General features: G+C 64.4%; 51 protein-coding genes and 3 tRNA genes (2 of these 54 running past the window's edge). 33 read left to right on the forward strand and 21 right to left on the reverse strand.

Annotated features, from left to right (window positions below; genetic code table 11):
- Positions 1-248, forward strand: partial view of an alpha/beta fold hydrolase gene (locus MHM97_RS17875; RefSeq protein WP_239323973.1) — the final stretch only. 697 nt of this gene lie to the left of the window's left edge; 248 of the gene's 945 nt are visible here — the last part of the coding sequence; its start codon lies beyond the left edge, outside the window; its stop codon occupies positions 246-248.
- A 110-nt stretch (positions 249-358) separates the two neighbouring features.
- On the opposite strand, the gene MHM97_RS17880 is transcribed toward MHM97_RS17875, so the two are convergent.
- Both MHM97_RS17880 and hisF read right to left on the reverse strand, forming a co-directional pair.
- Positions 359-676: a phosphoribosyl-ATP diphosphatase gene (locus MHM97_RS17880; RefSeq protein ID WP_239323975.1), complete on the reverse strand. Its 318-nt coding sequence runs from the start codon at positions 674-676 to the stop codon at positions 359-361.
- A complete protein-coding gene (gene hisF / locus MHM97_RS17885; RefSeq protein WP_039982953.1) occupies positions 673-1434 on the reverse strand; it encodes an imidazole glycerol phosphate synthase subunit HisF in 762 nt (253 codons plus the stop codon). The genes MHM97_RS17880 and hisF overlap by 4 nt, the downstream gene beginning before the upstream one ends.
- A gap of 205 nt (positions 1435-1639) precedes the next feature.
- Between hisF and MHM97_RS17890 the strand changes: the two genes are divergently transcribed.
- Positions 1640-2083 (forward strand): DUF302 domain-containing protein, encoded by a 444-nt coding sequence (locus tag MHM97_RS17890; RefSeq protein ID WP_239323978.1) that lies wholly within the window; start codon positions 1640-1642, stop codon positions 2081-2083.
- 41 nt (positions 2084-2124) lie between these two features.
- Here the strand turns inward: MHM97_RS17890 and MHM97_RS17895 are convergent, their stop codons facing one another.
- Complete coding sequence (locus MHM97_RS17895) at positions 2125-2607, reverse strand: DUF2867 domain-containing protein (RefSeq protein ID WP_239323980.1); 483 nt, start codon at positions 2605-2607, stop codon at positions 2125-2127.
- Positions 2608-2886: 279 nt separating this feature from the next.
- Positions 2887-3609, reverse strand: a complete 723-nt coding sequence (gene hisA / locus MHM97_RS17900) for a 1-(5-phosphoribosyl)-5-[(5-phosphoribosylamino)methylideneamino]imidazole-4-carboxamide isomerase (protein ID WP_239324141.1) — start codon at positions 3607-3609, stop codon at positions 2887-2889.
- Positions 3610-3794: 185 nt separating this feature from the next.
- Between hisA and MHM97_RS17905 the strand changes: the two genes are divergently transcribed.
- Positions 3795-4184 carry a DUF2147 domain-containing protein gene (locus tag MHM97_RS17905; RefSeq protein ID WP_239324143.1) on the forward strand — a complete coding sequence of 130 codons (390 nt, stop codon included), beginning with the start codon at positions 3795-3797 and terminating at the stop codon, positions 4182-4184.
- 28 nt (positions 4185-4212) lie between these two features.
- Here the strand turns inward: MHM97_RS17905 and MHM97_RS17910 are convergent, their stop codons facing one another.
- Together MHM97_RS17910 and MHM97_RS17915 are read right to left on the reverse strand one after the other, a co-directional pair.
- Positions 4213-4464 (reverse strand): WGR domain-containing protein, encoded by a 252-nt coding sequence (locus MHM97_RS17910; protein ID WP_239323982.1) that lies wholly within the window; start codon positions 4462-4464, stop codon positions 4213-4215.
- A gap of 115 nt (positions 4465-4579) precedes the next feature.
- Positions 4580-5116 (reverse strand): peroxiredoxin-like family protein, encoded by a 537-nt coding sequence (locus tag MHM97_RS17915; protein WP_239323984.1) that lies wholly within the window; start codon positions 5114-5116, stop codon positions 4580-4582.
- A 141-nt stretch (positions 5117-5257) separates the two neighbouring features.
- On the opposite strand from MHM97_RS17915, the gene MHM97_RS17920 reads away from it, so the two are divergent.
- Positions 5258-5992, forward strand: a complete 735-nt coding sequence (locus MHM97_RS17920) for a helix-turn-helix transcriptional regulator (RefSeq protein WP_239323986.1) — start codon at positions 5258-5260, stop codon at positions 5990-5992.
- 209 nt (positions 5993-6201) lie between these two features.
- On the opposite strand, the gene hisH is transcribed toward MHM97_RS17920, so the two are convergent.
- Positions 6202-6840, reverse strand: a complete 639-nt coding sequence (gene hisH, locus MHM97_RS17925) for an imidazole glycerol phosphate synthase subunit HisH (RefSeq protein ID WP_239323989.1) — start codon at positions 6838-6840, stop codon at positions 6202-6204.
- 103 nt (positions 6841-6943) lie between these two features.
- On the reverse strand, positions 6944-7531 hold the full coding sequence (gene hisB, locus MHM97_RS17930) for an imidazoleglycerol-phosphate dehydratase HisB (RefSeq protein ID WP_239323991.1): 588 nt from the start codon (positions 7529-7531) through the stop codon (positions 6944-6946).
- Between the two features lie 191 nt (positions 7532-7722).
- On the opposite strand from hisB, the gene MHM97_RS17935 reads away from it, so the two are divergent.
- The gene (locus MHM97_RS17935; RefSeq protein WP_005652398.1) at positions 7723-7962 is read left to right on the forward strand and encodes an Lrp/AsnC family transcriptional regulator; all 240 of its coding nucleotides are present in this window, start codon (positions 7723-7725) and stop codon (positions 7960-7962) included.
- A 146-nt stretch (positions 7963-8108) separates the two neighbouring features.
- On the opposite strand, the gene MHM97_RS17940 is transcribed toward MHM97_RS17935, so the two are convergent.
- Both MHM97_RS17940 and MHM97_RS17945 read right to left on the reverse strand, forming a co-directional pair.
- Complete coding sequence (locus MHM97_RS17940; protein ID WP_239323993.1) at positions 8109-9461, reverse strand: aminotransferase; 1353 nt, start codon at positions 9459-9461, stop codon at positions 8109-8111.
- Between the two features lie 143 nt (positions 9462-9604).
- Positions 9605-9679: transfer RNA gene (locus MHM97_RS17945), tRNA-Gly, on the reverse strand.
- Positions 9680-10025: 346 nt separating this feature from the next.
- Between MHM97_RS17945 and MHM97_RS22835 the strand changes: the two genes are divergently transcribed.
- On the forward strand, positions 10026-11642 hold the full coding sequence (locus MHM97_RS22835; protein WP_370645758.1) for a calcium-binding protein: 1617 nt from the start codon (positions 10026-10028) through the stop codon (positions 11640-11642).
- A gap of 178 nt (positions 11643-11820) precedes the next feature.
- Here the strand turns inward: MHM97_RS22835 and MHM97_RS17965 are convergent.
- A tRNA-Gly gene (locus MHM97_RS17965) sits at positions 11821-11895 on the reverse strand.
- Between the two features lie 181 nt (positions 11896-12076).
- Positions 12077-12151: transfer RNA gene (locus MHM97_RS17970), tRNA-Gly, on the reverse strand.
- A gap of 166 nt (positions 12152-12317) precedes the next feature.
- Here MHM97_RS17970 and MHM97_RS17975 point away from each other — a divergent pair.
- Positions 12318-12533, forward strand: coding sequence for a hypothetical protein (locus MHM97_RS17975; protein WP_239323995.1), 216 nt, complete (start codon positions 12318-12320; stop codon positions 12531-12533).
- A 79-nt stretch (positions 12534-12612) separates the two neighbouring features.
- Here the strand turns inward: MHM97_RS17975 and MHM97_RS17980 are convergent, their stop codons facing one another.
- On the reverse strand, positions 12613-14187 hold the full coding sequence (locus MHM97_RS17980; protein WP_239323997.1) for a hypothetical protein: 1575 nt from the start codon (positions 14185-14187) through the stop codon (positions 12613-12615).
- A gap of 297 nt (positions 14188-14484) precedes the next feature.
- On the opposite strand from MHM97_RS17980, the gene MHM97_RS17985 reads away from it, so the two are divergent.
- Entirely contained in the window at positions 14485-14979 is a 495-nt protein-coding gene (locus tag MHM97_RS17985; RefSeq protein WP_239323999.1) for a GNAT family N-acetyltransferase, read from the forward strand.
- A gap of 133 nt (positions 14980-15112) precedes the next feature.
- Here the strand turns inward: MHM97_RS17985 and MHM97_RS17990 are convergent, their stop codons facing one another.
- Together MHM97_RS17990 and MHM97_RS17995 are read right to left on the reverse strand one after the other, a co-directional pair.
- A complete protein-coding gene (locus tag MHM97_RS17990; protein WP_239324010.1) occupies positions 15113-18553 on the reverse strand; it encodes a pyruvate carboxylase in 3441 nt (1146 codons plus the stop codon).
- A 93-nt stretch (positions 18554-18646) separates the two neighbouring features.
- Positions 18647-18958 carry a hypothetical protein gene (locus tag MHM97_RS17995; protein WP_239324012.1) on the reverse strand — a complete coding sequence of 104 codons (312 nt, stop codon included), beginning with the start codon at positions 18956-18958 and terminating at the stop codon, positions 18647-18649.
- Positions 18959-18978: 20 nt separating this feature from the next.
- Between MHM97_RS17995 and MHM97_RS18000 the strand changes: the two genes are divergently transcribed.
- Positions 18979-19413 (forward strand): BLUF domain-containing protein, encoded by a 435-nt coding sequence (locus MHM97_RS18000; RefSeq protein WP_239324015.1) that lies wholly within the window; start codon positions 18979-18981, stop codon positions 19411-19413.
- Positions 19414-19519: 106 nt separating this feature from the next.
- Here MHM97_RS18000 and MHM97_RS18005 read toward each other — a convergent pair whose 3' ends face one another.
- Positions 19520-20680 (reverse strand): alpha-hydroxy acid oxidase, encoded by a 1161-nt coding sequence (locus MHM97_RS18005; protein WP_239324017.1) that lies wholly within the window; start codon positions 20678-20680, stop codon positions 19520-19522.
- A 69-nt stretch (positions 20681-20749) separates the two neighbouring features.
- Positions 20750-21157 (reverse strand): BLUF domain-containing protein, encoded by a 408-nt coding sequence (locus tag MHM97_RS18010; protein ID WP_239324019.1) that lies wholly within the window; start codon positions 21155-21157, stop codon positions 20750-20752.
- Between the two features lie 252 nt (positions 21158-21409).
- Between MHM97_RS18010 and MHM97_RS18015 the strand changes: the two genes are divergently transcribed.
- Positions 21410-23869, forward strand: coding sequence for an ATP-dependent helicase (locus MHM97_RS18015; protein ID WP_239324021.1), 2460 nt, complete (start codon positions 21410-21412; stop codon positions 23867-23869).
- Between the two features lie 420 nt (positions 23870-24289).
- Here the strand turns inward: MHM97_RS18015 and MHM97_RS18020 are convergent, their stop codons facing one another.
- Entirely contained in the window at positions 24290-24508 is a 219-nt protein-coding gene (locus tag MHM97_RS18020; protein WP_239324023.1) for a DUF1127 domain-containing protein, read from the reverse strand.
- Positions 24509-24827: 319 nt separating this feature from the next.
- On the opposite strand from MHM97_RS18020, the gene MHM97_RS18025 reads away from it, so the two are divergent.
- Positions 24828-25898 (forward strand): Mrp/NBP35 family ATP-binding protein, encoded by a 1071-nt coding sequence (locus tag MHM97_RS18025; protein WP_239324025.1) that lies wholly within the window; start codon positions 24828-24830, stop codon positions 25896-25898.
- A 243-nt stretch (positions 25899-26141) separates the two neighbouring features.
- Here MHM97_RS18025 and MHM97_RS18030 read toward each other — a convergent pair whose 3' ends face one another.
- Positions 26142-27059 carry a PAS domain S-box protein gene (locus tag MHM97_RS18030; protein ID WP_239324027.1) on the reverse strand — a complete coding sequence of 306 codons (918 nt, stop codon included), beginning with the start codon at positions 27057-27059 and terminating at the stop codon, positions 26142-26144.
- Positions 27060-27949: 890 nt separating this feature from the next.
- Between MHM97_RS18030 and mraZ the strand changes: the two genes are divergently transcribed.
- The 8 genes from mraZ (at position 27950) to murD (ending at position 37752) form a co-directional block, all read left to right on the forward strand.
- Positions 27950-28453, forward strand: a complete 504-nt coding sequence (gene mraZ, locus MHM97_RS18035) for a division/cell wall cluster transcriptional repressor MraZ (protein ID WP_239324029.1) — start codon at positions 27950-27952, stop codon at positions 28451-28453.
- Between the two features lie 3 nt (positions 28454-28456).
- A complete protein-coding gene (gene rsmH, locus MHM97_RS18040; protein ID WP_239324041.1) occupies positions 28457-29446 on the forward strand; it encodes a 16S rRNA (cytosine(1402)-N(4))-methyltransferase RsmH in 990 nt (329 codons plus the stop codon).
- Positions 29446-29793: a cell division protein FtsL gene (gene ftsL / locus MHM97_RS18045; protein WP_239324043.1), complete on the forward strand. Its 348-nt coding sequence runs from the start codon at positions 29446-29448 to the stop codon at positions 29791-29793. The genes rsmH and ftsL overlap by 1 nt, the downstream gene beginning before the upstream one ends.
- Complete coding sequence (locus MHM97_RS18050; protein WP_239324045.1) at positions 29790-31574, forward strand: peptidoglycan D,D-transpeptidase FtsI family protein; 1785 nt, start codon at positions 29790-29792, stop codon at positions 31572-31574. Before ftsL ends, MHM97_RS18050 begins: the two co-directional genes overlap by 4 nt.
- Positions 31575-31589: 15 nt before the next feature.
- Positions 31590-33074: a UDP-N-acetylmuramoyl-L-alanyl-D-glutamate--2,6-diaminopimelate ligase gene (locus tag MHM97_RS18055; protein ID WP_239324047.1), complete on the forward strand. Its 1485-nt coding sequence runs from the start codon at positions 31590-31592 to the stop codon at positions 33072-33074.
- Positions 33071-34462 carry a UDP-N-acetylmuramoyl-tripeptide--D-alanyl-D-alanine ligase gene (locus tag MHM97_RS18060; protein WP_239324049.1) on the forward strand — a complete coding sequence of 464 codons (1392 nt, stop codon included), beginning with the start codon at positions 33071-33073 and terminating at the stop codon, positions 34460-34462. Before MHM97_RS18055 ends, MHM97_RS18060 begins: the two co-directional genes overlap by 4 nt.
- A gap of 40 nt (positions 34463-34502) precedes the next feature.
- Complete coding sequence (gene mraY / locus MHM97_RS18065) at positions 34503-35585, forward strand: phospho-N-acetylmuramoyl-pentapeptide-transferase (protein ID WP_239324051.1); 1083 nt, start codon at positions 34503-34505, stop codon at positions 35583-35585.
- 763 nt (positions 35586-36348) lie between these two features.
- Positions 36349-37752, forward strand: a complete 1404-nt coding sequence (murD, locus tag MHM97_RS18070; RefSeq protein WP_239324062.1) for a UDP-N-acetylmuramoyl-L-alanine--D-glutamate ligase — start codon at positions 36349-36351, stop codon at positions 37750-37752.
- Positions 37753-37789: 37 nt separating this feature from the next.
- Here the strand turns inward: murD and MHM97_RS18075 are convergent, their stop codons facing one another.
- Complete coding sequence (locus MHM97_RS18075) at positions 37790-37951, reverse strand: DUF1127 domain-containing protein (protein WP_239324066.1); 162 nt, start codon at positions 37949-37951, stop codon at positions 37790-37792.
- Positions 37952-38043: 92 nt separating this feature from the next.
- Between MHM97_RS18075 and MHM97_RS18080 the strand changes: the two genes are divergently transcribed.
- Positions 38044-38940: a LysR substrate-binding domain-containing protein gene (locus MHM97_RS18080; protein WP_239324069.1), complete on the forward strand. Its 897-nt coding sequence runs from the start codon at positions 38044-38046 to the stop codon at positions 38938-38940.
- A 37-nt stretch (positions 38941-38977) separates the two neighbouring features.
- Here MHM97_RS18080 and MHM97_RS18085 read toward each other — a convergent pair whose 3' ends face one another.
- Positions 38978-40159 (reverse strand): NAD(P)/FAD-dependent oxidoreductase, encoded by a 1182-nt coding sequence (locus MHM97_RS18085; RefSeq protein ID WP_239324081.1) that lies wholly within the window; start codon positions 40157-40159, stop codon positions 38978-38980.
- Positions 40160-40422: 263 nt separating this feature from the next.
- Between MHM97_RS18085 and ftsW the strand changes: the two genes are divergently transcribed.
- The 13 genes from ftsW to MHM97_RS18150 form a co-directional block, all read left to right on the forward strand.
- Positions 40423-41592, forward strand: coding sequence for a putative lipid II flippase FtsW (gene ftsW, locus MHM97_RS18090; RefSeq protein WP_239324083.1), 1170 nt, complete (start codon positions 40423-40425; stop codon positions 41590-41592).
- Between the two features lie 46 nt (positions 41593-41638).
- Positions 41639-42736 (forward strand): UDP-N-acetylglucosamine--N-acetylmuramyl-(pentapeptide) pyrophosphoryl-undecaprenol N-acetylglucosamine transferase, encoded by a 1098-nt coding sequence (locus MHM97_RS18095; protein WP_239324085.1) that lies wholly within the window; start codon positions 41639-41641, stop codon positions 42734-42736.
- Positions 42733-44142 (forward strand): UDP-N-acetylmuramate--L-alanine ligase, encoded by a 1410-nt coding sequence (gene murC, locus MHM97_RS18100; protein ID WP_239324087.1) that lies wholly within the window; start codon positions 42733-42735, stop codon positions 44140-44142. The genes MHM97_RS18095 and murC overlap by 4 nt, the downstream gene beginning before the upstream one ends.
- Before the next feature lie 154 nt (positions 44143-44296).
- Positions 44297-44545, forward strand: a complete 249-nt coding sequence (locus MHM97_RS18105; RefSeq protein WP_239324089.1) for a DUF2484 family protein — start codon at positions 44297-44299, stop codon at positions 44543-44545.
- 119 nt (positions 44546-44664) lie between these two features.
- Positions 44665-45591, forward strand: a complete 927-nt coding sequence (gene murB, locus MHM97_RS18110) for a UDP-N-acetylmuramate dehydrogenase (protein WP_239324091.1) — start codon at positions 44665-44667, stop codon at positions 45589-45591.
- A 345-nt stretch (positions 45592-45936) separates the two neighbouring features.
- The gene (locus MHM97_RS18115) at positions 45937-46821 is read left to right on the forward strand and encodes a D-alanine--D-alanine ligase (protein ID WP_239324145.1); all 885 of its coding nucleotides are present in this window, start codon (positions 45937-45939) and stop codon (positions 46819-46821) included.
- A complete protein-coding gene (locus MHM97_RS18120) occupies positions 46809-47708 on the forward strand; it encodes a cell division protein FtsQ/DivIB (protein ID WP_239324093.1) in 900 nt (299 codons plus the stop codon). The genes MHM97_RS18115 and MHM97_RS18120 overlap by 13 nt, the downstream gene beginning before the upstream one ends.
- A gap of 1 nt (position 47709) precedes the next feature.
- Positions 47710-49044: a cell division protein FtsA gene (gene ftsA, locus MHM97_RS18125; RefSeq protein WP_009179265.1), complete on the forward strand. Its 1335-nt coding sequence runs from the start codon at positions 47710-47712 to the stop codon at positions 49042-49044.
- Between the two features lie 420 nt (positions 49045-49464).
- A complete protein-coding gene (gene ftsZ / locus MHM97_RS18130; protein WP_239324095.1) occupies positions 49465-51231 on the forward strand; it encodes a cell division protein FtsZ in 1767 nt (588 codons plus the stop codon).
- 209 nt (positions 51232-51440) lie between these two features.
- Entirely contained in the window at positions 51441-52376 is a 936-nt protein-coding gene (gene lpxC, locus MHM97_RS18135; RefSeq protein ID WP_239324096.1) for a UDP-3-O-acyl-N-acetylglucosamine deacetylase, read from the forward strand.
- Positions 52377-52703: 327 nt separating this feature from the next.
- Complete coding sequence (locus MHM97_RS18140) at positions 52704-53555, forward strand: outer membrane protein assembly factor BamD (protein WP_239324097.1); 852 nt, start codon at positions 52704-52706, stop codon at positions 53553-53555.
- 76 nt (positions 53556-53631) lie between these two features.
- Positions 53632-55281, forward strand: a complete 1650-nt coding sequence (gene recN, locus MHM97_RS18145) for a DNA repair protein RecN (protein ID WP_239324098.1) — start codon at positions 53632-53634, stop codon at positions 55279-55281.
- A gap of 87 nt (positions 55282-55368) precedes the next feature.
- Positions 55369-56638, forward strand: the 5' portion of a protein-coding gene (locus tag MHM97_RS18150) for a chloride channel protein (RefSeq protein WP_239324099.1). It continues 425 nt past the right edge of the window; the window shows 1270 of its 1695 coding nt (coding positions 1-1270); the start codon lies at positions 55369-55371; the stop codon falls past the right edge of the window.

The following is a 56638-nucleotide window of genomic DNA, read 5'->3' on the forward strand; positions in this document are numbered from 1 at the left end:
GTATCAACTGGTATCGCAACCTCGACCGCAACTGGCATCTTCTGGCCGATGTCGCGCCCCGGATCGACCAGCGCGCCCTGATGATCTACGGCGCGCAGGACACGATCCCCCAATCCGATAGTCTGACAGCGTTCGTGCCCAACGTGGAGGTTGTCACGCTGGAGTGTGGCCACTGGATTCAGCAGGAACGCCCGCAGGAGACGACAGAGGCGATCCTGACCTGGTTGGCGCAGGCCCCCACTGCCTGATCAGACCGCCTGAACCGACCGCCTGATCCGGGCACCGATCAACGCGCGCTGCCCATCGATCTGATCGGTGGGCAGGCGTCCTGTACCGTGTCGCGCCGTGCCGACAGGTGTTATCCCTTGGGGCGGGCGGCTTTTTCGGCGATGCCGCTCAGGCCCTGACGCTCGGCCAGAACCTTGAGCACATCATCCAGCGCCACATCGCGCGCGGCCAGCATCACCAGGAAATGATAGAGCACATCCGCGCCCTCGGACGCGAGCCCTGCCTTGTCGTCTTTCACCGCCTCGATGATGGCCTCTATGGATTCTTCGCCGAATTTCTCCGCACATTTCTCCGGCCCCTTGGACAGGAGTTTCGCGGTCCAGCTGGTGTCTGGATCGGTGCCCTTGCGCGACAGAATGGTCTGTTCGAGGTCATGCAGCAGGGTCATTGGAGCCTCATCGGGATGCCATTGGCGATCATGTGTTCTTTGGCCTGTTGCACCGTGTATTCGCCAAAGTGGAAGATCGAGGCAGCCAGGACCGCGCTGGCGCCCCCTTTGGTCACACCGTCCACGAGGTGATCCAGAGTGCCGACACCGCCAGAGGCAATCACCGGCACATCCACCGCATCGGAAATCGCGCGGGTCATCTCGAGGTTGAAACCCGATTTGGTGCCGTCGCGATCCATCGAGGTCAGCAGGATCTCGCCCGCGCCTTTGGCGGTTACAAGACGGGCGAACTCCACCGCGTCGATGCCGGTCTCGCGGCGCCCGCCATGGGTGAAGATCTCCCATTTGCCGGGGGCGACGGATTTGGCGTCGATGGCGCAGACGATGCACTGGCTGCCGAACTGGTCGGCGGCCTCGCGGATCACATCCGGGTTGGCCACAGCGGCGGAATTGAACGAGACCTTGTCCGCCCCAGCAAGCAAAAGCGCGCGCACATCGTCCTTGGTGCGTACGCCGCCGCCCACGGTGAGCGGCACAAAGCATTGCTCGGCGGTGCGGCGCACCATGTCAAACATCGTGCCGCGATTTTCATGGGTCGCGTGGATGTCGAGGAAACAGATCTCATCGGCACCGGCGGCATCATAGGCGCGCGCGGCCTCCACCGGATCGCCTGCGTCACGCAGGCCGACAAAATTTACGCCCTTGACCACACGGCCATCGGCGACATCGAGACAGGGAATGAGACGGGTCTTAAGCATATGCGCCTTATGGACCGGAACCGGCGGCGGGAAAAGAGGGCATCGCGCGCGGGCTTGCGAATTGCACGAGGTGGGCACCGGGCAGGGGGGCAGAGGGTGGCCGGTCTTTGCCGATTTCAGCGCGTGTCGCCTTTGTGACTGGCGAAGCCCGGTGGCGCGCGCCAGATTTTGCGCCAAATCGTCCATTTGTGATTGAGGAGATCTTATGAAAACCTTTGTAACCGCTGCCGCGATTGCCCTGATGAGCACCGTGCCCGCCCTTGCGGATCTGGTCAAAGTCGAAAGCCGCCATTCCGTGCCCGCAACACTGGATGCGCTCGAAATGGCGCTGGACAAGGCAGGCGCGACCGTCTTTGCCCGCGTCGATCATGCCAAAGGGGCCGAAGGCATTGGCGAGGAGCTTGCCGCCTCGCAACTGCTGATCTTTGGCAACCCCAAGATCGGCACAGCGGCGATGCAGGCTGATGCGCGCGCGGGCCTGTTCTTGCCGCTCAAGGCGCTGGCCTATGAGGACAGCGAGGGTAAGGTCTGGCTCACCTATGAGGACCCGGTGATGATGTTCGAGGGCCTTGATATCAAAGCCAACGCTGAATTCATCGCAGGCATGACTGCGGCGCTGCAAAAACTCTCTGAGGCCGCAACGCAGTAGCAGGTTTGAGGAATACCCTGTCTCGGCGTGAGGGCTCTGCGTTAGTGCGGCGTTTGCGCTGAGGCGACAGGCGTGTCTGCGCGTGCGATCCGGCGCATGGAATCGCGCACGATCAGGATGTGAAACGGCATCACCACCATCAGGTAGATCCGCCCCAGCCAATTGTTGCGGTGCACCCAAGTCGCCATGTGAATGCGACCTGCCTCCTGACGCACGCAGATGCGGAAATTCAGGTGGGTGTCATCTGTTCCCAGGATCACCTCCTGCGCATCTTCATAGGTGACCGGAAAAATCGCGCCTTCACCGGTAGCGCTCACTTCGGTCTTGAGGCCCAAAGGGCGCACGATAAGGTTGCGCAACGCCAGCAGGGCGCTGGCCCATTTGGGCATGCTGAGGCCGATATCCGCCGCCTCCCGTGGGCCAAGGGGGCTCTCCACCGCATAGCCATCGATGAAGTCACCCGGTTGAACCATCCTCCACAGGGAAGAGGTTTTTTGCAGCGGGCTGGTCTCGATCTTTGGCATGGCGCGGCTCCTTACCGGGGAGCGTGACAGGCTCGGGCGTGTGATGCCACTGGGCAAGGTGCCGCAGACCGAGTGCTGCGTTCTCCAGCGAGGGGAAGGCTCCCGCCCCCGATGCAATCCCCGCCTTTGGCGAGGATCTTTCGGCGTTGGGCCGGGCGCGGAGGCGCGTGTCCGCAGGACACGCGCCTCCGCGGTCGCTTCGGGCAAAGCCCGAAGCGAAACACCTCGTCGATAGGTCGTTTAGACAGCCGCAGGCGCGGTCGTGTGCGGCGGGGGCGATCAGCCCTTGAGGACCGCCAGCGCCTCAGAGAGATCAATCGCGCCATCATAGAGCGCGCGGCCCGAAATTGCGCCATTGAGCGGCGCGCCGCAGGATTTCAGCGCGCGCAGATCGTCAAGCGAGGAGACGCCGCCAGAGGCGATCACCGGGATCGACACCGCATTGGCCAGCGCGGCGGTGGCGTCAATGTTTGGACCTTTCATCGCGCCGTCGCGCATGATGTCGGTGTAGATGATCGCAGCAACGCCCGCGTCCTCAAAGGACTTCGCCAGATCGGTGACGTCGACATCGGTTTCCTCGGCCCAGCCCTTGGTCGCAACCTTGCCACCACGCGCGTCGATCCCGACCGCGACCTTGCCCGGAAACGCCCGTGCCGCCTCGCGCACCAGATCGGGGTCCTCCACCGCCACGGTGCCAAGGATCACCCGCGCCAGCCCCTTGTCGAGCCAGCGCTCGATGGTGGCCATATCGCGGATGCCACCGCCAAGCTGCGCAGGCACCTGACACTGCTTCAGGATCTCCTCAACCGGCGCGGCGTTCACCGGCTCTCCCGCGAAGGCGCCGTTCAGATCCACCAGATGCAGCCACTCACAGCCCGCCGCCACGAACTCCAGCGCCTGCGCGGCCGGGTTGTCGTTGAACACGGTGGTCTTGTCCATGTCACCATGCAGAAGCCGCACGGCCTGGCCGTCCTTGAGGTCAATGGCAGGGTAGAGGATCATCGGCGGGGCCCTTCTGGTCATGGGGAGAGTGCTTTGGCTGCCCTTTTGCCCAAGGTGGCGGCGAATTGCAACGTGGGCGGCATCACCGCGCGTTGCAGGCGCAGGGGCAGGGCGACCCGAGGTCAATCTTGCCTGAATGCGCGCGCCTCGGTCAGACTTCCAACCCATAGGGAGGACGAATGACCATGAAACACCTGATTGCACCCCTTGCCGTGACGCTTGGACTGACGACCGCCGCCTTTGCCGCCGACCCGATCGAGGGCACGTGGAAGACCCAGCCAGATGATGGCTCTTATGCGCATGTGGCGATGGAACCCTGCGGCAGTGCCGTATGCGGCACCATTGCGCGCACCTTCAACGACAGCGGCGAGTATAAATCTCCGAACCTCGGAAAGACGCTGGTGATCGACATGGTCCCGCAGGGCGGCGGCGCCTATGAGGGCAAGGTCTGGCGGCCCTCCAACAACAAGATCTACATCGGCAAGATGGATCTGAGCGGCGACAGCCTGCGCCTGCGTGGTTGCGTGGCGGGCGGGCTGATCTGTTCGAAACAGACCTGGACGCGGGTGAAGTAACGCGCATCCAAACCTGAATGCGGTGGGGTCAGAACAGCCCCATCTGCACGGGGATCGGCACAAAGCCCCGTTTGACCTGCCGGTCCCGCGTGCTCTCGAACAGCGATTGCGCCTCATCAAGCGTGGGGCAGTAGTTGCGCCGCTCCTGCCCGCCGGGCTGGCCGATCGGGCCGGTGGATTGCACCACGCACCAGTCGCCGAACAGCGTCGGCGTCAGGCTCAGCACCAGATAGCGATGCTGCCCGTCCCGGTGGCTGAATTTTTCGAAACGCAAGTACAAGTGGAAGTGGGCCTGACCGTGAAAGTGGTCAGGCCCATATGCCTTGTTGCCAAGGCCATGTCCATTGCTCACATGGGTTTAGGGGACCGGTGATGCAGGACAAAAGCGGTTGGGCTCAGACGCTGCCGGTGTATTCGCCGCGCGCCGGGTAGCTGTTGGCGATGGCAAAATCCAGCGCTGCCACCAGTTCGGAAAAATGCGGGCGCACAAAGGGCATGGTCTGTACGGAGCCATAATAGAGCGTCTGTTCCGGCGTCACCATGAACAGGCCCGGCTCGGAAAACAGCGCAGGCTCTTCAATGCCGATCGAGGTGGTGCCGCGCGACGTCGAGATGTAAAGCCCCCAGTCCTTGGCGACGTTCAGCGGCAGATCATAGGCAAAGCGCAGATTTTTGGCTTCGATCTTTTCTGCCATCAACCGGGTGCGGTCCTCGTCGTCAGAGCTGATGGCGATGCAGTTGACGCCGCGTTCGGCAAAATCTGCGGCGCGCTTTTCGAACTCTTTCAGATAGGTGGCGCAGATCGGGCAGTGCAGGCCGCGATAGAAACAGATGACGGTGCCGCGCTCGGACACTTCGGAGGCAAGGTCGAACTGGCCGCCGCCCAGCAAAGGCAGCGACAGGGCAGGGGTTTTCTGGCGAGGGATCAGCATGGGCAACTCCGGTATGCTTGCGGCCGACATGCGGTCGGTGTGCTGTGTGACATCTCTATTGCACGCATTTGTGCTTGGTAATTCCGAAAAAGCTGACCTAAAACCCGGATGTGCGCCGGATATGCGTATGTGGAGGATGTGATGGACCGTCTCACCAGTCTTATTTCGCGGTTTCGGATGCGGGTGGATATCGCGGCCTGTCCGCATGCAAATCTCTGTGTTCTGACAGGGCGCGCAGGGGGGCAGACCCTGCTGTTTACACCCGGCAGCACAGTGCAGGTCACGGAGGCTGCGGCAGGCGCGGTCTGCCTTGCGCTGCGGGTGGACTGGGACGGGGCGCATAACCCTTTGGTGGCGGCATTGCCGCAGCGGGTCGAGGTGGCGTTGTCCCAAACCCCGCAGTTGGCCGCGATCCTGGACCTGATGCGGCAGGAGCTTGAGGCCCATCGCTGCGGGGCGGAATCGGTTCTGTCCAGTCTCGGGCAGGCGTTGATGGTGCGGCTGCTGCGCCATCTGATCGAGGCGGGCACCGCAGAGCCGGGCCTGCTGGCAGGGCTTGCGGATCAGCGGCTGGCCCGCGCGATTGTATCGATGCATGATGAGCCGGGACGGGTCTGGACCACCGCTGATCTGGCGCAGGAGGCGGGGTTGTCGCTGTCGCGGTTTTCGGAGCTGTTCTCAGCGCAAATGAACGAGACGCCGATGGGATACCTGCGGCGTTGGCGGTTGACGCTGGCGCGGCAGGATCTGCTCCGGGGCGACCGGGTTGAGGCTGTCGCCCGCCGCTATGCGTATGAGTCACCCGAAGGGTTTACCCGTGCCTTTCGCAAAGCCTACGGCGTGGCGCCGGTCTCCCTGAGGCAGAGCGCGGCCTGAGGCTGGGCTGCGTTTGGCCTACCTGCGCGTGCCCTATGCGCATGGCCGGTGTTGCGTGTTCTGACATCTGTTGAGTGTGATGGCCAAACGCCGCGCGCCGGCCCCTCGATGGGGCGGGCGCGCGGGCTTGCCGGTGGCGCGCAAGCGGCCAGGGGCCCCTTGCGCGCGCCGCCCTTTCGGGCGGCAGGCGTCCAGATCAGAGCGGGGTGTCAGGGGGTCCAGGTGAGGAAGTTGCCGATCATCCTGAGCCCGACATGCTGGCTTTTTTCCGGGTGGAACTGCATGCCGAGCATGGTGTCGCGCCCGATCACCGCTGTCACATCCCCGGCGTAATCCACATGCGCCAGCCGTTCGGCCGGATTGGCGACACGGAAGTGATAGCTATGCACAAAATAGCAGTGATCGCCCGTCGAGATGCCATCAAACACCGGGTGGGGGTTGTCGATCACCAGATCGTTCCAGCCCATATGCGGCACCTTGAGGCGTGTATCCGCAGGCGTGATCTTCACCACGTCTCCGCCCACCCAGCCAAGGCCCGGCGTCTCGGAATACTCGTGCCCCGTCGTGGCCATCAACTGCATGCCGACACAAATCCCGAGGAAGGGGCGGCCCTTGACCTCCACGGCCTCGACCATCGCGTCATAAATGCCCTTGTGGCCGCGCAATTCTGCCGCGCAGGCAGGAAAGGCCCCGTCGCCCGGCAGCACCAGCCGGTCGGCGCGGGCGACCACATCGGCGTCGGAGGTCACCACCACCTCGCCTGCGCCGACCTCAGCCGCCATGCGCTGAAACGCTTTTTCGGCGGAGTGCAGGTTGCCGGATTCATAGTCGATGATGGCGGTCAGCATGGAAACGTCCTCGGGATGGTGTGAACCCCGAGGTGGCTTTGAGCCATCACAGGGTCAGGGGGCACGGGATCAAGGGGCAGGGCAGCAGTGCGGCGCAAGCGCCTCAGAGCGCACCCTTGGTGGAGGGCACGGCGTCGGCCTTGCGCGGGTCGACCTCAACGGCGGTGCGCAGCGCGCGGGCCACGGCCTTGAATGCGGCCTCGGCGATGTGGTGGCTGTTCACCCCATGGATCTGATCGACGTGCAGGGTGATGCCGCCATGGGTCGCAAGCGCCTGAAAGAACTCGCGGACGAGTTCGGTGTCGAAAGTGCCGATTTTTTGCGTGGGCAGATCCACATTCCACACAAGGAAAGGTCGGGCCGAAAGATCCAGCGCGGCGCGCACCTGTGCGTCATCCATCGGCAAGTGACACTCGCCGTAGCGGTTGATACCTTTCTTGTCGCCAAGCGCCTGCACCAGCGCCTGACCCAGCGCGATACCGGTATCCTCGACGGTGTGGTGGTCGTCGATGTGATAATCCCCCTTGGCGCGGATGGTCATGTCGATCAGCGAGTGGCGCGACAGCTGGTCCAGCATGTGGTCAAAAAAGCCAACGCCGGTCTGATTGTCATATGTGCCGCTGCCGTCGAGGTTGACGGAGACGGAGATCTCCGTCTCGGCGGTGGAGCGGGAAACCTGGGCTGTGCGCATGGTGAAATCCTCAATCTGTCGCCTAGGCTTATAGGGTGCGGGGCGGCGCAGGCTCAAGGGGGATCGCAGGATTGCTGTGCCTCTGCAGTGCCTTTGTGGCGCATCAGGGGCGCTCAGGGGTGGGATTGCCCTTTTTCGCGCTGCATGCGAGGTTGCCGGGCAACCAGACCTGACAGAAGCTGAGGCGAGATATGTCCACCTGCGTCTTTATCCAGATCCGCTGCAAACCCGGCACCACCTATAAGGTGGCCGAGGACATTGCGCTGCATGAGATCCATTCGGAGCTTTATTCCACCAGCGGGGAATATGATCTGCTGATGAAGCTCTACATCCCCTCGGGCGAGGATGTGGGCAAATATATCAATGACCACCTGTTGCAGATCCCCAATATCGAGCGGTCGCTGACGACGATGACGTTCAAGGTCTTCTGAGGGTTGCCAAATGGAGCGCCTTGCGGCGCGCAGGTTGTGCTTTTCCCTGTGGGAAAAGCCTGTTGCGAGGCGCTGCCTCGCGCTCCGGGATATTTATAAAAAGATGAAAAGGCGCCCGCTTTGGTCGGGGCGCCTTTTGTTTTGGCTCAGCTGTTCAGGAGGCCTTCGGATTTTAAGGCCTCATAAGCGGTGTCGACGCCGGTCTTGGTGCGTTTGAGCATCTCGTCGACCTCTGCCTTGGTGATGATCAGCGGCGGGCAGAAGGCCAGCGCGTTTCCGGCGACGGCGCGCAGGATCAGGCCCGCGTCCTGGCAGGCTTTGACCGCCGCCGCGCCGCCTTTACCTCCGGGGATGGTGGCGCCGGTGGTCTTGTTGGAGACCAGTTCCAGCGCCGCGATCAGCCCCTTGCCGCGCACCTCACCCACCAGCGGGTGATCGGTGAAGATCTCGCGCAGCTGCGCTTGCATGTAAGCGCCCACCTCGGCGGCATGCTCAAAGATCTTGTCGCGCTCGTAGATTTCCAGCGTTTTCAGCGCGGCGGCACAGGCAGCGGGATGGCCGGAGTAGGTATAGCCGTGGCCAAAGACGCCGACCTCATTGGTCTGATCCACCATCGCCCTATACATCCAACCGGGAATGACCGAGGCGGAGATCGGGAAATAGGCCGAGGACAGCTGTTTGGCGAAGGTCATCAGATCGGGTTTGATCTCCATGGTGGTGCAGCCGAAATCCGCGCCTGTGCGACCAAAGCCACAGATGACCTCATCCGCCCAGATCAGGATGTCATGTTTGCGCAGGAGAGCTTGCAGCCCCTCGTAGTAGCCTTCGGGGGGTACGATCACGCCGGAGGCGCCGGTGATCGGCTCTACGATCATCGCGGCGATGGTCTCCGGGTCCTCGGCGAGGATCTGGTCTTCGAGGTTTTGCAGGATGCGTTCGACAAATTGCGCCTCGGTCTCATTGCCCTGACGGCCGGTGTAGTAATGCGGCGCATCGGCGCGCAGGATCGACAGTGCCTCAAGGGGCGCGTCGAAATGGGCGAGGTTGGCGGGCAGGGAGGTCAGCGAGCCCGCCGCCACCGTCACGCCATGGTAGCCGCGCTCTCGGGTGATGATCTTGCGCTTTTGCGGCTTGCCGATCGCATTGAAGTAATAGCGCAGCATCTTGTAGTGGCTGTCATTGGCGTCGGAACCGGAGTTGCCAAAAAAGAAATAGGCATCCTCCACCGGCACCATCGCCTTGAGCTTATCGGCCAGCTGCATCACCGGCGCGTGGGTCTTGCCGCCGAAAGTGTGCTGGAAGGGCAGGCGGTTCAGCTGGTCGGTGATCGCCTCCACCACCTCGGTGTTGGAATAGCCCAGCGAGGTACACCACAGGCCCGCGAGCCCTTCGATGTATTCCTTGCCGCTGTCGTCATAGACGTAGATCCCCTCACCATGGGTGATGCAGAGCTGCTCCGTCGCGGTGAAATTCGTCGTCGGGTAGATCACGGAGGACATCTGGCCATTCCTTTGCTGTCTCAGGTTGTCACAAGGATTGGCGCGGCGCTGCGCGGCAGTCAAAGACTTTTGATCAAAAAGTGCAAGTGCCTGTCCTGAAACGCGAAAAGCCGCCCCGGAGGAGCGGCCTTTTCGGTTTCGAATGGAGCGGGCGAGGCGATTCGAACGCCCGACCCTAACCTTGGCAAGGTTATGCTCTACCCCTGAGCTACGCCCGCGCTGCCATTCGGTGAAGCGGGGTTTATGAAATCCCGCCGGGGGCTGCAAGCGGAAAATGAAATCCATTGAGACTTTTCTTGGGGTCGTTTTATCACCCAACGGCGCGCGAATGGATGGGCGCGGCGATTGCATCGTCTGATGAAGGTTGCGCCAAAGCTACATCGGAAAACGGTGATGTTATGCTCGACCCTGGGTTGGGCATAGGGAGTTGGTCTCAACTATGTTAAGGACGTTTCTGACTGGGTGAGTTGGAATGACTTTTCAGCAAGGCAACGAATGGCCCCTAAGGTCTATTTGATATAAATGAAACTTCCCTTTCGGGGCGGTGGTTTAGGAGACTCTTCCGTGAAGAAAACTGACTTTTTAAGTGCTTTTTCTAGCGACATTGGCGTGGTTCTACAGTCGGAATTGGCAGCTGACACAGCGCAAAACATGGACCACGGTGAAACACTCACCGGCACTGCAGATGGCGAGCTTATAACGGGCACCAGTACCGATGATGAAATTGATGGCGGTGCCGGGAATGACACGCTGCTTGGCGGTTCGGGGTCGGATGTTCTGGACGGTGGTTCTGGCGACGACTTCATCTTTGGTACGGGCGAGGATGCCTCTGACACAGGTGTCGACACTTTGAACGGTGGTTCGGGGGACGATACGCTGCTTGGTGGCAGCGGTGCGAGCACGTTCTCTGGTGGTTCTGGCAACGATCAGATCACGTCGCTTTCGGGCGCGGACGACATTTCTGGTGGCATCGGGCATGACAGTATCTTTTCCGGTGAGGGGAATGATCGCGTCTTTGGGAATAGTGGCGACGATTTCATCAATGGTGGGGCTGGCAACGATTACCTAAGCGGACACACCGGTGCTGATACGATCTTTGGTGGTCTTGGGCGCGACAGCATCCGTGGTGGTTCAGGCAATGACAGCCTGATCGGTCAGGGCGGCAATGACATCATCGATGCCCATGACGGCGACGATTTTGTTCAGGGCGACATCGGAGAAGACAGCCTCGATGGGGGCGCTGGGAATGACACATTGGACGGCGGGATCGGTCACGACAGCATTCTTGGCGGTGCCGGTGATGATGAAATTTCGGCCGGTCGCGGAAACGATACTGTTTTCGCCGGAGAGGGAAATGACACCATCTCGAGCTGGGGGTTCGGCTCGACCCCCATAGGTGCAAATTATATTGATGGTGGGGCAGGCGACGACGACATCGAGGGCGCTTCGGGCAATGACACACTGATCGGAGGTGCCGGCAATGATACCATTAATGCGCGCAGTGGCGTGAATGATGTTTCTGGTGGCGATGGAAACGATTATGCTTACACTTCCGGCGACGGATCGACAATTCGCGGCGACGATGGTGATGATACAATCTCCGCCACATATGTAGATGATACGCGCCTCTATGGCGGCACAGGTGACGACGTCATTGTGTTCTCTGGGAACAATACGATCGCGTATGGCGGCGAAGGGAACGACCATATCACAATCGGCGGCTACTACTACGCCAATGAAACTACCGGCGAAGCCCGGGGTGGTGCAGGGGATGATCTGATCGAAGGATCATGGTTGGACGATGTGATCTACGGTGGCACCGGAAACGATAGCGTCGACGCAGGTCAAGGCGATGACAGTATTTTCTCATTTGGAGGCAACAACGTGCTCGACGGTGGTGCGGGCGCAGACACATTCTATTTTGGTGGCGCTGCCGGGGTTTCGACGATTGTTGATTTCGATGCCGAAGAAGACAGCCTGGTGTTCGATGCTGACGGTTCGGACTCCGCCGACGACTATGAACAGTTGTCCGCATCTCTGGCGCAGCAGGTCGGTACAGATGTGTACATCTACGCCTCTGTACCCGTGAGCGAAGGTAGCAGTACGATGGTGCCTCATGTGATTATTCTGCAAGAGGTCACTCTGGCTGATCTGACTGCCAATGACATCTTGTTGAGCTGATCCAAATTTGCGCTGGTGTGCCCTTAACTCGGCAACGCCAGCGCCGCAGCCTGAATTCTATGGTATCGCACAGGCCCGTGAGGGCGCAGTGTCGCATTTGGTTGCGCTTGGTGGGGCGCTACCGTGAGTATGCTGGTGGCATAAAAAAACCGCCCAGAGGGCGGTGCTTTTATTCGAATGGAGCGGGCGAGGCGATTCGAACGCCCGACCCTAACCTTGGCAAGGTTATGCTCTACCCCTGAGCTACGCCCGCGCTGCCATTCGGTGAAGCGGGGTTTATGAAATCCCGCCAAAGGCTGCAAGAGGAAAAATGCGAATTGGCGGAAATTCTTGCGGCAGGACCCGCGTCGCGCCGGGGCAGGGCGTGCTGTTTCACGGAGGCGGGGGAATGCGAAAGGCCGCCCCGACGACGGAGCGGCCTTTTCGATGTCGAATGGAGCGGGCGAGGCGATTCGAACGCCCGACCCTAACCTTGGCAAGGTTATGCTCTACCCCTGAGCTACGCCCGCGCTGCCATTCGGTGAGACGGGATTTATAAAACCCCGCCGGGGGCTGCAAGGGCAAATCCCATCTGGGCGCGGATTTTTCTCATGTGCAGACGCCGGCGACGGATCTGGGCGCTACGACCGTATCACGGAACAGGAGATCACAGCAGGCACAGCCGGGAGAGATGACATGAGCGTTTGGGATACGGTGCGGACAGGGGCCCTGGCGGGCGCCCTGATGCTGGCGGGCGTGGCGCAGGAGGCGGGGCAGGGTGCGCCGCAGGCGCGTATCCCCGAGGCGCCGTCGGTGCAGCTCGACCCGCTCGCGCCGGTGCAGCCGGAGGCCACCACAACCGCCCCGGATCTGCGCCTGAGTGGCCGGGTCGGAGCCGATGTGCAGGGATAACCTGCGCGTCATCCTCAGCTTAGGACGGACACCGGACCCAAGGCGCGATGGCGTTTTGATGCTGTCCTCTGGGGCGGCGCTACTTGACCGGCACCTTGTGTTTCTTCAGGGCCTTGGTCAGTTCCTTGTCGACCAGCGACATCAGCGCCTTGTCCTTGGCGGCGGCCTTGGCGGCCATATCGGTCATCTGGGCCTCGCTTTCCTTGCCGGTGGCGCGCGAAATGATGGCGCCATAGCCGACCTTGAGGCTTTCGTCGCTGACCTTGTTCATCACCTCCGCCCAGAGTTTCGCCTTCAACGTATTGGGGATGTCGTTTGTCTTGGCGATCTTGGCGAGACGATCCGGGAAGATCTTGCCTTGCAGGACCTCCTTGTTCTTGTAGGCCCATTTCTTCTGGAAACCGCCGAGGTTCTTCACCAGCCCGCCCAGCAGGGCGGAATAGAGGATCGAGGTCACGATCGCCTGGAATTCCTTTTCGGTCGGGGCCTTGCCGCTCTTCATGATGCGGCCCAGTTCCTTGACCGCTTCGCCCAGCACGGTCTTGATCACCTCCTGACCCGAGCCGGCCAGGTAGTTGGCGATGAACTTCTGCATCTGCTTGGTGCTGAGGAAGGCCACCTTGCCGGCCAGTTTCGGCGCCACCCATTTGGCGGCGTCGTCGCAGAACCCCAGCGGGATCTTGCTGCCGATGCCACCGGTCAGCCCGCCGACGGTGCCGTCGATCACGATCGACTGGATCGAGCCCCAGACCGTCACCTTCTGGCCGCTGGCGTGTTTGCCCAGCTCCTGGCTGGCGCTTTGCAACACGCCGACCCCGGCGCCGGAGGCGATCGCCGCGCTGCCCGCGGACATGCCCGCCCCGGTGACCAGCACCGGCGCTGCCAGGGCGCCCACCACCGCAAAACAGGCCGCCGAGGACACCGTCAGCACCGTGGCCGTGGTCTGGGCGGAGCCGGTGAACTCCTTGAGGAACCGCAGCAAGTCGGCGTTGAAGGCGCCAATGGCTTTCTCCGCCTCCGGCAGCGCCTCGTTGATCAGTTTCAGATCCTTGGACACCATCGCCCGTTCCAGCTTGCCGCTGGCAGAGATCGACCGCAGGCAGAGCTTGTTCTTCGGCATTTCGACCGACCCGGCCTGCAGGATGATGGCCTGCGCCACCGCATCCAGGACCCCGTCCTTCATCTGCGCCACATCGAGATAGTGCCGGTAGGTTTCCAGCGCGTTGTCGTGGTTGCGCAGCAGCGATTTCATATAGGGGGTCAGGCGCTTGATCACATCAGCCTTGACGCTTTCGAATTCCTTCGGCGTGCAGAGGATCTTCTTGCCGCGGAAGTTCACCTCCACCATCGGCTCCTTGGCGGCCTTGGCCTCTTCGGCGAGCTGCTTCTTGTAGCCCGGCAGCAGCATCTTGAAGGTGCGCCCGCCGGGATCGACCACCTTGTCGGGATGTTTGAACCCGGCCTTCTTCTGAAAGGCGGCGATCGCCTTCAACAGCCCCGCGTCCATTTTCTTGGAGGTGCCGAGCGGGCCGATCTTGTTGGCTTCGAGCATCTGGCGCACCAGCAGCACATCGGCGGGCTTGTTCTTGACCTCATCGCCGGAACTATGACGGGGCGACAGGCCCACCGGAGCGGAAAGTTTTGCAGACGACATGAGCCAACCTCGGAAACAGATAGATCAATAATGAATGGCGACAGTTTTGGGGCACGGATCAAAAGGTGCAAGCTTGACAGGCGGGAATTGACGCAGCCCCGGGCAATTTTCCCCGGAGTCGGGTCAGTAATGCTGACCCGTTCGCCCGCGTCGCGATCGCCGGTCCGCCTGGGTCTTGCGGGCAGCGCTGAAATCTGTGGCGCAATCGCCGCACTCCTGGGGCTCGCGGGACCGTGATCCCGCGGCGCAGGCAAACTGCGCTACCGCGGTGACTTCAGCCGCCACAGGAGCCCCCGGATGCCCGACCGTTCAGAGCAGATCGCGTTCCACCGCCTTTCCGACATCGCGCCGGAGGAGATCACCGCGCATATGTCCGACCCGCGTCTGCGGGACCATATGCCCCTGCTCGACGGGGTGCGCTGGGATGCCGCCACCACCGAGAAATTCGTCGCCGGCAAAGAGCGCTGTTGGGCGCAGGACGGGCTGGGGCATTGGGCCTTTGTGGTCGGAGGGCGCTATGTGGGCTGGGGTGGCTTCGAGAAAGAAGGCGACGACTGGGATTTTGGCCTCGTGCTGCGCCCGGATGCGTTTGGCCTCGGCCGGCGCATCGCCGACAAGGCACTGCAGTTTGCCCGGAAAGACCCGCGCATTCCCTATGTGACCTTCCTGCTGCCCCCCAGCCGCCGCCACCTCGGCGCGCTGCGGCGCCTGGGCGCGCAGGAGATCGGGATGGTGCCGTATCAGGGGGCGGAGTTTCGCAAATTCAGGCTGCTGACCGGCGCGGATGCCTGACCGGCGCGGAAGCCTGAGCGGCCCCCTGACACGCGGCCTCCTGACACCCCAGCTATGATGACCTGAGACGCGCCCATGAAAAAGCCGCAGCCCCGGTGGGGAGCTGCGGCTCAATCCTGGCATGTGGCGTGGATCACTCCAGCTCGACCAGCAGGTCCTTGGCGTCGATCTGACCGCCGGGCTGGACGTGCACGGCCTTCACCACCGCGTCGCGCTCGGCATGCAGGCCGGTTTCCATCTTCATCGCCTCGATGGTCAGCAACAGGTCGCCCTCGTGCACCTGCTGGCCCACCTGCACCCCGATCGAGGCCACGACACCGGGCATCGGCGCGCCGACGTGGTTGGCATTGCCGACCTCGGCCTTGGGGCGCTGCGCGGTGGAGGATTTCACCAGACGGTTGGGCACCCGGATGACACGTGGCTGGCCGTTCAGTTCAAAGAACACCTTCACCTCGCCCTGTTCATCGGTCTCGCCGATGGCTTGCAGGCGGATTTCCAGCGTCTTGCCCGGATCGATCTCGGCGGTGATCTCGTCACCCGGCTCCATGCCGTAGAAGAACGTCCGTGTCGGCAGCGCGCGCACCGGACCGTACTGGCGGTGGCGCCCCATGTAATCCAGGAACACCTTGGGATACATCAGATAGCCGTTCAGATCCTCGTCATCGACCTTGAAGCCTTCGAGCTCCTTGGACAGCTCCGCGCGGGTGTGCTCAATGTCGACAGGCTCCAGATGCGCGCCGGGGCGTTCCAGATTGGGCGCCTCGCCCTTCAGCACCTTCTTGACGATGCCCTCGGGGAACCCGCCCGGAGGCTGGCCGAGGTTGCCGCGCATCATGTCCACCACCGAGTCGGGGAAGGAGACGTCGGTTTTGGGGTCTTCGACCTGCGCGCGGGTCAGGCCCTGAGAGACCATCATCAGCGCCATGTCGCCCACCACCTTGGAGGAGGGGGTCACTTTGACGATGTCACCGAACATCTGGTTCACATCGGCATAGGTCTGGGCGACCTCGTGCCAGCGCTCCTCCAGGCCGAGGCTGCGCGCCTGTGCCTTGAGGTTGGTGAACTGGCCGCCGGGCATCTCGTGCAGATAGACCTCGGAAGAGGGCGCCTGCATGCCGGATTCAAAGGCCGCGTAATGGGCGCGCACATCGTCCCAATAGTCCGAGATCTCGCGCACCGCGCCGATGTCGAGACCGGTGTCGCGGTCGGTATGGCGCAGGGCCTCGACCACGGTGCCCAGCGTCGCCTGCGAGGTATTGCCGGAGAAGGCATCCATGGCGCAGTCAACCGCATCGACGCCGGCCTCGGCGGCGGCAAGGATGGTGGCCACGGCGACACCGGCGGTGTCATGGGTGTGGAAGTGGATCGGCAGGCCGACCTCTTCCTTCAGCGCCTTGATCAGCTGACGCGCGGCGACCGGCTTCAGCAGGCCGGCCATGTCCTTGAGGCCCAGCACATGCGCGCCCGCGGCCTCCAGTTCCTTGGCCATGCCGACGTAGTATTTCACGTCATACTTGGCCCGCGCCGGATCGTTGATGTCGCCGGTATAGCAGATGGTGCCTTCGCAGATCTTGCCGCTCTCAACCACCGCATCCATGGCGACGCGCATGTTCTCGACCCAGTTGAGGCTGTCAAACACGCGGAAGACGTCGATGCCCTTGGCGGCTTCCTTGACGAAGAACTGCACCACATTGTCGGGATAGTTGGTGTACCCCACCCCGTTGGAGCCGCGCAGCAGCATCTGCGTCATCAGGTTCGGCATCGCGTTGCGCAGGTCGCGCAGGCGCTGCCACGGGCATTCCTGCAAGAAGCGATAGGCCACATCGAACGTCGCCCCGCCCCAGCACTCGACCGAGAACAGCTGGCTGAGGTTCTGCGCATAGGCCGGCGCCACCTTGATCATGTCATGGCTGCGCATGCGGGTGGCCAGCAGGGACTGGTGCCCATCGCGCATGGTGGTGTCGGTGAGCAGCAGCTGCCGCTGCGCCTTCATCCAGTCCGCGACCGCCTTGGCACCTTTTTGTTCCAACAGGTTACGGGTGCCATAGGGCAGGTTGCCCTTGTCGACCTTGGGCGCGCGTGGCTCCTTCAGGTCGGGATGCGGCGCGGCGCGGCCCTCGGTTTCCGGGTGACCGTTGACGGAGATATCCGCGATATAGGTCAGCACCTTGGTGCCCCGGTCGCGGCGCTTGGCGAACTGGAACAGCTCCGGCGTCTCGTCGATGAACTTGGTGGTGTATTCATTCGACAGGAAGGTCGGATGCTTCAGCAGGTTCTCGACAAAGGCGATGTTGGTGCTGACACCGCGCACGCGGAATTCGCGCAGCGCGCGGTCCATACGGGCGATGGCCTTTTCCGGTGTCGGCGCCTTGGCCGTCACCTTGGTCAGCAGGCTGTCGTAATAGCGCGTGATCACCCCGCCCGCATAGGCAGTGCCGCCATCCAGACGGATGCCCATGCCGGTGGCCGAGCGATAAGCCGTGATGCGGCCATAGTCGGGGATGAAGTTGTTGAGCGGATCCTCGGTGGTCACCCGGGTTTGCAGCGCGTGGCCGTTGAGGGTGATATCGCCCTGGCTGGCCTTGCCGGTGGCCTCTGCCAGCGTCTTGCCCTCGGCGATCAGGATCTGCGCCTGCACGATGTCGATGCCGGTGACTTCTTCGGTGACGGTGTGTTCCACCTGCACCCGCGGGTTCACCTCGATGAAGTAGAAGTTGCCGGTCTCCATATCCATCAGGAATTCGACGGTGCCCGCACATTCATAGTTCACATGTTGGCAGATCTTGCGGCCCAGATCGCAGATCTCTTCCCGTTGCGCATCCGTCAGATAGGGCGCGGGCGCGCGTTCCACGACCTTTTGGTTGCGGCGCTGCACGGAGCAGTCGCGCTCAAACAGGTGGTAGATCTCGCCGTGTTTGTCGCCAAGGATCTGCACCTCCACGTGGCGAGCGCGGGTGATCATCTTTTCGAGATACCCTTCGCCATTGCCGAATGCGGCTTCGGCCTCGCGGCGACCTTCCAGAACCTTTTCTTCCAGCTCGTCGTCCGAGTGGATCGGGCGCATGCCGCGTCCGCCGCCGCCCCAGCTCGCCTTGAGCATCAGGGGATAGCCGACCTCTGCCGCTTCCTTGCGGATCGCGTCCATGTCATCGCCGAGCACCTCGGTGGCGGGAATGACCGGCACGCCGGCCTCGATCGCCACGCGGCGGGCGCTGGCCTTGTCGCCCAGGGCGCGCATGGTCTCGGCCTTGGGGCCGATAAAAGTGATGCCGTTGCGCGCGCAGGCATCCACAAAATCGGGGTTTTCCGACAGCAGGCCATAGCCCGGGTGGATCGCATCGGCGCCGCATTCCTTGGCAACGCGAATGATCTCGTCGATCGACAGGTAGGCGGCAACCGGGCCGAGGCCCTCGCCGATGCGATAGGCTTCGTCCGCCTTAAAGCGGTGCAGGCCCAGTTTGTCCTCCTCCGCATAGACGGCCACGGTGCGTTTGCCCATCTCGTTGGCGGCGCGCATCACACGGATGGCGATTTCGCCTCGGTTGGCAATCAGGATCTTGTTGAACTCAGTCATCTCTCCCCCGGGGTCTTGATGGATGGCGAAGTGGTAACGGCTGTATGACACGCAGAACATCCCGGCTTGTGGGTATCTGCGGCATGATCGCGTTCACTTGCGCCCCTTTTTCTTGAATTTCGGCGGATGGGAGTGCCGAAACGCGAAGGTTGCGCCGGAAATTCCGGCGTTCTGCCGCCACGGAAGGCCGTTTGGGAAGGCGGGCTGGCGTTGTTTTACCGATCCCGGGGCGCGGGTGCACGCACTTTTTTGCAGTGCAGCATTTCGCCCCTGTGCTTTGGAGGCGTTAACCACTCTTAAGGATAGTGCTTCTATTCGAGAGGATTTCGGATAAATTTTAATCAACAGCACCGGATCTGCAAAACGCGATCCCCAAAGACCACCGCAAACCAAGGTCACAGCCACACGCACCAAGGAACACCGAGATGCACCGCTTTGTCTATGTCAGCACCGCCAGCCAGGATCTCACCGCGCATCAGATCGCGGATATCGCAGGCACCTGTCATCGCAACAACCGCAAGGCCGGGCTGACCGGCATGTTGCTGGCGCATCAGGGGCGGTTCCTGCACATTCTCGAAGGCGACGAAGCTGCCATCCGCCGCCGCGCCCAGAAAATCCAGGATGATCCGCGCCACCGCGATTTCGAGGTGCTGCAAGCCCGCGAAATTCAGATGCGCGCCTTTACCGACTGGGTCTTTGTGCATGAAACACCCGAGGCGCTGCCGCTTCTGGGCGGCGAGAATATCGCGCCGCTGCGTGCTTTGCTGCCGATCAACAGCGCCCTGCGCGGTCGCGATCTGACGGTGCGCCATCTGGTGCGCGACTTCCTGGCCAGCTTCAGACAATTGCTGGCGGCCTAAGGCCGGGCGCGTCAGCGCGACACCGATAACAACCAGTCTGACCCGGGGGGGATAGGCGGGGGAGGCGCGGTCCTTGGGCGAGGATCGCGCCTAAACTTTTGGGGGCTCAGTCCAGATGCAGGCGCCTGAGGTCGCGCAGCTCTGCCAGCGTGCCGATGCCCAGCTGTCCCATATTGGCGCTCAGATCCTTGCTCAGGATGTCATGCAGATGCGCCGGTCCTGCCGCACCCAATGCTGCAAGCGCATAGTGCCACGCCCGCCCCAGCATCACAAAATCCGCCCCCAGCGCCATGGCGCGCAGGATATCCAGCCCACCCTCAATGCCGCTATCCAGGATCAGCGGCAGGCGGGTGGCGGCGCACATCTCTTCCAGCACCTCGATCGGGGCAGGGGCCGCATCAAACTGACGGCCCGCGTGGTTGGAGATCCAGATCGCATCAACCCCTGCCGCCTCCAGCCGGGGCGCGTCGCGCGCATCCAGCACGCCCTTGACCACCAGCGGCCCCTCCCAATGATCGCGCAGCCACTGCAGGTAATCCCAATCCGGCGCAGTGCGCAGCAAATAGCCAATGTGCGCGGTCGACGACAGCGCCGAGGCCGCGCCCTCGATGTATTTGTCCAGCGTGCGCATATGCGGCATGCCGCCATCGCCCCGATGCTGCCGCGCCATCCCCAGCGCCCATGTGGGGCGCATCGCCACCTGTGCCAGCAGGCGCGGGGTCAGCCGGGGTGGCTGTGTCAGCCCCGACCGCACCTGCCGTTCCCGGCGCGAGGCCACCGGCACATCAACCGTCAGCACCAAGACCTTGAACCCGGCCGCACGGGCGCGTGCCAGCATATCCTTGCGGATGCCTTCATCCTTGGGCGGATACATCTGAAACCAGCCCTGTTCCCCCAGATGCGGGGCCAGATCCTCGGGGCTTTGGCTCGCCACTGTCGAGAGCCCATAGGGGATCTGGGTTGCCGCCGCATGACGGGCCAGATGACCTTCGGCGTCGGGCCAGATCAGCCCCGACATCCCCACCGGCGCAATACCAAAGGGGCGCGGCAATCTGGTGCCAAACAGCGTGGTGCTCAGGTCCACCTCCTGCGGCCCACCCAGGATCGCAGGCATCAGCCCGATCCGGTCAAGGCAGCGGCGATTGCGTGCCTGCGTGGCTTCTCGCCCGGTGGCGCTGTCGAGATACTCCCAGACAAAGCGGGGCAGGCGTGCGCGGGCCTTGGCGCGCAGATCATCAAGGCCGGGGAAACGTTGATCCAAACTCATGCCCGCCATCATTGGCGTTTCGGCGGCCCTGTCCAGCCCCCTCCCGCACCGGCGCGGAGCGGGCTGGCGTCAGGCGGCCAGTTGCGGCGTGAACCGCGGCAGCAGATCGCGCAACCCGCGCCGCTGTGGCTGGGGCCGCAGCGCATAGAGGGAGCCGAGCGCCTGCCGGGCATCCTCCGGCAGCTGATCCGGCAGCAGCAGGGCCATGGGCGTCTCCGGATAACAGCGCAGGCCCGCGGTTGTATCACTGATCACGGTGATGTCGTGATGACGGGCATCCGTCCGGATCGCGGCAAAGCGGGCGGCGACGGCCGCCTCCGGACCTTCGAGGATTTGCAGGAACGCACCATCGGAAAACACCAGCGCGCCGGTCAGCCCGCAGGCGGCATTCTTGCGCCGCGATTTCTCGACGATGGCGGCGGTCTTTGCCTCCGTCATCGAGGTCAGGGCGTGGCTCAGGTACATCAATCGGCGCATGGTGGCTCTACTCTCTCCGCATCCGGCGCGGTGTCCCGAGTTCTACAGACCGCGCTGCGCAGATGCGAGGTCCCATCGGCGCAGCACCGCCCGCATTCGACCAGCGCCCCTATCCCTTTGGCGCGCGCAGCCGCCACTTTATTCCCGTGGGCGTCGCTGCTATGCGGATTGCCAGGGCAAACGGAAGGCACCGGTGTGAACGGAGCGTGAACACCTCTTTCCGATGTCGCCGAAACACGCTAGGATCGCCGCATGAGCACATTTGACGAAATGGACGCCTTTGAGGGCGCATCGCTGTCCGCCCGCGCCATGGCCGCGCGCCCCACACCCTATATGGATGGCCTCAACGCGGCCCAACGCGAGGCGGTGGAAACGCTGGACGGCCCGGTGCTGATGCTGGCGGGCGCGGGCACCGGCAAGACCAAGGCGCTGACCACCCGTATCGTGCATCTGTTGACCACCAACAGGGCGCGCACCAACGAGATCCTCGCGGTGACCTTCACCAACAAGGCCGCCCGCGAAATGAAGGAACGCGTGGGCCGCATGCTTGGCCAGCCCGCCGAGGGCATGCCATGGCTCGGCACCTTCCACTCGATCTGCGTCAAGCTCTTGCGCCGTCACGCGGAGCTGGTGGGGTTGAAATCCAACTTCACCATTCTGGACACGGACGACCAGATCCGCCTGCTGAAACAGCTCATTCAGGCGGCGGGCATCGACGACAAGCGCTGGCCCGCACGGATGCTGGCCAACATCATCGACGACTGGAAGAACCGCGCGCTGACGCCCGCCAAAGTGCCCGCAGGGGATGCCAGCGCCTATAATCATCGTGGCACCGAGTTTTATGACCAGTATCAGACCCGCCTCAAGGAGCTGAACGCGGTCGATTTTGGCGACCTGCTGCTGCACTGCGTTGAGATTTTTCAGAATAACCCGGACCTGCTGGCGCAATACCACCGCTGGTTCCGCTACATCCTCGTGGACGAATATCAGGATACCAACGTCGCCCAATACCTCTGGCTGCGGCTCTTGGCCTCGGGGCATAAAAACATCTGCTGCGTCGGCGATGACGATCAGTCGATCTACGGCTGGCGGGGCGCCGAGGTGGGCAATATCCTGCGGTTTGAAAAGGATTTCTCCGGCGCCAAGGTGATCCGGCTGGAGCAGAACTACCGCTCCACCGCCCATATCCTCGCCGCCGCCTCCGGCGTCATTCGCGGCAATGAGGGCCGCCTGGGCAAGGAGCTGTGGACCGAAGCCGACGGCGGTGAAAAGGTCCGCCTGATCGGCCATTGGGACGGCGAGGAAGAGGCCCGCTGGATCGGCGAGGAAATCGAGGCGATGCAGCGCGGCACCCGGGGCATGCGCCAGTATGGCCTCAATGAAATGGCGATCCTCGTGCGCGCCTCGCATCAGATGCGCGCCTTTGAGGACCGGTTCTTGACCATTGGTCTTCCCTACCGCGTCATCGGCGGTCCGCGCTTTTACGAGCGGTTGGAAATCCGCGATGCCATGGCCTATTTCCGCGTGGTGATCTCGCCCGAGGATGATCTGGCGTTTGAGCGCATCGTCAACACGCCCAAACGCGGCCTTGGCGACAAGGCACAGCAGACCATCCGGATGGTGGCGCGCGAAAACGGCGTCTCGCTCGTTGAGGGTGCGCGTCTCGCGGTCGAGGACGGGCTGATCAAGGGCAAGGGCGGGGCCGCCCTGCGTCGCCTCGTTGAAAACATCGCCCGCTGGGGGCAGATGACTCGCGCCGTGATCCCGAACGACGGTGACGAGGATGCGGTTCTTGAGGGCGTGCAGAGCTTTGAGGAATTCCAGGCCCGCACGGAGCTCTCGCATGTTGAGCTGGCCGAGATCATCTTGGATGAGAGCGGCTATACCGCCATGTGGCAGGCGGACAAGAACCCCGACAGCCCCGGACGGCTCGAAAACCTCAAGGAGCTGGTCAAGGCGCTGGAAAACTTCGACAATCTGCAAGGGTTCCTCGAACACGTCAGCCTTGTGATGGACAATGACAAGCAGGATGCCGAGCAAAAAGTGTCGATCATGACGCTGCATGCCGCCAAGGGGCTGGAGTTTCCCGCGGTGTTCCTGCCGGGCTGGGAGGATGGGCTGTTCCCCTCGCAACGCTCGATGGATGAAAGCGGCCTCAAGGGCCTCGAAGAGGAACGCCGCCTGGCCTATGTGGGCATCACCCGCGCCGAGGAGGTCTGCACGATCTCCTTTGCGGGCAACCGGCGGGTGTTTGGCCAGTGGCAGTCGCAATTGCCCTCGCGCTTTGTCGATGAGCTGCCCGAAGAGCATGTGGAGGTGCTGACGCCGCCCGGCCTTTATGGCGGGGGCTATGGCGCGGCAGCGCCCGGCGCAGGGGGCGGGTTTGCCGAGGCGAGCGCCAACCCCTACGGTCGTTCCACCATCGAGGCGCGCATGGCCGAGGCGGACGGGTACAACTCGCCCGGCTGGAAGCGGATGCAGGCGCGCGCCGGTGAGCGCGGGCTGAGCAAGCCGCGCGAGAGCCGGAACCAGGTGATCGATCTGACCGCGACATCCGCCTTCACCATCGGCGAACGCGTGTTTCACCAGAAGTTCGGCTATGGCGCCGTGATCGGAATGGAAGGCGACAAGCTGGAGGTGGCGTTTGAAAAGGCCGGCACCAAGAAGGTTGTGGCGCGGTTTGTGTCGGCCAGCGACGACGTGCCCTTCTGACTGAGGGTACCAAACGGACGGATCGCTGACGCGATCCGGCTGGATTTTGCGGGATCGGATCGCAACGCGATCCGACCCGGGCGGGGCAGGCGCAGAGGCCCTGGCCTCTGCCCCTGCCCCGCACCCCCCCCCCGAAACACAAATCAAAACACAAAGCCCCCGCCGCGGATGGACCGCTGCGGGGGCTTTTGTCGTTTCAGCGTTGCGGGATAGGGCTGAACAGGAAACGGCGGCGCCCAGGGAGGAGGAGAGGGCACCGCCGTTCTGTCAAACACCAGGTTAAAGGGAGGAGGAAACCCGGTGCATCTGGGTCCGGCTCTGGGCCGGTGTAGGGTGCGGTGGCATCAGGGAGGAGGAAGATGCCACCGCCTAGGACAGGTCCTTAAGGGAGGAGGAGAAAGGACCTGATCTCTTGTGTTCTCAGATATTTCCGTAGGCCGCTTCGAGGGCGACCCGCTTCAGCATGGAGCGGTTGAGGCCGAGATCCGCCAATTCGCGACCGCTCAGGGCGTTGAGCTCGGTCAGGGTCTGGCGATAGACGCGGTACTGCGCGACCTTCTCCCGCAGCGCCTGCACCATCTGCGCGACGCCTGCAGGGGCGAAGGATTTCTGGGTGTGGATCTGGTTCAGAAGGGCCATCGTTTCGTCTCGCTCTGGATCGTCGGGGCCGTATGCCCGTTCGCTTGTGTCCGTGTTGTTGATCCTTAAGATAAGCGAATGCTGCAAATGCACAATCCGGGAATTGGTCATTTCTGCTATGCAGCAAGTGCATGGGTAAAACGGATATTTTTCGGAAGCTGCCCAAAGCTTGCGCGATTTTATGTCCAGGCGCCACGGATCTGGGCAACAATTGATCGCGCGCGGCGTTACCGCTGCCATTTTGCCGCTTGGGCTGTGGGCGCAGAGCGCATATATGCCGAGACAGCCGCCCGCGGCGCCCACAGAAGGAGTACAGCCGATGTCCGTCACACAGGAAGAGATTCGCAACGCGCTGGAGCGCCTGGCTCTGCCGGACGGGGGGACGCTGGTGTCGCGGGACATGCTGCGCGCCCTCAGCATCGAGGGCGGCACGGTGCGGTTCGTGATCGAGGCCCCGTCGCCGCAGATCGCCGAGCAGATGGAGCCCCTGCGCCGCGCGGCAGAAGCAACAGTCCGCGAGCTGCCCGGTGTGGAGGAGGTGTCGGTGGTCCTGACCGCCCATGGGCCGGCCGCGCAGAAACCCGCCCCAAGTCTCAAGCTGGGGGGGCATCCCAAACCCCAGGCGGCCCCGATGAAACCGGCCGGCGTAAAGCGCATTCTCGCGGTCGCTTCCGGCAAGGGCGGCGTCGGCAAGTCGACCGTCAGCGCCAACCTCGCGGTGGCGCTTGCGCGGCAGGGGCGCAAGGTGGGTCTGCTGGATGCGGACATCTACGGTCCCTCGCAGCCGCGCATGATGGGGGTCTCCGGCCGTCCGGCCAGCCCCGACGGCACCACCATCGAACCGCTGCACGCGCATGGGGTCACCGTGATGTCGATCGGCTTCATGGTCGAGGAGCGCAAGGCGGTGGTTTGGCGTGGCCCGATGCTGATGGGGGCATTGCAGCAGATGCTGGGGCAGGTGAACTGGGGCGAGCTGGATGTGCTGATCGTGGATCTGCCGCCGGGCACAGGCGACGTGCAATTGACCCTGTGCACAAAGGCTGAGCTGTCCGGGGCCATCGTGGTCTCGACACCGCAGGACGTGGCGCTTCTGGATGCCCGCAAGGCGCTCGACATGTTCGAGACGTTGAAGACCCCGGTGCTGGGTCTGATCGAGAACATGTCCTTCTTTACCTGCCCGGATTGCGGCGGCACGCATGAGATCTTCGGTTCCGGCGGTGTCGCGGCCGAAGCGGAGGCGCTTGGTTTGCCGCTCCTCGGCGCTTTGCCCATCGATCTGGAGACCCGCCTTGCAGGGGATCGCGGCACCCCGGTCGCCGCAGGGGCGGGCGTCATGTCCGATGCCTATGCGCGTATTGCAACCGGGCTGGTACAGGGTGGGATGGCCTGACACCGGCCCCAGGTGTTGCATCTGCATCCGGGGCGGGCGCCGGGGGCAAATGCGCCACCCGGCCGCTGCCCGCGCGCACGGGATGCAGACCTCGGACCCGTTGCACAGTGGAGCACGAAAGAAGGTTGGGCTGAAAACAGGGGCAGGGCGGGGCGTCTGCGCGCCTTGCAGATGAGGGCGCGACCTCGAACAATGCCGCGCGTCCCCCGGATCGCTCCCCCCCCAAAAAAAAACAGAGTGCGGTTAAGCCAAGCCAGCCTCAGGCAAGGCTTCATCGATGCTGAGCTGCTGAGAAACCCATGCGGCGAACAGCTTGATCACCTCTAAATCCATTTCGCTAAACGGGCGACGTGCTTGGGGGGAGGTAAAGTTCAAGGTTCCAAATATTCGCCCCCCGACGATGAGAGGCACCCCGATGTATGTTTCCAGCAAGAACATATTGTAGCAGGGATGTGTCGCCAATTCTGATTGCGATGCACAATGATAGGCCACCGGGCCATCCGACAGCAGCGTCTTTGAGCAATAGGTATCGCCAAGGTCAAAGGTCGTGCCCGGCTCGACGGGCGCTTCCTCCGAGTGACAATAGGTGACGGTGTAGGTCTGATCTCGCACGCAACTCACGATCGCCGACATCGTCTCAAATCGTTCACAGCCCAGCTTCAGGATTTCAAGAATTTTCTCTTTGGGTGAGAGCGACTGGCTGGTCGCGATGTCAAACAGCACGCGAAGGAGCGTCTCGAACATTCGGGTATCCGAAATATCCTTGATGACGGCAAAGTAGCCGATCGGCTGATCGTCATCACCGCGAATGGGGCCGCCGGTGGTTTGACTCAGAAACGCCTCGCCGTTTTTCTTGAGATAGCTGACCTCATAGCTGTGCTCTTGCGCGGAGGGAGCGGAGCTGAAGTGCTGGGACCCCTTTTCAAGGTAACTGTTGTGAGATGCGTACAAGAACTCCGTCGTGCGCCCCAGGACGTCCTTGCACTGATGACCGAACAGGCGTTCAAACGCGGGATTTACCCATGTGATCTCGCGCGCGCTGTTTGCGACAACGACAGCATCCGGAAGATCGCTGAACAGCTGCGGCACGCGCAGGGCGTTTGGGCCGTCGTCATCCAGTCCAGCGGAGCGCGCTGTCAGTACGGTTCTGGTTTCGGTCATCCTGTCCTCCGGTCGTCGCCTTTCATTACAGTTCCGGGGCAGCGTCGAAAGCAGGCCGTGAGATGCTGCAACCTGAGCCGGGCACCCATCTCTCCACCACCATCAAAGCTGTTGTTTCAGGGGATCCCCTTGCCCTTTGAACCTGCTGCGACTTAAGCGTTCCTTCAGTTCCGCCTCAACCCAAAACCGCGGTGCTGCAAAAAAGTCCGTCACGCTACAGCGGGGCAGGCGGCTTGGGGTGGCTGGGCGGGGCGGTTGGGAAATCATGGGATCTGTGGGAAACCGTGGGCGCTTCACGGCACCAGCTCAAAACGAATCACGCATTGGCCTCTGGAGGAGGGGCAAGACCTGCGATTTGGGGTGTTGCGTGAGAACGTTGTGAGAACACGCCAAGGCGCTCGATCCGTTCCAGAAGAATCGTGGGAAACTAGGGGAAGTTTTTCTCGGCTGCAAGTCGTGCGTATATATGGTGGTCCCTTGTGGTTTTGCACCAATATACGGCAGAAAACTCCTAATTTTCTCTTGAGATCACGCGCAAAATGCGACTCGCACTGCCGATTCTGGGCGTGTCGTGGCAAAAATCCCTTGCGGGGCCATGCATTCCCATAGTATCCCTAATTCATCCGATGAGGACGAAGAGCACGGGGCACCAAACGACCCCAACCTTACAAAACGGCAGGTTTCATACAGGCCTTCGCTTTCATCAACAAAGAGATCCGGCGCGCGGGCGAGCAGACATCCCCCCAGGTGGCGCGCGCAGTCGGACACCCCGCAAAGCGGGTCAAGGCGGCGGGTTGATCAGTGGCAGCGGATCAACTCGCCCCTTTTAGTTTCGGGCCCCTGAATTGGGGCGACACGGCAACGCGAGGGACGCGGAAAGGGTCGGCACATTGGGCCGCAGGTTCAGAGGCGAAAGCCAGCACAAGGTCGATACGAAGGGGCGGGTGTCTATCCCGGCCTCTTTTCGGCGTGTGCTGGAGGCTTCCGATCCCAACTGGCAGCCCGGTGACAACCCGGAGCTGGTGATTGTCTACGGCGACCAGCGCCGCCAGTACCTGGAATGCTATACCATGGAAGCGATCGAGGAGGTCGACGCCAAGATCGCCGCCTTGCCGCGCGGCTCCAAAGGGCGCAAGATCCTCGAACGCATGTTCAACGGTCAGTCCCTGCCCACCACCGTCGATGAGACCGGTCGCCTGGTGCTGCCCGCGAAGCTGCGCCAGAAGATCGACCTCGATGGTGAGGCCTTCTTTATCGCCTCCGGTGACACCTTCCAGATCTGGAAGCCCGAGACCTACGAAGAGGTCGAAATGGCCGAAGCCGAGAAGATGATGGAAGAGCTGCCCGAAGACTTCGATCCCCTTGAGTTCCTAGACGGCGCCGGAGGCGCGTAACCGATGACGGACCGCCCCGCTGCCCCTTCCGGTCCCCATGTTCCCGTCCTGCTGAAGCCGCTGCTGGAGGCGGTGGCGCCGGTCACGGGCCGCTGGCTTGATGGCACATTCGGCGCCGGAGGCTATACCAAGGGCCTTCTGACCGCGGGCGCCGATCAGGTCATTGGCGTCGACCGTGACCCGCTGGCCTTTGAGATGGCGCAAGATTGGGCGGCTGAGTACGGTGATCGCCTGGTGCTGCAACAGGGCGTGTTCTCGCGCATGGATGAATACGCCTCTGATCTGGATGGCGTGGTGCTGGACCTTGGTGTGTCCTCGATGCAGCTGGATCTGGCGGAGCGTGGCTTTTCCTTTATGAAGGACGGCCCGCTGGACATGCGCATGTCGCAGGATGGGCCGTCGGCCGCGGATCTGGTGGCAGAGCTCACCGAGGTGCAACTGGCTGATATTATTTACAGTTTTGGCGAAGAGCGCGCCTCGCGCCGGATTGCCAAGGCGATCGTGCGGGAACGCGCGCTGGAGCCGATCACCACCACCCTGCGTCTGGCCGAGATCATCGAGGGCTGCCTGCCGCGTCCCAAACCCGGCCAGTCGCACCCGGCGACCCGCAGCTTTCAGGCGCTGCGCATCGCGGTGAATGGCGAATATGAGGAGCTGATGGGCGGGCTCTTGGCCGCAGAGCGCGCGCTCAAACCCGGTGGCCTCTTGGCGGTTGTGACCTTCCATTCGGTCGAGGACCGCATGGTCAAACGCTTCTTCCAGCACCGCGCCAACAAGACCGGCAATGCCAACCGCTTTGCGCCGGCAATGGAAGAACAGCCCAGCCAGTTTGAGCTGGTCACCCGCAAGGCCGTTGGCCCCGACAAGGACGAGCTGGCGCAGAACCCGCGTTCGCGCTCGGCGCTGTTGCGCGTGGGCCGCCGCACCGATGCCGCCCCGGTGGAGATCACCGCCAAGGAGCTGAGCATGCCGCAGCTGAAAGAGACGCGCTGATGAGAACCCTTGCCTATATCATGACGATCCTCGCGGTCTTTGGTCTGGCATTCTGGGCCTACCGCGAGAATTATGCCACCCAGCAGGTGCTGAAGGAAACCCGCGCGCTGCGCAGCGAAATCGCCGCGGCGCAGGTCCGGCTCAGCGTGCTGCGCGCCGAATGGGCCTATCTGAACCGTCCCGACCGTCTGCGCGAGCTGGCGGAGCTGAACTTTGAGCGCCTCGGCCTGCTGCCGCTGCGCCCGGATCAGTTTGGCCGCGTCGATGAGGTCTCCTATCCGCCGTCGGGTCTGGTGATCGAGGAGGGCGTCGAGGTCTCCGCCTATGGCCGGGAGGGCGACCAATGATCCGCACCCCCCTGCGTCCGCTGGCCCGTGTTCTGCCCGCCCGTGCGCGCGGCGAGAACCCGGATCTGATCGAACGCGAGAACCTCGCGCAGCGCCACCGCGACATGGAAGTCCGCGCCCGCACCCGGGCCGAGGGGCGCCTGTTGGTGCTGGCGGCCTTTTTTGTCTGCGCCTATCTGGCGATCGGTGGACGCATGGCGATCATGGCCACCTCGGAACCTTCCGAACCCGTGGCCTCGATCGGCGGCAGCGCCATTGCCAACCAGCGCGCCGATATCGTGGACCGGGCCGGGCGCATTCTGGCGACCAATTTCGAGACCCATTCGCTCTATGCCCAGCCGCCGCAGATGATCGACCCGATCGCTGCCGCCGACAAACTGGTGGCGATCTTCCCGGATCTGGAGCGCGAACGCCTGGTCAAGGATTTCACCGGCAAGCGCAAGTTCCTGTGGATCAAGAAGAAAATCAGCCCCGAGCAGATGCAGGCGGTGCATGACATCGGCGATCCCGGCCTGTTGTTCGGCCCGCGCGAAATGCGGCTCTATCCCAATGGCAAGCTGGCCGCCCATGTGCTGGGTGGGGCCTCTTTCGGCAAGGAGGGCGTCAGCGCGGCCGAGGTGATCGGGGTGGCCGGGGTCGAAAAGACCTTTGATGACTATCTGCGCGATCCGGCCAATGCGGGCAAACCGCTGGAGCTCAGCCTCGATCTTTCGGTGCAGGACGCCACCGAAGAGGTGCTCTATGGCGGCATGAAGCTGATGAACGCCAAGGGCGCAACCTCGATCCTGATGGATGTGAACACCGGCGAGGTGATCTCTGTCGCGTCGCTGCCGGATTTTGATCCCAACGACCGTCCGCGCCCGCCGACCTCGGGCTTTGATCCCTCGCAGAGCCCGCTGTTCAACCGCTCGGTGCAGGGAGTCTATGAGCTGGGCTCCACCTTCAAGATCTTTGCCACCGCACAGGCGATGGAGCTGGGGCTGGTGAACCCCTCGACCGTGATCGACATTCGCGGCCCGCTGCGCTGGGGCAAGTTCACGATCCGGGATTTCCACAACTACGGCAAGGAGTTGACGGTCTCCAAGATCATCGAGAAGTCCTCCAACATCGGCACCGCGCGACTGGCGCAGCAGATCGGCGCGGAGCGTCAGCGCAGCTTCCTGGAGGATCTGGGCATGCTGAAGCCGACGCCGTTCGAAATCGTCGAGGCCTCCGGCGGCCAGCCGCTGTTGCCGAAGAACTGGTCGGAGCTGTCGGCGATGACGATCTCTTATGGTCACGGCATTTCCACCACGCCGATGCATCTGGCGGCGGGCTATGCGGCGATCGCCAATGGCGGCCATTACGTGGCGCCGACGATCCTGAAACAGAAGACGCCGCAGCTGGGCCCCCGGGTGATGCGCGAGGAGGTGGCGAACGCCTCGCTCGACATGCTGCGCCGGGTGGTCAGCGAGGGCACCGCCTCCTTTGCCGAGGTCAAGGGCTACGAGGTGGGCGGCAAGACCGGCACCGCCGACAAGCCCAAGCCCCGCGGCGGCTATTACGAGAACAAGGTGATCGCCACCTTTGCCGCCGTTTTCCCGGTCAGCGAGCCCAAGTATGTGCTGGTGGTGACGCTGGATGAACCGGAGGTCGTGGCCCATGGCGAGCCGCGTCGCACCGCCGGTTGGACCGCAGCGCCGGTGGCGGCGGAGATGATCGCACGTCTGGCGCCGCTGCTGGGGCTCAGACCGCAGATTGAACCTGCCCGTATCTCTGGTGTAACCCTCACCTCAAACTAAAGAGGTGGGGACGCCATGACAGACAAACCAGCGCTCAAGCTCAGCCAGTTGGGGCTGACCGCCCGTGGCGGCATGGATCCGGAGATCACCGGGCTGGCGGTGGACAGCCGTGAGGTGCAAAAGGGCTTTGTCTTTGCGGCCTTGCCCGGGGTTCGCGTGCATGGTGCGGAATTTGTCGCACAGGTGCTGGAGCAGGGTGCTGTGGCGGTGCTGACCGATGCCAGGGGCGCCGAGATCGCGGGCGACGCGGTCAGTGCGGCGGGTGCGGCGCTGGTGGTGACAGAAGACCCCCGGCAGGCGCTTTCGGGTGCGGCGGCGCTGTGGTTCGGCGGACAACCGCCGGTTTCGGTGGCGGTCACCGGCACCAATGGCAAGACCTCGGTCGCCACCTTCCTGCGCATGATCTGGACCGAGTTGGGCCACCAGGCGGTGAACCTCGGCACCACCGGGATCGAGGGCGCCTGGTCGCATCCGCTGGCCCATACCACGCCGGAGCCGATCACCCTGCATCGCGCCCTCGCGGCGGCGGCAGAGGCGGGGGTGACCCATGTCGCGATGGAGGCCTCCTCGCACGGGCTGGATCAGCGGCGGCTCGACGGGGTGCAGCTGATGGCGGGTGGCTTTACCAATTTCACCCAGGATCATCTGGATTATCACGAGACCTTCGAGGCCTATTTTGCCGCCAAGGCCGGGCTGTTCCGCCGGGTGCTGTCCGAGGACGGTGTTGCCGTCATCAACATGTCCGATCCGCGTGGTGCCGAAATGCGCGCCATTGCCGCCGCGCGCGGGCAGGAGATCATCTCGGTCGGCCGCGGTCTGGGCGATATTGCGCTGATGGGGGTGCGGGTGGATGCCACCGGGCAGGACATCCGCTTCAGCTGGCATGACCGGCCCTTTACCGCGCGGCTCAATCTGATCGGGGGCTTTCAGGCGGAAAACGTGCTGGTGGCCGCCGGTCTGGCGATCGCCAGCGGCGAGGTGCCGGAGCAGGTGTTTGAAACCCTGCCGCATCTGAGCACCGTGCGGGGTCGGATGGAGCTGGCCGCGACCCGCGACAATGGCGCCACGGTCTTTGTCGATTACGCCCATACGCCCGATGCGGTCGCCACCGCGATCAAGGCGCTGCGCCCGCATGTGCTGGGCCGCCTCGTGGCCATCGTCGGGGCCGGTGGGGATCGCGACGCGACCAAACGCCCCCTGATGGGGCAGGCGGCGCATGAAAACGCCGATGCGGTGATCGTCACCGATGACAACCCGCGCTCCGAAGACCCCGCGGCCATCCGCGCTGCCGTGATGGGCGGGGCGCCCGATGCGCTCAACGTCGGCGACCGGGCCGAAGCGATCCTGCGCGGTGTCGACATGCTGGAGCCGGGCGACGCGCTGCTGATCTGCGGCAAGGGCCACGAGAGCGGCCAGATCATCGGCACAGATGTGCTGCCTTTTGACGACGTCGAACAGGCCAGCATGGCCGTCGCCGCGCTGGACGGGAGAATGGTATGAGCCTCTGGACCTCTGTAGATGCCGCTGCCGCCACCGGTGGGCGGGCCACCACCGACTGGGTGGTGGAGGGGATCTCCATCGACACCCGCAGCATCGCGCCCGGTGATCTCTTTGTGGCGCTGACGGCGGCGCGGGACGGTCATGACTTTGTGGCGCAGGCGCTGGAGAAGGGCGCGGGCGCGGCGCTGGTCTCGCGCATTCCCGACGGCGTTGCCGAGGACGCGCCGCTGTTGCTGGTCGATGACGTGCAGACCGCGCTGGAGGCTCTGGGCCGCGCCGGTCGGGCGCGCACGGCGGCAAAGGTCGTTGCCGTGACCGGATCTGTCGGCAAGACCTCGACCAAGGAAATGCTGGCGGCGATGCTGGCGCCACAGGGGCGCACCCATGCCGCCGTGGCCAGTTTCAACAACCATTGGGGCGTGCCGCTGACGCTGGCCCGGATGCCCGCCGACACCGAATATGCGGTGATCGAGATCGGCATGAACCACCCCGGCGAGATTGCCCCGCTGGCCCGTCAGGCGCGTCCGCATGTGGCCATGGTCACCACCGTCGCCGCCGTGCATCTTGAGGCGTTCGAGGATGTCGCCGGCATCGCCCGCGAAAAGGCCGCCATTCTTGACGGGCTGGAACCCGGCGGGATTGCGGTGCTGAACGCCGACCTGGTTGAGAGCCCGGTGCTGGCCGCTATGGCTGACGCCAAGGGCTGCGCCACCCGATGGTTTGGCCGCAGCGCATCGGACTATACGCTCCGTGCCGCGGAGCTGGACGGCGATGTAACCCGCGCCAGCTTCGGGGTCGAGGGGCGCGAAGTCACCGCCGAGATCCAGTCGCCGGGTGCCCATTTCGCCATGAACGCCATCGGCGCGTTGGCGGCGGTGACGGCGCTGGGCGCGGATCTGGATCTGGCGCTGGCCGGGCTTGCGGGCTGGTCGCCGGTCAAGGGGCGCGGCGCGCGGTTCACGGTGGATCTGCCCGACGGGCCGGTGACGGTGCTGGATGATGCCTATAATGCCAACCCAACCTCGGTCGCCGCCGCATTGACCGTGCTGGCGGCAACGGCCGGGCAAGGGCGCCGAATCGCGGTGCTGGGCGACATGGGCGAGCTGGGACCGCAGGCCGAGGCGCTGCATGCCGGGCTGGCCGCGTTGCCGGCGATGGAGAAGATCGACACCGTGCATTGCGTCGGCCCGCTGATGGGGGCGCTGCATGCGGCGCTGCCCGAGGCCAAGCGCGGCCTGCGGGTTGAGACCAGCCAGCAGGCGGTCGCGGCCCTGACGGGGCAGATCCGCGGCGGCGATATGGTGCTGGCCAAGGGCTCTCTCTACATGCAGATGGCGCGCGTGGTTGACGCGATCCGGGAAATCGGTCAAGGCAACGCACCTTCATGACTCATCAACTTGCACCACACAGAACAGGAACCGCTCTGGTATGCTTTACTGGCTGACTGCCCTGTCGGACGGGGGGGACTTTTTCAACCTCTTCCGCTACATCACCTTCCGCGCGGGCGGAGCCTTTCTCACGGCGCTTGTCTTTGGCTTCATGTTCGGCAAGCCGCTGATCAACGTCCTGCGCCGCACCCAGGGCAAGGGCCAGCCGATCCGCGATGACGGGCCGGAGGCGCATCTGGCCAAGGCGGGCACCCCGACCATGGGCGGCCTGCTGATCGTGGGCGCGCTGCTGACCTCGACGCTGATGTGGGCGCGCTGGGACAATCCGTTTGTCTGGCTGGTGCTGTTTGTGACCATGGCCTTTGGCCTCATCGGGTTTGCCGACGACTATGCCAAGGTCTCCAAGCAGAACACCAAGGGCGTGCCGGGCAAGCTGCGGCTGCTGCTGGGGTTTGCCATTGCGGTGATCGCGGCGCTCTGGGCCAGCTGGAACCACCCCGGCGACCTGCAGAACCAGCTGGCGCTGCCGGTGTTCAAGGACACGCTGGTGAACCTCGGCTTCCTTTATGTGCCGTTCTGCATCTGCGTCATTGTCGGTTCGGCCAATGCGGTGAACCTGACCGACGGGCTTGACGGGCTGGCGATCATGCCGGTGATGATTGCCGCCGGCACGCTGGGGATCATTGCCTATGCGGTAGGCCGGGTCGACTTTACCGAATATCTGGACGTGCACTATGTGCCGGGCACCGGCGAGATCCTGATTTTCACCGCCGCATTGTTCGGCGGCGGGCTCGGGTTCCTGTGGTACAACGCGCCCCCGGCGGCGGTGTTCATGGGCGATACCGGATCCTTGGCGCTGGGCGGCGCGCTTGGGGCGATCGCCGTGGCCACCAAACACGAGCTGGTGCTGGCGATCGTCGGCGGCCTGTTCGTGGTGGAGGCGCTGTCGGTCATCGTGCAGGTGCTCTATTTCAAACGCACCGGCAAGCGGGTGTTCCTGATGGCGCCGATCCATCACCACTATGAGAAGAAAGGCTGGGCGGAGCCGACCATCGTGATCCGTTTCTGGATTATCTCGCTGATCCTGGCGATGATCGGGCTGGCAACGCTGAAGGTCCGCTGAAGCCAATAGCAAGGGCAGCGCCCGACCCTGGGTGGGTGCGGAGCGCCCTCCCGTGGGGAGGGTCGGGCGCTGTCCGACCTATCGGTCGAACGGGTGATGAGGCATTTCTCCCAGCTTTGGCCACCTGCCGGTTGGAGGGACGGCTGCATTATGTCTGGCCGATAGGCCGGACAGGCCCCGACCTCCCCCATGGGAGGGGGCTTTCATCCCCACCCGAGGTCGACAGCTGTCGTTGCTCTTCTGTCGTGGGGGTCGTCATCGCAGGACCTTTGGCGCCCGGCCTGCTGGCGGGGCGCGTGTTGGGGGCACTGGTCTATATAGCGCCGCGTGGGAGAGATCTCGCGCGGCGTTTTTGTCAAAAGAAGGCGGCGCCGCCGGGAGGGCGGAGCATCGGCTGGCCTTTTTTAAGGGCCAGATCCGCTGAGGTCTCGGGTGGACCCGCCCTGCACCCAATGAGGGGGGGGTCTCGGGGCGGGCCGAACTCCTGTGGTCTTTTGATGTCGCGACAGGGGGACTGTAGCGCGTCGGCATGAAGGCGGCGTGTGCAGGGCGTGCGCGGGGGCGGCAACGCGAAAGGGCAGCGCCCGACCGAGGTGGGGGCAAAGCCCCCGCCTGGGGGGCGGGCGGGGGCTGCCCGGCCTATCGTCCGGGCGAAGAGAGCACGACCTCCCCAAGGCGGGACGTGTGGGCCTCAGCCCGCTTGCATTCCCGCCGCGCTCCGGTGCAGTGTCGCGCCGAACTGAGATGTCAAAAGAGGTAAGGCATGATCCCGGTACGAGGCGTTCAAGGTCAGAAGGTAGCGGTTCTGGGATTGGGCCGGTCCGGCCTCGCCACCGCGCGGGCGCTGCGCGAAGGCGGTGCGGAGGCGATCTGCTGGGACGACAACCCTGCGGCGCGCGACACCGCCGAAGGTGAGGGCTTTGCCTGTCGTGAGTTGACCAGGCAGGGGGCCTTTGACGACATCGCGGCGCTGATCGTGTCGCCGGGCATTCCGCATCTCTACCCGAAGCCAAACCCGGTGGTGCGCGCCGCGCTGATCGCCGGCGTGCCGGTGGACAATGACATCGGGCTGTTCTTCCGCTCGGTCGCCTCGGGCGAGTGGGACGAGTTCGACACCCCGCCCAAGGTGGTCGCGATCACCGGGTCGAACGGCAAATCGACCACGGTGGCGCTGTTGCATCATATCCTCGAACATGTGGGCCGCGACAGCCAGATGGCGGGCAATATCGGCCGCGGGGTGCTGGACATCGACCCGCCGCGCGATGGCGGCGTGGTGGTGCTGGAGCTGTCGTCCTACCAGACCGATCTGGCCCGGGCGCTGACGCCGGATGTGGCGGTGTTCACCAATCTGACGCCGGATCATCTGGACCGCCACGCCGGCATGGGCGGCTATTTTGCGGCCAAGCGGCGGCTGTTTGCCGAAGGCGGGCCGGATCGCGCGGTGATCGGCGTCGACGAGGACGAGGGCCTGTTCCTGGCCGGCCAGCTGAGCGAGGGCAATGGTGACGACCGGGTCATTCGCGTATCCTCGGGGCAGAAGCTGACGGGCGGCGCGGGCTGGACGGTCTTTGCCCGCAAGGGGTTCCTGTCGGAGTATCGCAAGGGGCGCCAGGCGGGGTCGATCGACCTGCGCGACATTCCCGGTCTGCCCGGCGCCCACAACCATCAGAACGCCTGCGCGGCCTATGCGGCGGCGCGCACCCTGGGCCTGGCGCCGCGGGTGATCGAGGCGGCGATGCGGACCTATCCCGGATTGCCACACCGCAGTCAGCGCGTGGCCGAGGTGGATGGCGTGTCCTACGTGAACGACAGCAAGGCCACCAATGTCGACAGCGCGGTCAAGGCGCTGAGCGCCTTCAGAAAGATCCGCTGGATCTGCGGCGGGCTGGAAAAGGAAGGCGGGCTGGAGGGCCTCAAAGGTGCGACCGGCGAGGTGGTCAAAGCCTATGTGATCGGCCGCGAGGCGGCGCAGTTCGCCATGCAACTGGATGTGGAGGCCGAGGTCTGCACCACCATGGCACAGGCGGTGGCGCAGGCGAGTGCGGAGGCCGAGGCGGGCGAAACCGTGCTGCTGGCCCCGGCGGCGGCGAGTTTCGACCAATACGACAGTTTCGAGAAACGCGGCGAGGATTTCATCGCCGAAGTCACGGCCCGATTGCAGCTCTGAGGTCTGAGGCTGCCCGGACCTTCTGTCGCGGCCTTGGTTATAGCCCGAGGTCGCGCAGCATGTGGTCGGACATATGCGACAGCTCACGGCGGGCCTGGCTGTGCAGGGCGTGCTGACCCGGGCCGCGTTTCTGCGTGGGGCGGGTAAAAACCCTGCTGATGGCGGGCCAAAGGCTCAGCTGTGCGATCATGGTGGTCATGGCAGTCTTCCTTGCGTGATGTCGTGTAGATGTGCGCTTTGCAGCGGCAAATGACCAATTGAAACTCAAGGGGCGTGGTATAAGCTGGCTTTATGGATAAGGCGAAATCCCCCCTGCCACCCCTGCCTGCGGTGCGCGCCTTTGAGGCGGCGGCCCGGTTGGGCAGTTTCAGCCGCGCCGCGGAAGAGCTTGCGATGACGCAGGCGGCGGTCAGCTATCAGATCAAGCTGCTTGAGGATCGCGCCGGTCAGCCCCTGTTTCGGCGCCTGCCGCGCGGGGTGGTGCCGACAGCGGCGGGCAAGGCGCTGCAGCTGCAGGTTGGTGAGGCGCTGGACATGGTGCGTCGCGGCTGGGCCGAGGTGCGCGGCGGTGGGCAGGAGCTGGTGATCAGCGCCATTGCCAGTTTCGCGGCCTTCATTCTGGGTCCGCGACTGGGGCTGTTTCAGGTCGCCCATCCCGGCATCACCACGCGGGTCGAGGTCAATCACCGCTACGTCGATCTGGAGGCAGGCGAGGCCAGCGTGGCCATTCGTGTCGGACATGGCAGCTGGCCCGGGTTGGCGGCGGACCTGCTGTTTCGCTCCAGCTATACGCCGCTCCTGACCCCGGCCCTGATGGAGGCCCATGGCCCGATCACGCAGCCCGAAGATCTGCTGCGGGTGCCCTTGGTGGATGCGGGAGATCCGGCCTGGGAAATGTGGTTCCGGGCGGCCGGTGTTGACTATGTTCCACAGGCAGACCTGCACAGCCTGGGCACTCAGGTGCTGGAGGTGCAGGCGGCCTTGGCAGGGCATGGCGCCTGTCTGCTGACCCCGGCCTATGCCAGCGGCATGATCGCCAGCGGCGCGTTGGTGCAGCCGTTTGATCAGGTGACGGAGGATGACATCTCGGTGTGGCTGGTCTACCCGGAAGCGCGTCGCGCGGACCCTGCGGTTGCCGCCTTTCGCAACTGGCTGCTGGCCGAGGTTGCGGATTTCGACAGCACCTGAGGCGGGCTGGATCGCAGTGCCGGTGTCAGGGCGCGTATCACGCGCTGGTGGCGATGGCCTGTCCGGCGGCATGGCCTGAGGCCCAGGCCCATTGGAAGTTGTAGCCGCCAAGCCAGCCGGTGACATCCACCGCCTCGCCGATCGCATAGAGGCCGGGCTGGGCCTTGGCTTCCATCGTGCGCGAGGAGAGCGCGTCGGTGTCGATGCCGCCAAGAGTCACTTCGGCGGTGCGGTAGCCCTCGGTGCCGGTGGGCTTCAGCTGCCAGTTGTGCAGCCGGTCGCACAGCGCCTGCAAGGCGGCGTCGGATTGGTCCGCAAGGCGTCCCTTGAGGCTGCCATCGGCGGCGAGGTCCTCGACCAGCCGGGCGGGCAGGTGGCGCGCAAGCTCGGTGGTCAGATCCTTGCGCCCGCTTTGCTGGCGCTGGTCGCGCAGGGCACTGAACAGATCGACGTCCGGCAGCAGATGCGCGGTGACCTCCTCGCCCTCATGCCAGTAGCTGGAGATTTGCAGCACCGCCGGACCGGAAAGGCCGCGATGAGTGAACAGCAGCGCCTCGTCAAAGCTGGCGCGCGCGTTCGACAGCCGCGCGGGCAGGGCGACGCCGGCCAGCGGCTTGAACCGCTCCGCGCCAAAGGTGAAGGGCACGAGGCCGGGCCGGGTGTCCAGCACCGGCAGGCCGAACTGCTGTGCGATGTCATAGGCCAGCCCAGTGGCGCCCATCTTGGGGATCGACTTGCCGCCCGTGGCCAGCACCAGGTTCTGCGCGGTGACGGTGACGGGCGTGCCCTCGCGCTCCAGCCGGACCGTGTATCCGTCGGTGCTGTGGCGCACGTCCACCACCGAGGTTTGCAACCACAGATCCGCGCCCGCATCGCGCAGCTCCTGCACCAGCATGGCAACGATTTGGCGGGCCGAGTCGTCGCAGAACAGCTGCCCGAGGGTCTTTTCGTGCCAGGCGATGCCGTGGCGGGTGACCAGGTCGATGAAATCCCACTGGGTATAACGGGCCATGGCCGATTTGCAGAAATGCGGGTTCTGCGAGATGTAGTTTTCGGGCGCGGCATACATATTGGTGAAGTTGCAGCGCCCGCCGCCGGAAATGCGGATCTTCTCGCCCGGGTTCCTGGCATGATCCACCACCAGACAGTCGCCGCCCGCATGGGCCGCACACATCATGCCAGCCGCGCCGGCGCCGAGAATCAGGGTCTTTATCCGCATGGGGCGCATCGACCACGAAAGCCGCAGCCGCGCAAGCGGCCACCTCCGGGCCGGCGCGGGCCTGCGGCAATTGATGCGAATGTGACGGATCTGCGGCGGTGCAGCGGAATTTTCCCGGCACGAAGGGCAGGAAGAGGCTGGCCTGTACGCCGCAATCGGGGTACAGTTTCCTCAATAAATCCCGAAAAAGGGATATTTTTGAGGCAAAACGCGCCCTTGCATCTGTATTTGCACCTGCGGGGCCGAACCAAGGCAGTGAACCCATGACTGAGATGGTCTATGGCGCGCTTCCCGCGCAAGAGGGGGAGCCGATCCTCCCGAAATGGTGGCGGACGCTGGACAAGTGGACGATGACCTTTGTCATCACCCTGTTCATCATCGGGTTGCTGCTGGGGCTGGCTGCCTCGGTGCCGCTGGCGGCGCGCAACGGGTTCGACAATTTCCACTATGTGCAACGGCAGGCCTTTTTTGGCTGCACCGCGCTGGTGGCGATGGTGCTGACCTCGATGATGTCGCCGACGCTGGTGCGACGGCTGGCGGTGATCGGCTTTGCCTGCGCGTTTGTGGCGCTGGCGCTGCTGCCGATCTTTGGCACCGACTTTGGCAAGGGGGCGGTGCGCTGGTACAGCCTCGGATTTGCCTCGCTGCAACCGTCGGAATTCCTGAAGCCCGGTTTCATCGTGCTGGCGGCCTGGATGATCGCGGCCAGCCAGCAGATCTATGGCCCGCCGGGGACGCTGTTGTCCTTTGGCCTCTGCCTGTCGGTGGTGATGCTGCTGGTGATGCAGCCGGACTTCGGGCAGGCCTGTCTGATCCTGTTTGGCTGGGGCGTGATGTATTTCGTCGCCGGCGCGCCGATGCTGCTCTTGGTGGGCATGGCGGGCGTGGTGATCTTTGGCGGTGTGGTTGCCTATTCCAACTCGGAACATTTTGCCCGCCGCATCGATGGCTTCCTGAGCCCGGACCTCGACCCGACCACGCAGCTTGGCTATGCCACCAATGCGATCCGTGAGGGTGGCCTGTTTGGTGTCGGCGTCGGCGAAGGGCAGGTGAAATGGTCGCTGCCGGATGCGCATACCGATTTCATCATTGCCGTCGCGGCCGAGGAATACGGGCTGGTGCTCGTCTCCATCATCATCTTCCTCTATGCGATGATCGTCGTGCGCTCCCTGTTCCGCCTGATGCGCGAGCGGGACACATTCATCCGCCTCGCCGGGGCGGGTCTGGCCTGCACATTCGGCGTTCAGGCGATGATCAACATGGGGGTTGCGGTGCGTCTTCTGCCCGCGAAAGGCATGACTTTGCCGTTCGTGAGCTATGGCGGCTCCTCCCTGATTGCAGGCGGCATCGCAATGGGTATGCTTCTGGCCTTCACCCGGTCCCGACCTCAGGGCGAAATCGCGGACGCCTTGCGCGGCCGTGGGCGCGGATAAGAGAGGTGGGCCGGTCAACGGATAAGAACGCGAAGGCAGGCACGAGATGACACAGAAACTGCTCCTGATGGCGGCGGGCGGCACCGGGGGGCATATGTTCCCCGCACAGGCGCTGGCAGAAGCGATGCTGCGCAAGGGCTGGCGGGTGAAGCTTTCTACCGATGCGCGTGGTGCGCGCTATACCGGCGGCTTTCCCCATTCGACCGAGATCACCGAGGTGTCCTCGGCCACATTTGCGCGTGGCGGGCTGCTGGCAAAGGCCATGGTCGCGCCCCGCATCGCGGCGGGCGTGGCGGCGATGGCGCTGGAGATGCGGCGTGAGCGGCCTGATGCGGTGATCGGCTTTGGCGGCTATCCGTCGATCCCGGCGCTGGGGGCGGCGACGCTGTTGGGGCTGCCGCGCATGATCCACGAACAAAACGGCGTGCTGGGCAAGGTGAACCAGAAATTCGCCACCCGCGTGGCGCAGGTCGCGTGCGGCGTCTGGCCGACCGATCTGCCGGAGGGCGCGCAGGGCGTGCATGTGGGCAATCCGGTGCGCGGTGCGGTTCTGGAACGTCAGGGCGCACCCTATATTCCGCCCGGCGATTATCCGATGTCGCTATTGGTGATCGGCGGCAGCCAGGGCGCGCGCATCCTGTCGGATGTGGTGCCCGGCGTGATCGCCGCGCTGCCGGATGAGGTGCGCCGCCATTTGCGTGTCAGTCATCAGGCCCGCGACGAAGATCAGGCGCGTGTTGCGCAGTTTTACGCCGATGCCGGGATTGATGCCGAGGTGCAGCCGTTCTTTACCGATGTGCCTGCGCGGATTTCCGAGGCGCAGCTGGTGATATCGCGCTCCGGTGCGTCCTCCATCGCCGATATTTCCGTCATTGGACGGCCCTCGATCCTGATCCCGCTGGCCAAGGCCGCAGGGGATCACCAGACCGCCAATGCTCGCGGGCTGGTCGAGGCCGGGGCGGCGATCCGCATCCCGGAGAGCGCCCTTGACACCGCATCACTGTCAGAGCAAATCGCCGCAGTCCTGACCAATGCCCAAGGCGCCACCCAGATGGCGAATGCCGCATTGAGCACAGGTATCCCCGATGCCACGGATCGTCTGGTGGCGTGTGTTGAACAATTGTCCGAGGAAGCTGCCCCATGACCCCTGCCACCAAACTGCCCGGCGACGTTGGCCCGATCCATTTTGTCGGCATCGGTGGCATCGGCATGTCCGGCATCGCCGAAGTGCTGCTGAACCTTGGCTATGTGGTGCAGGGGTCCGACTTGAAGTCCTCCAAGATCACCCAGCGGCTGGAGACCCTCGGGGCCACCGTGTTTGAGGGCCAGCGCGCCGAGAACCTGGAAAACGCCGAGGTGGTGGTGATCTCCTCCGCCATCAAACCCGGCAATGCCGAGCTGGACGAAGCCCGCGCGCGCGGCCTGCCGGTGGTGCGCCGGGCCGAGATGCTGGCCGAGCTGATGCGGCTCAAGTCCAACATCGCCATCGGCGGCACCCACGGCAAGACCACCACCACGACCATGATGGCCGAGCTGATGGTCGCGGGCGGCTTTGATCCCACCGTGGTCAACGGCGGCATCATCCACGCCTATGGATCGAACGCGCGGATGGGGCAGGGCGAATGGATGGTGGTCGAGGCCGACGAGAGCGACGGCACCTTCAACCGGCTGCCCGCCACCATCGCCGTGGTGACCAATATCGACCCCGAGCATATGGAACACTGGGGCGATTTTGACCGGCTGCGCGACGGGTTTTACGAGTTTGTCTCCAACATCCCCTTTTACGGTCTTGCGGTCTGCTGCACTGACCACGCCGAGGTGCAGGCACTGGTGGGGCGGATTTCCGACCGCCGCGTGGTGACCTATGGCTTTAACGCGCAGGCGGACGTGCGGGCGGTGAACCTGACGTACAAGGGCGGCGTGGCGCATTTCGACATCCTGCTTCAGGCCGAAGGGCAGAAGATCGAAGGTTGCACGCTGCCGATGCCGGGCGACCACAACGTCTCTAACGCGCTGTCGGCGGTGGCGGTGTGCCGTCACCTCGGCATGAAGCTGGATGAGATCCGCACGGCACTTGCGGCCTTTGGCGGCGTGAACCGGCGCTTTACCAAGGTCGGCGAAGTCGACGGCGTCACCATCATCGACGATTACGGCCACCACCCGGTGGAGATTGCCGCGGTGCTGAAGGCCGCGCGTCAGGCGATCGGATCTGAGGGCGACGGTCGGGTCATCGCGGTGCATCAGCCCCACCGGTATTCGCGCCTGTCGAGCCTGTTCGACGATTTCTGCGCCTGTTTCAACGACGCCGATGTGGTCGCCATCGCCGAGGTCTTTGCCGCCGGTGAAGACCCCATTGAGGGCGCCAGCCGCGATGATCTGGTGGCGGGACTGATCCGCCATGGTCACCGCCATGCCCGCGCGATCCTCAACGAGGACGACCTGCTGCGCCTGGTGCGCGAACAGACCCGCCCCGGCGACATGGTGGTCTGCCTCGGGGCCGGTACCATTTCCGCCTGGGCCAACGGCCTGCCCGAAAGGCTGCAGGGGTGAGGGCGCGCGCACTCCGGCCCGCGATGGCAGAGGAGGGGACAGGGATGCTGTCCGCCTTGTGCCTTGCCGATGGGGGCCGGGGGGCTGGCGATTGCGCCGCAGGAGGCGCTCCGGGTGGCATCCGCGACATCTCGATGGCGGGAGGGGCGCGCCCATGAACACCTCCCTGATCCTCGCGTGCCTCTGGGTGGTGCTGGCGAATGTGCTGGCAATGCTGCCGTCAAAGGACAACCACTGGTCCCGGGCCTATGTGCTGATTGCCCTCGGCATCCCGATCCTCGGCTATGTGACCCTGGAAAACGGCCCCTGGTGGGGGCTGGCGATGCTGGTTGCGGGCATGTCGATCCTGCGCTGGCCGGTGATCCATCTGGTGCGCTGGCTGCGGAGCGTGCGGCGCGGCTAGGCGCCACGCCACAGCGGGCGCTCGGCAAGAAATGCGTGATCGACGGGTGGCGCGGGCGCGGGGGTTTTCCTTGGCACGCGCATGGCCTAAACCCGCCTTGAAACCAGAGACGAGCCACCATGACCGATCTTCCTGCCGTGCGCGGGCGGCTGACGCCGAACCGTGACCTTTCAGACCTGACCTGGCTGCGCGTGGGCGGGCCGGCGGATTACCTGTTTCAGCCTGCGGATCTGGAGGATTTGCAAAGCTTCCTGCGGGATCTGCCCGCCGAGGTAACGGTGTTCCCGATGGGCGTGGGGTCGAACCTGATCGTGCGCGATGGCGGTTTGCGGGCGGTGGTGATCCGGCTTGGACGGGGCTTTAACGGGATTGACGTGGACGGCGATACCGTCACCGCGGGGGCCGCGGCGCTGGACAGCCATGTGGCGCGCAAATCGGCGGAGGCGGGCGTCGATCTGACCTTCTTGCGGACCATCCCCGGCAGCATCGGCGGCGCGGTGCGGATGAACGCGGGCTGCTATGGCGCCTATGTGGCGGATGTCTTTGTCTCGGCGCAGGTGGTGCTGCGCGATGGCAGCCTGACCACGCTGACCGCCGAGGACCTGCAATTCCGGTATCGCCAGACCGAGCTGCCTGCGGGCGCCGTTCTGGTCTCTGCCACCCTGCGCGGCCCTGCAAGCGACCCCGCGGCGCTGGCCGACCGGATGCAGGCGCAGCTGCAAAAGCGCGATGAAAGCCAGCCCACCAAAGAGCGTTCGGCAGGCTCGACCTTCCGCAACCCGGCCGGGTTTTCCTCTACCGGCAGGGCCGATGACGTGATGGATCTGAAGGCCTGGAAGGTGATCGACAACGCCGGAATGCGCGGGGCGACCCTTGGCGGGGCGCAGATGAGCGAGAAACATTCCAATTTCATGATTAACGCGGGTGGCGCAACCGCCGCAGATCTTGAAGGTCTTGGCGAAAATGTGCGAAAAAAGGTTTACGCGGACTCCGGCATTTGGCTAGAGTGGGAAATCATGCGTGTTGGCGATCCTGAGCGGTCGTGATCCTAGAAAACCCAGTGAATTCATGCAATTGCCCCAGTCTGGCGACATGCTGGTCGAGGGCGGGTGGTTCAGGTGTCACGGCGGGCGTCGGCTCCGGTTGGCAATCTTGGTTAATCAAGCCGTAAGGTTTTGGTCATATCCTGATTGCCGCGGGCATCGTCCTGGACCACAGGCATGCGTGACATGCTGGCGATGGGGAACAGGCCCCCGCTGCCGGAATGCGGATTTGCTATGCGGGAGCCGGAAAACCGGCCCTGCGAGAATGATAAAAGTGGGCGCAAACGCCCGGGTATAATTGAGGCAGTGATCGTGGGTGGAGCGAGCGGAACACTCCCGAAGGTTGCGATGTTGATGGGTGGCCCCTCTGCCGAGCGCGAGGTGTCACTGTCGACGGGGCGTGAATGCGCCCGCGCGCTGAGGGGCGAAGGCTATGAGGTGGTCGAGGTCGATGCGGGCCCGGACCTTGTGGCGCAACTCAAGGACATCAAGCCGGATGTGGTATTCAACGCGCTGCATGGCCGTTGGGGCGAGGATGGCTGCGTGCAGGGCATCCTGGAATGGCTGCGCATCCCCTATACGCACTCCGGCGTGCTGGCCTCGGCACTGGCGATGGACAAGGAACGCTCCAAAGCGGCCTATCGCACCGCGGGCCTGCCGGTGGTGGACAGCGTGATTGCCGCCAAGGCCGATGTCATGGCCGCGCATGTGATGGCGCCGCCCTATGTGGTCAAACCCAACAACGAAGGCTCCTCGGTCGGGATCTATATCGTCTGGGAGGCGGCCAACAGCCCGCCGCAACTGTCGCAGGACATGCCCGCCGAAGTGATGGTGGAGACCTATGCGCCGGGCCGGGAGCTGACCGTGACGGTGATGGGAGAGCGGGCGCTGTGCGTGACCGACATCCTCACCGATGGCTGGTATGACTACGAGGCGAAATATGCCGATGGTGGCTCGCGCCATGTGCTGCCAGCGGAGCTGCCCGAGGAGATCACGCAGCTCTGTCTAGACTATGCGGTGCGCGCCCATCAGGTGCTGGGCTGCCGGGGCGTGTCGCGCACGGATTTCCGCTGGGATGAGGCGCGCGGCGCGGCGGGGCTGGTGCTGCTGGAGACCAACACCCAGCCCGGCATGACGCCGACCTCCCTGACGCCGGAACAGGCGGAGCATTGCGGCCTGTCCTTTGGTGCCTTCTGCGCCTGGCTGGTGGAGGATGCCTCATGCGAGCGCTGACCGGGGCGAAACGCAGAAAGCAAGCCGCCGAGGGCAAGGCCGATCCGGCGCCCTCGCGCCTGAAGTATCGCATTCAGCGCTGGATGCTGACCCCCGGCATTCGCACGGGGCTGCGGCTGGGCGTGCCGACCTGCCTGCTGGCGGCGGCGATCGGCGGCTACCTGGCGGATGAGGCGCGGCGGGACCATCTCATGGGGCTTTATGCCGAGGCGCGGGCGTCCTTCGAGACCCGGCCGGAATTCATGGTCAACGTGATGGCGATCGACGGGGCGGGGGACAGTGTCGCCACCGACATTCGCGAGGTGACGGCGCTGGATCTGCCGCTCAGTTCCTTTGATCTCGATCTGGCGGCGATCCGCGAGTTGATCGTGGGGCTTGATCCGGTGAAAACGGCGGCGGTGCGCATTCGCCCCGGCGGCATTCTGCAGGTCGATGTGGTGGAGCGTCAGCCCGCCATTGTCTGGCGCAGCCGCGACGGGCTGGCTTTGCTGGATGACACCGGCGCCTTTGTTGCGGAACTGGGTCAGCGCAGCCTGCATCCGGACCTGCCGCTGATCGCCGGGCGGGGCGCGGACAAACGCGCTGCCGAGGCGTTGCGGCTGTTTGCGGCGGCGCGTCCGTTGGGCGAACGGCTGCGCGGCCTTGTGCGCATCGGCGAGCGGCGCTGGGACGTGGTGCTGGATCGCGGTCAGCGCATCCAGTTGCCGGTCGAGCGCCCGGTGGCGGCGCTGGAGCGGGTGATCGCCGTCAGCGAAGTCAAAGACCTGTTGGAACGGGACGTGGCGGTGGTCGATCTGCGCCTGCCGACCCGCCTGACCGTGCGGATGAATGCACCGGCCGTCGAGGACTGGTGGCGCATCCGCCAATTGAACGAGAGCTCCTATTGATATGACAGACCTGTATCAATCCCAACGTGCGATGCGGCAGATGCGCCGCCAGGCCATGCAACGCGGTGTGGTGGCCATTCTGGATGTGGGCAGTTCCAAGATCTCCTGTCTGGTGCTGCGGTTTGACGGCATCGGGCGGCTGAGCGAGGACAACTCCATCGGCTCGCTCGCGGGGCAGTCGGGGTTTCGCGTCATCGGCGCGGCGACCACCCGCTCGCGCGGGGTGCAGTTCGGCGAGATTTCCGCCATGCAGGAAACCGAGCGCGCCATCCGCACCGCCGTTCAGGCGGCGCAGAAGATGGCCGAGGTCCGCGTTGACCATGTGATTGCCTGTTTCTCCGGCGCGCTGCCGCGCTCTTATGGGCTGGACGCCACGGTCGAACTGGAGGGCCAAGAGGTCACTGAGAATGAAATCGCCCGTGTGCTGGCCGCCTGCGAGGTGCCGGAGTACGGCGCGGGGCGCGAGGTGCTGCACGCGCAGCCGGTGAATTTCGCACTCGACAATCGTTCCGGTCTTGAGGATCCGCGCGGCCAGATGGGGCAGGCGCTGTCGGTGGATATGCATATGCTGACGGTCGAGGCGGCGGCGATCCAGAACCTGGTGCGCTGCGTGCAGCGCTGTGATCTGGAGCTGGCGGGGATTGCCTCTTCGGCTTATGTGTCGGGCATTTCCGCCCTTGTTGAGGACGAGCAGGAGCTGGGCGCGGCCTGTATCGACATGGGGGGCGGAACCACCTCGGTGTCGATCTTCATGAAGAAACACATGATCTATGCCGATGCGGTGCGCATGGGCGGCGATCACATCACCAGCGACATTTCCATGGGGCTTGGGGTGCCGACCGCCACCGCCGAGCGGATCAAGACCATGTCCGGCGGCGTGCATGCCACCGGGGCGGATGACCGGGACATGATCGACATCGGCGGCGAGACCGGCGACTGGGAGCGCGACCGCCGCACGGTCAGCCGGGCGGAACTCATCGGGATCATGCGTCCCCGGGTCGAGGAGATCCTGGAGGAGGTGCGCGTCCGGCTGGATGCGGCCGGGTTCGACCATCTGCCGAGCCAGCAAATCGTTCTGACCGGTGGCTCCAGCCAGATCCTCGGGCTGGATGGGCTGGCGAGCCGCATCCTGGGCCAGCAGGTGCGTCTGGGCCGCCCGATGCGGGTGCACGGGCTGCCGCAGGCGGTGACCGGGCCGGGCTTTGCCTCGGCGGTGGGGATGTGTCTCTTTGCCGCCCATCCGCAGGATGAATGGTGGGATTTCGACGCGCCGGTGGACCGGATGGCGGGCGGGTCGATGCGCCGCGTCGTGCGTTGGTTCAAGGACAACTGGTAGGGGGCGCGGCGCTCGGCAGAGGTTTGCCGATGGCCGCCACCGCCGGCGGGGTTATCCACAAGTTTCCCACAGCTTCTCCACATTGCGGGTGACAGCGGCGTCGGGATGCGATAAACAGGCCCCAATACGCTGAAATCAGCGATGCGCGAGGCCGAGCAGGGGTTCGCCAGCACAATTTGACCGATCTGCGCGACATGGCTTGCCATGTGCGGTCTCTGTCCTGTTGTGTGTCAGTGGCTCCTGACCCTCAATATTTCGCCTGAATGGCGAAATCCGGCAAGAATCCCCTCAGTTTGGTCCATATTTTGTGGGGCAATGCGCTTTTGGGGATGACGAGACTCATGCATCGCGATAGGATTGAGGCAGAATAGTGACAATCGACGCCCTTGCGGGAGGGCTAAAACCACAGGCGGAAAGAGCATGACCCTGAACCTTTCGATGCCCGGAGAAGAAGACCTGAAGCCAAAGATCACCGTGTTCGGTGTGGGCGGTGCTGGCGGCAATGCCGTGAACAACATGATCGCCAAGCAGCTTGAAGGTGTGGACTTCGTCGTGGCCAATACCGACGCGCAGGCGTTGCAGCAGAACGCGGCACAGAACCGCGTGCAGCTGGGCGTCAAAGTGACCGAAGGCCTGGGCGCTGGCGCGCGCCCCTCGGTCGGATCGGCTGCGGCGGAAGAAAGCATCGAACAGATCGTGGATCATCTGGCGGGCGCGCATATGTGCTTTATCACCGCCGGCATGGGCGGCGGCACCGGCACCGGCGCGGCGCCGATCATCGCGCAGGCCGCGCGTGAGCTGGGCGTGCTGACCGTGGGTGTCGTGACCAAGCCGTTCCAGTTCGAAGGCGCCAAGCGCATGCGTCAGGCCGAGGAGGGTGTCGAAAGCCTCCAGAAGGTCGTCGACACGCTGATCATCATTCCGAACCAGAACCTGTTCCGTCTGGCCAATGAGAAGACCACCTTTACCGAGGCGTTCTCTCTGGCTGATGACGTTCTCTATCAGGGCGTCAAGGGCGTCACCGACCTGATGGTGCGTCCGGGTCTCATCAACCTCGACTTTGCCGACGTGCGTGCGGTGATGGACGAGATGGGCAAGGCGATGATGGGCACCGGCGAGGCCGAGGGCGAAGATCGCGCCATCCAGGCCGCCGAGAAGGCCATCGCCAACCCGCTGCTCGACGAAATCAGCCTCAAGGGCGCCAAGGGCGTGCTCATCAACATCACCGGTGCGCATGACCTCACCCTGTTCGAGCTGGACGAGGCCGCCAACCGGATCCGCGAAGAAGTCGACCCGGACGCCAATATCATCGTGGGTTCCACCCTCGACACCGATATGGAAGGCAAGATGCGCGTCTCCGTCGTCGCCACCGGCATCGATGCGAGCGACATGGTGCATGACGTTCCGGTGCCGCGTCGTCCGATGTCCGCGCCGCTGACCAAGACCGTCAGCGTGGAAGAAAGCCGCCGCGCGCCGCTGGAACTGACCGAGCCGGTTGAGACCGCCCCCGCTGCGACGCCAGCGGCGACTCCGGCTGCACAGCCCGCAGCCGCAGAAGCGCCCGCCGGACAGGAGCCCTCGCTGTTTTCCGAGTTCGACCGCGAGCAGGCAAACACGGCACAGGCCTCCGACGAGCTGTTTGAAGACGTGAGCGAAAGCGCCGACGCCAACGACGGCCTGCCGCCGCCGGCCTACCAGCCGCAACCGCAACCGGCGCAGCCCGCACCGCAGGCGCAGGCACAACAGCCCGCGCCGCAACCGCAGCCTCAGCCGCAACAGCGTCCTGCTGCCGCGCCGGAAGAAGCCTTTGTCGCGCCGCGTGCACCGGCGCCCGGAACACCGTCGCAGGATGCCATCGTGCGCCTGCGCGAGGCCGCGCAGCGTCACCAGGGCGCGCAGAAAGCACCGCAGCAGCATGGCGCGCAACCGGCGGCAGCACCGCAGGCGCAGCAGCAACAGCCGCAGCGCCGCACCGCCGATGCGCAGGAGCAGCGCCGCTTTGGTCTCAACTCGCTGATCAACCGCATGACGGGCCATCCGCAGGAAACCACGCAGAACCGCCCGCAGGCCGCGCAGCGGGTGCAGCCGAGTGTCCAGAACACCCAGCCGCAGCAGGCGGAGCAGCCCTATGACGAGGATCAGGAGCGCATCGAAATCCCCGCGTTCCTGCGTCGCCAGGCCAACTAATTGCTCACAATACACCTTAAAAGAGCCGCCGTTTGGCGGCTCTTTTTCGTTTTGAAACAGCGTATTAGCCTGTCCTGAGCGACCTTCTGCCGAGTTGTTTTTTCGATGTTACATTCGGTTACAAAGATTGAATTGTGAGGCAGCGGCGGAGCCCTTAGGTGTACCCTCGACGCGGTCCTTGAGGCCGCAGGCAACCCAAGAGGCACGTTGTGCAAAACACGCTCAAAGCAGCAGTCACCTTTGATGGGATTGGTTTGCATTCCGGCAAACCGGCCAGGATGATCGTGCATCCTGCCGGGGCAGGGCATGGCATCACCTTCAAACGGACCGACATCGCATTGGGCGACACCACCATCCCGGCGCGCTGGGACATGGTGGAGCGTACTGCGCTGTGCACCCGGCTGGTGAACCGCGCCGGCGTGTCCGTCTCTACCGTGGAGCACATCATGGCGGCGCTGGCTGGCTGTGGCGTCCACAACGCCCGGGTTGAGCTGGATGGGCCGGAAGTGCCGATCATGGACGGGTCCTCGGCGCAGTTCGTGCGCGAGATCATGGCCACCGGTATCCATCGCCTTGGCGTTGCGGTGCAGGCCTGGGAAGTGCTGAAACCGGTGATGGTGGAAACTCGCGAGGCGCGGGCGACCCTGCTGCCATGCGACCGGCTGAAAATCTCCTTTGACATCGAGTTCGCCGAAGAGGGCATCGGCCATCAGAGCCGCGAGCTGGATCTGCGCAACGGCACCTTTGCCCGCGAACTCTGCGACAGCCGCACCTTCTGCCGCCGCGCCGATGTGGAGGCGATGCAGGCCAACGGCTTGGCTCTGGGCGGTCTGCCGGGCGAAAACGCGGTGGTGTTTGATGGCCCTGTCGTGCATGCGGGCTCCGGCCTGCGGCACTCGGACGAGCCGGTGCGCCACAAGATGCTGGACGCGCTGGGGGATCTGGCGCTGGCTGGATTGCCGATCTTTGGCCACTATGTGGGCGAGAAGGCGGGCCATTCGCTGACCAACACGCTGCTGCGGGCGCTGTTTGCAGAGCCGGGTGCGGTGCGTCTGGTCACCTGTGACCCGATCATGACCGCCCGCCTGCCGGGGCAGGGGCTGGTGTGGTCCGAAATTCCCGCCCAGGTGCGCCGCGTCGCCTGAGACGGGGCAGGGCCCCGCAGACGTGAGACATGTAATATCGGCTGGCGCTGTGCCAGCCGTTTTTCGTTTCGGCCGCCGGCATTTCCTGTCCCGGGGCGCCGGGGCCCGGAATTCCCCGGTGGCGGATCGCATCGGCACGGCTTGCAGCCTTGACCCTCACCGGCTTTCTCTGCCAATTGAACGGGAGCAGTGTGAAAGGCGTTTTGCACATCATATGAATGTGCTAGACCGTGGCGGTGCCGGGGCCGAATGTTCCGCAATCCGCCTCCGCACAGACAAAGAGGACACCCCGCGCGGGGGTCAACGAGACGGTGAAGTGAGGCAGGAATGATCGGCATCAGGGCAGCAGCCAAAGGGATCGGAGCGGTCGCACTGATGGCGACTCTCGCCGCATGTGGTGGCGCGGATGGCGACGCACGGCAGGCCTCGCAGAACCTGGAGGTTTTCTCTCCGGCCCAGATCTACGAGCGCGGCGAATTCGAGCTCGCGCGCGACCGGGAAGAGGACGCGGCCTATTTCTTTTCCGAGGTGGAGCGGCTTTACCCCTATTCGGAATGGGCCAAGCAGGCGCTGATCATGCAGGCCTTTACCTATCACCAGGCCCAGGATTACGAGAACAGCCGGTCGGCGGCGCAGCGCTATATCGACTTCTACCCGACGGACGAGGACGCGGCCTATGCGCAGTATCTGCTGGCGCTGAGCTATTATGACCAGATCGACGAGGTGGGCCGCGATCAGGGGCTGACCTTCCAGGCGCTTCAGGCGCTGCGCACGGTGATCGAGGTCTATCCCGACAGCGAATATGCCACATCGGCGATTCTGAAATTCGACCTCGCCTTTGACCATCTGGCGGGCAAGGAAATGGAGATCGGCCGCTATTACCTGAAGGGGCAGCACTACAGCGCGGCGATCAACCGGTTCCGCGTGGTGGTGGAGGATTTCCAGACCACATCGCACACGCCCGAAGCGCTGCACCGTCTGGTGGAGGCCTATCTGTCGCTGGGTCTGACCGAAGAGGCGCAGTCCGCCGGCGCGATTCTCGGCCACAATTTCCGCTCGACGGAGTGGTACGAAGACAGTTTCCGGCTGCTGACCTCTCAGGGGCTGAAGCCAAAGGATCGCGGCAACAACTGGTTGGCCAAAATCTATCGTCAGTCGATCAAGGGCGAATGGCTCTGATCGGTATCGGTTTCGCGCACTCGGGTCCCCAGGGCGGGTCCGCCGGATCGGGGTGCGCTTTTTACGGGGCATCTTGATGCTGCGCGCGCTTGATATTCGCGACCTTCTGATCATCGACCATCTGGAACTGACCTTCCAGCCGGGTCTGAACGTGCTGACCGGGGAAACCGGGGCGGGCAAGTCGATCCTGCTGGATTCGCTCGGCTTTGTGCTGGGCTGGCGGGGCCGTGCCGCGCTGGTGCGGCAGGGGGCCGCGCAGGGCGAGGTGGTGGCGGAATTCGATCTGCCCGAGGGCCATGCGGCGCGTGCGGTGCTGGAAGAGGCGGGATTGCCGGTCTCCGACAGCCTGCTGCTGCGCCGAGTCAACACCGCCGATGGCCGCAAGACCGCCTGGGTCAACGACCGGCGCTGCTCGGGCGAGGTGCTGCGGGCGCTGTCGGACACGCTGCTGGAGCTGCACGGCCAGCATGACGACCGGGGGCTTTTGAACCCGCGCGGCCACCGCGCGATGCTGGATGAGTTTGCTGGTGTGGCGGCGCAGGTCGGCGAGGTGCGCAGCGCCTGGGCCACCGTGGCGCAGGCCCGCAAACAGGTCGAGGACACGCGGGAAGCCCTGGACGCGGTGCGCGCCGAGGAGGAATTCCTGCGCCATGCGGTGGCGGAGCTGGACCAACTCAGCCCCGAACCCGGCGAGGACGAGAGCCTGGACGAACAGCGCCGCCGGATGCAGGCCGCCGAACGCATTCGCGGCGACATTGCCCGCGCCCACAGCCTGCTGTCCGAAGGGGCAGAGGGGGCCATGGGCGAGGCGCAGCGCTGGCTGGAGGCGGTCGCCGGGGATGCGGGCGAGGCGCTGGAGCCGCCGCTGGCCGCCCTGAGCCGGGCGATGATCGAACTGGGCGAGGCGCAGGACGGGGTCGAGCGCTTCCTTGAGGGGCTGGAGTTCAACCCCGGCGATCTGGAGGATTGCGAGGAGCGCCTGTTTGCGATCCGGGCCATGGCGCGCAAGCACAACGTGCAGCCGGACGAGCTGGCCGCCCATGCGGATGTTCTGCGCGAGAAGTTGCAGGCGCTGGATGCCGGCGATCAGAACCTGGCCGATCAGGAACAGGCGCTGAAGACGGCGGAGCAGGCCTATCAGACGGCGGCGGACCGGCTGTCGGCAAAACGCCGCGACAGCGCCGCCACCCTGGATGCGGCGGTGATGGCAGAGCTGGCGCCGCTCAAGATGGAGCGGGCGGTGTTCGAGACCTGCATCACACCGGCCGATCCTGGCCCCGAGGGCGTCGATGCCGTGGCCTTTACCGTGGCGACCAATCCCGGCGCCCCGGCGGGGCCGTTGAACAAGATTGCCTCCGGCGGCGAACTCAGCCGGTTCCTGCTGGCGCTGAAGGTCTGTCTGCGCGGCGAGGACGCTGAAAAGACGCTGATCTTTGACGAGATCGACCGGGGCGTGGGCGGCGCGACGGCGGATGCGGTGGGCCGTCGCCTGAAGGCGCTGGCCGATGGCAGCCAGGTGCTGGTGGTGACCCATTCGCCGCAGGTGGCCGCCCAGGGCGCGCATCACTGGCGGGTGCAGAAATCGGTCGCGGAGGGCGTGACCCTGTCCGAGGTGGTGCCGCTGGATGCGGCCGAGCGGGTCGACGAGATCGCCCGCATGGTCTCCGGGGATCGGATCACGCCGGAGGCGCGCGCCGCCGCACAGGCGCTCTTGACGGTCGAATGACGGTTTACCCCACGGAAAGATCTCTTCGATATCCCTCTTGGGCACCGCGCGCGTCTGATTTATTACTCAATTGATCGGAGATCCCTGATGGCGCCCAAGCACCGTTCCGCCCTGTCCGCCTATTTCGCCCAGACCCGGGCGAAACTTGCGGATGCGCGGCGGGTGCTGGTGCATCGGGGGCCGAGCCAGATCCAGTTCTGGCTGATCGCGCTGGTGATCGGGGTGCTTGCGGGCTTTGCGGCGCTGTTCTTTCGCAAGGGGATCACGGCGCTTCAGGGCGCGGTCTATGGCGCCGAGGACGTGGATTACCTGCACAGTTTTGCCGCGACGCTGCCCTGGTATCTGCTGCTGGCCGTGCCGGTGGCGGGCGGGCTGGTGGTTGGTCTCATCCTGCATCGTTTCACGCCGGACGGGCGGGTGCGCTCGGTCGCCGATGTGATCGAGGGCGCGGCCCTGCGCGACGGGCGGGTGGAAATCCGCGAGGGGCTGGCCTCGGCCTGTGCGTCCTTCCTGACCCTGTCCACCGGCGGCTCCTCCGGGCGGGAGGGGCCGGTGGTGCATATGGCGGGGATGATCTCCACCTGGGTCAGCGAGCGCATCCGCGCCGATGGTGTCACCGGGCGCGACCTGCTGGGCTGCGCGGTGGCAGCGGCGGTGTCGGCGAGCTTCAACGCGCCGATTGCCGGGGCGCTGTTTGCGATGGAGGTGGTGCTGCGGCATTTCTCGGTCAATGCCTTCGCGCCGATCGTGGTGGCCTCGGTGGCGGGCACGGTCATCAACCGGCTGGAATACGGCGATGTGACCGAGTTTGTGCTGACCACCCCCGGGGCGTTGCAATTCTATGTGGAGTTGCCCGCCTTTCTGATGCTGGGGCTGATCTGCGGCGTGGTGGCGGTGGTGCTGATGCACTCCATCTTCATGGCGGACCGGATGGGCACCATGCTGCAATCGGCGCTGCACGTGCCGCGCTGGCTGCGCCCGGCGGGGGCGGGGCTGCTGCTGGGGCTGATCGCGATCTGGTTTCCCCATATCATCGGGGTCGGCTATGAGACCACGGTGCTGGCGCTTTCCGGTCAACTGGTGCTGATGCAGGCGATCCTGTTTGCCATCGTGAAGGTGGCTGCGGTGTCGATCACCATGGGCGGGCGCATGGGCGGCGGCGTGTTCTCGCCCTCGCTGATGGTGGGGGCGCTGACCGGGCTCGCGTTTGGCCTGATTGCCACCGCGGTGCTGCCGGATGTGTCCGGGACCCATACGCTCTATGCCTTTGCGGGCATGGGGGCGGTGGCGGCGGCGGTGCTGGGCGCGCCGATTTCCACAACCCTGATCGTGTTCGAGCTGACCGGCGACTGGCAGA

The organism is Epibacterium sp. Ofav1-8, from assembly GCF_022348185.1.
GTDB lineage: Bacteria > Pseudomonadota > Alphaproteobacteria > Rhodobacterales > Rhodobacteraceae > Epibacterium.

Coding starts and splice junctions, on each gene's coding strand:
- hisA (WP_239324141.1), bottom strand. CDS start 3,609: ATGATCCTCTACCCTGCCATTGACCTCAAGGACGGCCAGGCCGTGCGG.
- MHM97_RS18005 (WP_239324017.1), bottom strand. CDS start 20,680: ATGAGTTTGGATCAACGTTTCCCCGGCCTTGATGATCTGCGCGCCAAG.
- murD (WP_239324062.1), top strand. CDS start 36,349: ATGATCCCGGTACGAGGCGTTCAAGGTCAGAAGGTAGCGGTTCTGGGA.
- hisB (WP_239323991.1), bottom strand. CDS start 7,531: ATGCGCACAGCCCAGGTTTCCCGCTCCACCGCCGAGACGGAGATCTCC.
- MHM97_RS18115 (WP_239324145.1), top strand. CDS start 45,937: ATGTTGATGGGTGGCCCCTCTGCCGAGCGCGAGGTGTCACTGTCGACG.
- MHM97_RS17920 (WP_239323986.1), top strand. CDS start 5,258: ATGGACCGTCTCACCAGTCTTATTTCGCGGTTTCGGATGCGGGTGGAT.
- MHM97_RS17905 (WP_239324143.1), top strand. CDS start 3,795: ATGAAACACCTGATTGCACCCCTTGCCGTGACGCTTGGACTGACGACC.
- MHM97_RS18120 (WP_239324093.1), top strand. CDS start 46,809: ATGCGAGCGCTGACCGGGGCGAAACGCAGAAAGCAAGCCGCCGAGGGC.
- mraY (WP_239324051.1), top strand. CDS start 34,503: ATGCTTTACTGGCTGACTGCCCTGTCGGACGGGGGGGACTTTTTCAAC.
- MHM97_RS17990 (WP_239324010.1), bottom strand. CDS start 18,553: ATGACTGAGTTCAACAAGATCCTGATTGCCAACCGAGGCGAAATCGCC.
- MHM97_RS18085 (WP_239324081.1), bottom strand. CDS start 40,159: ATGCGGATAAAGACCCTGATTCTCGGCGCCGGCGCGGCTGGCATGATG.
- MHM97_RS18020 (WP_239324023.1), bottom strand. CDS start 24,508: ATGGCCCTTCTGAACCAGATCCACACCCAGAAATCCTTCGCCCCTGCA.
- MHM97_RS17935 (WP_005652398.1), top strand. CDS start 7,723: ATGTCCACCTGCGTCTTTATCCAGATCCGCTGCAAACCCGGCACCACC.
- murC (WP_239324087.1), top strand. CDS start 42,733: ATGACCCCTGCCACCAAACTGCCCGGCGACGTTGGCCCGATCCATTTT.
- MHM97_RS18025 (WP_239324025.1), top strand. CDS start 24,828: ATGTCCGTCACACAGGAAGAGATTCGCAACGCGCTGGAGCGCCTGGCT.
- MHM97_RS18140 (WP_239324097.1), top strand. CDS start 52,704: ATGATCGGCATCAGGGCAGCAGCCAAAGGGATCGGAGCGGTCGCACTG.
- MHM97_RS17975 (WP_239323995.1), top strand. CDS start 12,318: ATGAGCGTTTGGGATACGGTGCGGACAGGGGCCCTGGCGGGCGCCCTG.
- MHM97_RS18080 (WP_239324069.1), top strand. CDS start 38,044: ATGGATAAGGCGAAATCCCCCCTGCCACCCCTGCCTGCGGTGCGCGCC.
- rsmH (WP_239324041.1), top strand. CDS start 28,457: ATGACGGACCGCCCCGCTGCCCCTTCCGGTCCCCATGTTCCCGTCCTG.
- MHM97_RS17895 (WP_239323980.1), bottom strand. CDS start 2,607: ATGCCAAAGATCGAGACCAGCCCGCTGCAAAAAACCTCTTCCCTGTGG.
- MHM97_RS18055 (WP_239324047.1), top strand. CDS start 31,590: ATGACAGACAAACCAGCGCTCAAGCTCAGCCAGTTGGGGCTGACCGCC.
- MHM97_RS17915 (WP_239323984.1), bottom strand. CDS start 5,116: ATGCTGATCCCTCGCCAGAAAACCCCTGCCCTGTCGCTGCCTTTGCTG.
- ftsW (WP_239324083.1), top strand. CDS start 40,423: ATGACTGAGATGGTCTATGGCGCGCTTCCCGCGCAAGAGGGGGAGCCG.
- murB (WP_239324091.1), top strand. CDS start 44,665: ATGACCGATCTTCCTGCCGTGCGCGGGCGGCTGACGCCGAACCGTGAC.
- hisH (WP_239323989.1), bottom strand. CDS start 6,840: ATGCTGACCGCCATCATCGACTATGAATCCGGCAACCTGCACTCCGCC.
- ftsL (WP_239324043.1), top strand. CDS start 29,446: ATGAGAACCCTTGCCTATATCATGACGATCCTCGCGGTCTTTGGTCTG.
- MHM97_RS18105 (WP_239324089.1), top strand. CDS start 44,297: ATGAACACCTCCCTGATCCTCGCGTGCCTCTGGGTGGTGCTGGCGAAT.
- MHM97_RS18015 (WP_239324021.1), top strand. CDS start 21,410: ATGAGCACATTTGACGAAATGGACGCCTTTGAGGGCGCATCGCTGTCC.
- MHM97_RS17985 (WP_239323999.1), top strand. CDS start 14,485: ATGCCCGACCGTTCAGAGCAGATCGCGTTCCACCGCCTTTCCGACATC.
- recN (WP_239324098.1), top strand. CDS start 53,632: ATGCTGCGCGCGCTTGATATTCGCGACCTTCTGATCATCGACCATCTG.
- ftsZ (WP_239324095.1), top strand. CDS start 49,465: ATGACCCTGAACCTTTCGATGCCCGGAGAAGAAGACCTGAAGCCAAAG.
- MHM97_RS18060 (WP_239324049.1), top strand. CDS start 33,071: ATGAGCCTCTGGACCTCTGTAGATGCCGCTGCCGCCACCGGTGGGCGG.
- MHM97_RS18075 (WP_239324066.1), bottom strand. CDS start 37,951: ATGACCACCATGATCGCACAGCTGAGCCTTTGGCCCGCCATCAGCAGG.
- MHM97_RS18095 (WP_239324085.1), top strand. CDS start 41,639: ATGACACAGAAACTGCTCCTGATGGCGGCGGGCGGCACCGGGGGGCAT.
- hisF (WP_039982953.1), bottom strand. CDS start 1,434: ATGCTTAAGACCCGTCTCATTCCCTGTCTCGATGTCGCCGATGGCCGT.
- MHM97_RS18030 (WP_239324027.1), bottom strand. CDS start 27,059: ATGACCGAAACCAGAACCGTACTGACAGCGCGCTCCGCTGGACTGGAT.
- MHM97_RS18050 (WP_239324045.1), top strand. CDS start 29,790: ATGATCCGCACCCCCCTGCGTCCGCTGGCCCGTGTTCTGCCCGCCCGT.
- ftsA (WP_009179265.1), top strand. CDS start 47,710: ATGACAGACCTGTATCAATCCCAACGTGCGATGCGGCAGATGCGCCGC.
- MHM97_RS18010 (WP_239324019.1), bottom strand. CDS start 21,157: ATGCGCCGATTGATGTACCTGAGCCACGCCCTGACCTCGATGACGGAG.
- MHM97_RS17940 (WP_239323993.1), bottom strand. CDS start 9,461: ATGTCCTCCGTGATCTACCCGACGACGAATTTCACCGCGACGGAGCAG.
- MHM97_RS18000 (WP_239324015.1), top strand. CDS start 18,979: ATGCACCGCTTTGTCTATGTCAGCACCGCCAGCCAGGATCTCACCGCG.
- MHM97_RS17890 (WP_239323978.1), top strand. CDS start 1,640: ATGAAAACCTTTGTAACCGCTGCCGCGATTGCCCTGATGAGCACCGTG.
- MHM97_RS17980 (WP_239323997.1), bottom strand. CDS start 14,187: ATGTCGTCTGCAAAACTTTCCGCTCCGGTGGGCCTGTCGCCCCGTCAT.
- MHM97_RS17880 (WP_239323975.1), bottom strand. CDS start 676: ATGACCCTGCTGCATGACCTCGAACAGACCATTCTGTCGCGCAAGGGC.